Origin of the sequence: Fulvivirga sediminis (assembly GCF_016757215.1) — a bacterium.
Classification (GTDB): domain Bacteria; phylum Bacteroidota; class Bacteroidia; order Cytophagales; family Cyclobacteriaceae; genus Fulvivirga; species Fulvivirga sediminis.
In genome coordinates this window covers 1-57,671 of sequence record NZ_JAESIY010000014.1, presented here as the reverse complement: position 1 = coordinate 57,671, position 57,671 = coordinate 1, and the positions used below count along the sequence as shown (strand labels likewise).

Below are 57,671 nucleotides of genomic sequence, written 5' to 3'. Positions count from 1 at the left end.
AGCGAATGAAAAATATAGCACCGTACCCATACTTTTGTTAACCACAGAATCTCAGGCTATAAAGAAGGAAAAAGCTAAAGAAGTGGGGGCTACCGGCTGGATTGTGAAACCATTTGTTCGAGAAAAACTGATAGCTATAGTGAAAAAAGTAATACGCTAAGCTATGGATAAGTTTCAAAAAACATTTCTGCAAGAGGCTGAAGAGCTTATGGATGATCTCGAGCAAGCTTTGTTGCGTTTAGAAGATGATTTTGAAGATAAACAATGCATTAGCGAGATATTTCGGGCTATGCATTCGCTTAAAGGGGGCGGCAGTATGTTTGGTTTTGATACAATCAGTTCTATTACCCACCATTTAGAAACTATTTATGATCAGATAAGAAATAACGAGCTGAAGGCCAATAGAAATATTCTTGATGTGACTTTTGAAGCTGTAGATCATTTGAAGCATTCCCTTATGGATCAGCAGCTGTCTGAAGATTATAATAGGAAAAAGCATCAGGAGGTAATGCTGAAAATAGAAGCCTTAAGAAGTGAGGTTGATAATGGGCAAGAAGAATTAGATAGCTCGGAATCCACCCTTACCATGGCTACTTATTATGTACTTGTTTCTCCAAAAGAAAGCATTTTCGCTAATGGAACTAACCCTTTATACTTAATTGATGATCTGTCTGCCTTGGGGAAATGCTTGGTATTGCCGTCTTTGACCTCGCTACCTGTTTTAAAGGAGGTAGAGCCAGATAAATGCTATACTCAGTTCGAAGTGCTAATATCAACAGAGCTGCCTAAAGAAGAGATTAAAGATGTCTTTATTTTTGCCGAAGATCAATGCGATTTGCAAGTAGAAATGATCTGTGGTGGAGATTTGCTTGACTTTGAGCCATTGATAAGTGCTTTAGAGTCAAAAAGGCTTGATGAAGATATACTGGGATATGACGCTGTAAAAAATATTGTTCAATTGCATTTGAACGAAAGTTCGAAATCTATAAAGAAAAGTAAAAAAGATATAGCTAAAACAGAGAGCAGCATTAGGGTGTCCTCTGATAAGCTTGATGAACTTATGAATCTGGTCAGTGAGTTGGTTACTACGCAGGCGCAGATTTCTTTGATAGCAGAGCAAAAAGGCATAGAGGAGCTCACTGAGCTAGGTGAAAATATGGAGAAGATTACGCGTAGACTTCGGGATAACGCTTTTTCAATCTGCCTGGTGCCTATTCAGGTACTTGTTACCCGCTTTCAGAGATTGGTTCGAGATCTTAGCAATGATCTGGGAAAAGAAGTGCAATTCATTACTTCTGGTACTGAAACGGAACTTGATAAATCAATAATCGAAAATATAAGTGATCCTATTCTTCATATTATAAGAAATAGTATAGACCATGGTATTGAGACAAGTGAAGAAAGGGTAAAGAAAGGTAAGTCACCTGTAGGGAAATTAGAGTTAAGTGCTTTTTATTCTGGCACTTATGTATATGTGCAGTTAAGAGATGACGGCCAAGGTATTAATCCAGAAAGTGTTAAGAAAAAGGCTATACAAAATGGCCTCATAATTTCAGGAGATCAGCTCACAGAAAAAGAGGCTTTAGAGCTTGTTTTTATGCCTGGCTTTTCTACAGCCGAAGAGATTACAGATGTTTCTGGTAGAGGTGTGGGTATGGATGTTGTGAAGAGAAAAATAGAAGCTTTGAAAGGAGATGTAACTATTGCATCTAAAATCAATGAAGGCACTTCTATTACTATCAAACTCCCACTTACTCTTTCTATTATAGACGGTATGTTGGTCGAGATTGCTGAGACAAAATATATCATCCCATTAGATTTTGTGGATAAATGTTATGAAATATATACTTCCAAATTAGACGGAGAAGATAGCCAAAAGTATGTTTTTGAAGGGAGTATGCTGCCGGTATTAAATACGAGGGCATGTTTTGGGTTCCAAGCTTTTTCAGGAGACATTACTCAGGTCATTAAGCTTACTTATGAAGAATTTCCGGTGTGTATTACCGTAGATCATATTATTGGTCAGTACCAGGCCGCTATGAAGCCGCTGGGAGAGCATTATGAAAGCCAGGATGAATTTAGCGGAGCTACCATTCTGGGAGATGGAAGCGTTGCATTAGTATTGGATGTGATGAGATTTGTTCGCCAGCATCTCATGGTAAAAGAATTAAAATTAGAACATTAGGGGCTTATGAAATTATCGAATGAAGAATTAATTAATGAGTTAAGGGATAGGCTGTTGAAGGCTTCGTCGTCTGATGATGAACAGAAAATGTTTCAGGAGGTGAAGAGGTTGGGAGAGCAGTTAAAACAGTCAGAACGGTTGAAGTCTAATTTCTTGTCAAACATTCGAAATGAGATTACTAACCCGCTTTCAGCTGTTCTTGGTATATCTGACTTTCTGATGCAGGCAGACGAGGTGGATATGAAGAAGTTAAAAAGGAATGCTTATTTGATTCATAATGAGGCTTTTAATCTTGAATTCCAGATGCGTAATATTTTTATGGCTGCGGAGCTAGAAGCAGGTATGATAGAGCCTGAGTATGGTAAGGTAAATGTTATTTCTACCATAAAAGATGTGATCGCTTCTTTTGAATATAAAGCAAAAGAAAAGAATCTAAAAGTAGTAGAAGTCCACTCTGATGATCCGATAGCATTTACCACTGATGTAGCCATGTTTCACCTTATGGTTGCTAATATTTATTCTAACGCCATTGAATATAGCCTGCCGGATCAGCAAATAGAAATATCCGCAGAGCTTAGGGATAATCACTTATTGGTCTATATCAAAGATATGGGTATAGGCATAAGTGAAAATGATCAAAAAAAGATTTTTGAAAGGTTTTATCAGTTAGATTATGGTACTACAAAACAGCATCGAGGGCAAGGCTTGGGGCTATCAGTAACACATGCTATTATAGAATTACTTAGCGGTACGGTAGAGATACAGAGTTCCAAGGGAAAAGGAAGTGTCTTTACAGTTACATTACCATCAGTTAAAAACGATGAGGAGATAGATACACAAGTGGAAGGATGGAATGAGTTTTTATTTGGTAATGACGAAGTGTTCTGATGACTACCCAGCAGCCTGAAAAATATTTTTTACTGTCTTCAGCGATCTATGCAGAGCGTAAACCGACCATAGTGCAGACGGTGCTGGGATCTTGTGTTGCCGTGTGTCTGTTTGATAAAGTCAAAGATTTTGGTGGTATAAATCATTATATGATGCCCGTTTGGAAAGGGGAAGGGCTGGCCTCTCCTAAATATGGCAACATTGCTATTGAAAAGCTTTTAAAAAGGATGTTGAATTTAGGAGCTAAAAAGGAAAATCTTATAGCTAAGATTTTTGGTGGTGCATCGCAGTATGGAGAAAATACTAACTTTTCAATAGCAAAGAATAATATACAGGTAGCTAAAGATGTGTTGCAGGAACACAAAATTCCTATTATTGCTTCTAATGTTGGAGGCGAAAAGGGAAGAAGGATTCTTTTTAATACCAATACAGGTGAAGTTCTTTTAAAATATGTAGTAAAGCATTGAACATTTTTTATGAAGAGTAAGATAAAGGTTTTGATAGTAGATGACTCCGCTGTAATGAGGCAAGCACTTAGCTATGCCCTAAGTAAAGATCCTTCTATAGAAATAATGGGTACAGCTGCAGATCCTTTTATTGCAGCCCAGAAGATAGCACAGGAGATTCCGGATGTGATTACCCTAGATGTAGAGATGCCACGGATGGATGGAATTACTTTTTTACGTAAAATCATGTCTCAACGGCCTATTCCGGTAGTTGTTATTTCCAGTCTTACAGATAGAGGTACAGAAACGGCTATTCAAGCTCTTGAGCTAGGTGCAGTAGATGTTATTAAGAAATCATCATTTAGCCGAGAGGCTATAGAGCAGTCAGAGGGGCAGATTATCGATGTGGTAAAGGGAGCGGCTAAAGCTGTCGTGTTACGAAAAAAGCTAAGTGCCAATCAGCTATCTGCGCCTGTGCCTACAGCAGCAAAGAGTATGGTGCAAACCACTGAAAAGATTATTGCTATTGGAGCTTCTACGGGAGGAACCATCGCTTTATTAGATTTTCTTCAAAGTATGCCTTTAGATTGTGCCGGAATAGTCATAGTGCAACATATGCCGGAGCTTTTTACGAAGTCTTTTGCTAATAGGCTAAATAGCATTTGTAAAATTACTGTAAAAGAAGCCTCTGATAATGATAGTATCTTGAAGGGCCATGCCTTGATAGCTCCTGGTAATAAACATATGCATGTAAAAAGGAGTGGGGCCCGTTATTATGTCAGCATTACCGATGGTGAGCCTGTAAATCGACACAGACCTTCGGTGGATGTTCTCTTTAACTCCACAGCCCAGTACGTAGGAAAAAATGCTATAGGCGTAATCATGACAGGTATGGGGGGAGATGGAGCCAAAGGCCTTCTGGCTATGAAGCAAGCCGGGGCGTATACTATTGCTCAGGATGAAAAAAGCTGCATTGTCTTTGGGATGCCTAAGGAGGCCATTAAATTAAATGCAGTTGAAAAGGTTATGGCTCTTGATAAAATTGCACCTTTTGTTGTTAGTCTTACGGCCAGTTATTAGTTATTCTCATTCTGCCAGCTGATTTAGTTTATTATAAGCGCTGGAACGAACCTTGCAATATAACACCATGAAATAAGTTGACTGCTCTTATGAAGATAGGAGCAATTCAATAATGTGGCTTTAATTTCAGCTTAATTTCAAATTGGTTCTGATTTTTATTGTGGACATTTCATGGTTTGTAAAAGCGGAAAATACCCTTTTATGTGTTGTATGAAGTGATCATTTGATGAAAAAATGAGCCAAATACTTACAAACTAACATTTGTATAGTAATATAATATGGTGTTTGAAAGTAAATATAATTAGGTTTTATAGGGGAATTTCCCCTTGAAATGAATTGCCTTTTGTCTATAACTTTAAACTAAAATTCAGAAAACCCTAATCAAATGAGAAACAAGATTATTAAAACCGTGGGCATAATTCTACCCGTCATGGGAATTCTTTCCATACTTTATACTGATGAAATAAAAGCGGTGGCTGCTGATTATGGCATAGTTAAAACCGAAATCAAACCTGACAATGAAAGGTTAGTGACCAACGATTAACGTAAACTTATATTCTCGAAACTTACTTACTTGGCTTTAAAAAAACACTTCACCTATGCATTTGAATGTATTTGCTTAGCACTTTAGTTTATCATACCTGTGCATTCTACTTTATAGTATTTTTAGTACATCGCTAATTTTAAAACAACCATAGTTATAGATATGCCGACTAATGCGGTTTCATTACATATTAGCGTTATTCGTTTCAATTAATTCAAGAATTGTCTTTTTTTTTGAATAAACATATTTAGAAAAGAAGGTATTTCTTCCTTTTTTCGGCATCTTTATCTACTTTCGAAATCGATTGAATCAAATAAAACTGTTTATGAGTGATTTCCCTTGGATAAAGAGTTACCCTAAAGGTGTGCCAGCTGAGTTAGGCACGGTGGAATATGAATCTCTTTTAGAGATGTTTGAAGATGGCTTCAAAGGATATGCTGATCGAGAAGCTTATGTAAATATGGATGTAACTCTCACCTATAAAGAGGTAGATCAACTGTCAAGAGATTTTGCCGCTTATTTACAAAATAAATTTCACTTACAAAAAGGAGATAGAGTAGCTATACAGATGCCCAATCTTCTGCAATATGCTATAGCTTTAATTGGCGCACTGCGTGCCGGCCTTACAGTAGTAAATACTAACCCATTATATACTCCCAGAGAGATGGAACATCAGTTTAAAGATGCTGATGTGAAGGCTGTGATTATAGTGGCAAATTTTGCCAGTAACTTGGAGAAGGTTTTGAAAGACACACCTATTGAACATGTTATCATTACGGAGATAGGTGACCTATTTGGAGGTCTTAAGGGGTTTGCAGTAAATTTTGTAGTTAAGCATATTAAGAAAATGGTACCCTCGTTCCATATTCCGAAGGCTAAAAAGTTTAAAGATGTGCTGAAGGAAGGTAAAGAGATGAGTTATACCCGCCCTGAGGTAACTGGTGAAGACTTGGCTTTCTTACAGTATACAGGAGGTACTACTGGTGTGTCTAAAGGAGCTCAACTATCGCATGGAAATATAATAGCCCATACAAAACAGATTACTCATTGGTTTTACCCTCTTTTGGAGAAAGACAAGCCAGAGACAATGATCACGGCTATTCCTTTATACCATATTTTTGCCTTGTCTGTTAATGGATTATTCATGTTTAGAGTTGGGGCTAAAAGTGTGCTCATCACAAATCCAAGAGATATGAGTGGGTTCATTAAGGAATTAAAGAAATATAAGTTTACGCTAATGACAGGTGTAAATACGTTGTTTAATGGGCTTTTGAATCAATCGGACTTTCAGAGTGTTGACTTTAGTCATTTAAAAACCAGTATTGGTGGAGGCATGGCGGTACAAGACGCTGTTGCTAAAAAATGGGAGTCTGTTACTAAATCTCCTCTGGTAGAAGGGTATGGCCTCAGTGAGACTTCTCCTGTATTGTCCGTAAACCCTTTGGATGGTAAACATCGTCTGGGTACCATAGGTTTGCCAACACCAGGCACTGAAATGGCTGTTTTTGATGAGGATGGCAATAAATTGGCAGATGGAGAAGTGGGAGAAATATGTGCTCGAGGTCCGCAGATCATGTCTGGATATTGGAATAAAAGTAATGAAGGGGTATTTTTCTCAGGAGGCTGGTTTAGAACAGGTGATATGGGCATGATGGATGAGGAAGGCTTCTTCAAAATTGTAGATCGTAAAAAAGATATGATTAATGTTTCAGGCTTTAATGTGTATCCTAACGAAATAGAAAATATTGTAGCCAATCATCCCAAAGTGGCTGAAGTAGCGGCTGTAGGAGTAGCTGATGAGCGATCAACAGAGGTGGTTAAAATATTTGTAGTGAAAAAAGATAGTTCGCTCACAGAACAAGAATTAAAAGATTTCTGTAAAGAAAATCTCACGGGATATAAGAGACCTAAAAAGATTGAGTTTAAAGATGAATTACCTAAATCTAATGTAGGAAAAATTCTAAGAAGAGAATTAAGAGAAGCTGAAGCTAAACAGACATAATACTGCAATAATATTGAATTAAATATCTCTTAATCAATATACTACATTTTAGTAATATGGATTTTTAGATCTTACTCTAAAGTACTTGAGGCTCTACTTTACTTCATGTAATCTTAATTTTAAGGATAACAGTAAATAAATCTTCAAAATCGGAATAAAAACTTAAAACATTCATAACTGTATTGTTTTTATAGAGCTCCTCTAAATGCGAATGTTTGCATTTGGAGGAGCTCTATTATGAACATATTATTTTTGACCTATCAGGGAGATATTGCAGGGTCTACGAATTCTATTATCTATCTCACGCAGGGCTTGGCACGTAAGGGACACAATATCTATGTAGGCTGCAGAAAAGATTCATTAATATATAATACCCTAAATCAGAGCAAGGTGCATGTAATTGCTATGACCTTTGCTTCTAAGTGGGATGCCGAAAATATGAGGCAAATTAAAGATGCTGTGAGTAAATATAGTATTAGTATTATTAACGCGCAGTCAGGCAAAGATCGCTATACCTCAATTTTGGCGAAATGGAAATATCAGTTGCCAGTAAAAATAGTACATACCCGTAGACAGGTTTCTAAGAGTTTAGGAGGGATACAGAGCCTTTTTTATATGCGAGGGGCTGATAAGATAGTAGCGGTGAGTGAAGGTATAAAAAAGTCATTGTTAGAAAAAGGCATTGCTGAACATAAAATAGAAGTCATATATAACGGAACCCCTCCTGAAAAATATGCCAATATTGACCTTTTGCAGGTGGAGAGATTAAAGGATAAGTTTGGTATTAAGTCTGTAGATTTTGTGATAGGCTGTGTGGCGCGTATTAAAGAGCAAGGGCAGCTTCTACGAGCTCTGGCTGATTTGGACTTTAGGGCAAAAGTTATTTTTGTAGGAATTGAAGAAACTCCAGAGTTTAGAAAATTAATCCAAAAGTTTGATTTAAAACATGATATTTTCTTTGAAGGAATGGTAGGTCAGGATCACATTTTGGCTTATTACAAGATTTTTGATGTGAAAGTGCTTCCCTCAAGAATGGAAGGGTTGTCTCAGGCGTTGTTGGAGGCTATGTACCTTAAAGTGCCTGTAATAGCTACTTCATTGGCCGGTAACTTAGATTTGATCAGAGATAGAGAAAACGGATTACTATTTCAGGATAATAATATAGGAGAACTTTCATCTTCATTAATGGCTGTTTACCATGATACTGAACTGTCAGAACAGCTGAAAGTAGAAGGGTATAAGACAGCACAGGAATTTTCAGTTAACAGAACAGTATTGAATTTTGAAGATCTTTTTAATAATCTATTATATTCTCAGACTGAGACTATTACTTCCGCTCACCTCTCAGCTCCTTGATTTCAAGGAATTAAAAAATTAGTTTTGCCAATTATTAAATTTATAAGGTTTGACTAATTTAGGTAATTCCTCCTGGAGGCAGTACATACAAAGTAATCCTCTGACGGTAATTTTAGCTGTAGGCTTATTCTTAAGGTTGCTGGCTTCATTTTTCTCAGAAGGCTATGCTTTTCATGATGATCACTTTTGTGTTACCCGAGTCGCTCAGCACTGGGCTAGTGGTATACCTCACTGGCTTGAGTCAGATCATCCGCCCAAACATAGCATGTTTTATGCTGGTATTAATGCCGTATTTATATGGTTGATGGAAGGTGTAGGTGTTATGGATCCTATCGTGAAAACTACGGTTTTAAGGATTTTTCATGCCTTTTACTCGCTGCTAACCATATATTTTGCCTATAAGATCACTTTTATGCTATCTAACAGAAAAGCAGCTAACCTGGTGGGGTGGATGCTAGCTTTACTGTGGTTTATGCCTTATTTAAGTGTTAAATTTTTGGCGGAGTTGGTTTGTGTCCCTCCTATGCTTGGTGCCTTTTACCTATTATTAAAACACAGGGATAAACGAAAGACTTTTATATTTTTTGTTGCAGGCGCATTGTTCGGGCTGGCTTTTGTTGTTAGGATGCATACGGTACTATTTGCAGGAGGTATAGGCATTATATTTCTTTTTAGAAAAGAATGGGTAGGTAGCTTAGTTTTTACGCTCGGGTTTCTTATAACCGCATTTATAATAATAGGTATACCTGATATTATATTCTTTGATTATCCTTTTCAGTATGTGGTAGACTATTTTACCTATAATAGTGAGAATGCTTATAACTACATTACTGGCGGTCCTCACAAGTTTTTACTCACTACTTTCGGGTTTTTAGTGCCTCCAGTGAGCGTGTTTATCCTTTGGGGATTTTTAAAGGGAAGGAAGATTGAGCCAATGATGTACGTGGGAATTATTATCTTCTTTTTAGTACATAGTTTATTTCCCAATAAGCAAGAACGCTTTATCCTGCCTATGTATCCTATGCTAATCATTATAGGCATAATTGGTTGGAATGATTTTGTGGCTAAATCAAAATTTTGGCTGAAACATCAGAAATTGCATAGAGGGATGTGGACTTTTTTCTGGGGCATTAATATAACAGCAGCAGTAGCTATGTCTCTTACTTTTACAAAAAGAGACAGGGTGGAGCCTATGTATTATCTATATCATAAAAATGATGTGCGTAGTGTTATTGTAGAAAGTGAGAGGGGGTCTGTAAAGCAAGTCCCGGTGTATTATATGGGGACTGGCTGTGTAGATTATAATGAATTCAGAGATAACTTAGGCGGAATATTGGAAGTTAAAGCCACAAAAAAGTATCTGGAGCCGGATTATAAGATGGTTTTTAGCCTAGGATCAGATAAGACCGTGCAAGAACTCCAAATGGAGATGGATAGTGTGCAGAAAAGTCCCAACTATGTTATTTTTAAAGGAGATCAAAATTTTGAAGATCGTAAAAAGCGTGTAGATGCTTTGTTTCCAGGAAAGAAGCTACAGTTGGAAACAGAAATAAATCCTTCTCACTTTGATCAGTTACTGCATTTCTTCAATCCAAGAATTCATAGAAATGACGTGGCCAGAGTATATAAGGTGGAAGATTAGAAAGCACGAACTATTCTCTTGATTTGGTGTATTAGGCCTATTGATTGATCATTTTAAAATCATTTTATTCGTGCTTCTTAAAAGAAGTTCATGAAAAAAAGAAAGCCTCCTGAATAATCTATTCAGGAGGCTTTCTTTTATCAAGATCAAATATCTTTTGCTTATATAATGCTTATCTCGAAGAATTTAGCCAATACTGTATTGATGAATAAGAAAGCAAGAATGAAAGGGCTCACCATTGTGATCATCACGTTAATAAACTTTTCCAGAAAAGAACCTTTATAATTCGGGTTTCCTTGAGCTATTTCGTCACTGAAGTTCTCTTTTTTCCATTTTACAGCTATAAATATAGACATCAAACAACCTCCTAATGGTAAGCTGACATCACTAAATACCTCTGCTACAAAGGTGAGGAAGTCTTTATCTCCATAAAAACCTAGCTTAGTGAAAAGCTCTACAGCTCCTTGAGATAGCATACTAGGTATACCTACCATAAATACTATTAAGCCAAGCAGCCAAACAGCTCTTTTTCTAGGCCATTTCTTTTCGTCTACCAGGTAAGCTACCGGTACTTCTAATAAACTGATGGTAGAGGTTAATGCAGCAAAGCATAAAAGAAGAAAGAATCCACCGCCTATTACTCTACCGATGAAAGGTCCCATAGCTTCAAACACCCCAGGGAGCACTACGAAAACGAGACCTGGACCTGCAGTAGGTTGTAGGTTTTGAGAAAAGATTAATGGGAAAATGAGCAAACCTGCAAGGAAGGCTACTCCGGCATCCATTACCGTAATCATAGCAGCGGATGATATAATATTATCATTTTTGCTAATATATGAGCCGTAGGTGATTAAAGCTCCCATACCTAATGAAAGAGAAAAGAAAGCCTGACCTAGTGCTGAGTAAAGAGCCTCTGCTCTAAAGGTGCTGAAGTCTGGTAGTAAGTAATATTTCACACCATCCATAGCGTTAGGCAAAGTGATGGCATATATAATAAGGCCTATTAGAATAATAAAAAGAACAGGCATTAATATTTTTGAAGCCTTTTCTATTCCTCCCTGCACACCTTTTACTACTATGAATGCAGTTATAATCATAAAGCAGAAGGAGAAAATAAAATTATCTGTAATATCAGCTACATAAGAGTTGAAAAAGTCAGAATAGTTGCCTTGTTTTAATAGTGATCCAAAAGATATTTCAAGGAAATAACCAAAAGCCCAGCCAGCTACTACATTGTAAAAGGAGAGTATCATCACTCCACATATAATTCCAAAGAGACCGATCATGCCCCATTTTCGCCCTCCTAATTTTTTATAGGAACCATAGGCGTTGGCCTGGGCTTTTCTTCCAATGGCGATCTCTCCAACCATAATTGGATAACATACCACTACCGTTAATATTAGATATATAACTAAAAAAACAGCTCCTCCATTTAAGCCTGCTTCGTAGGGAAATTTCCATATATTTCCTAGCCCTACTGCTGAGCCTGCAGCTGCAAAGATAAATCCTAATTTACTACTAAATCCTCCTCTGTTTGCCATAATGTATTTTAGTTTCGGGCGTTGAAAATATGTACATTTTATGATTATTCAAAAGAAAAAGACAACGCGAAGTTCTATTTCTATACAAAAGGTTATATAACGTTAATAAATCAGTAATATTACATGAAAATATAGGCCATTTCCATTCCACTAGGCTACCTTTGAAAAAAATAAAGGATTAAATCTCTCACTACTATTGGTGACTTTTAATCACTGAAATGGTCTAATAGTAAACCCCTTTATTCTTAATATTGCAGTGTGTAAAACATGGCGTATTAAATATTTGTATTTAGATATATAACCTCATTGGTTTTGAGGAAGAACAGGCAAAGGAATGGACTCATTAAGAAAATTAACCACAAAGGAAAAAGCTCTTCAGATAAATTTAAGCAAAGACATTTATGGATCTTTTGCGGAAATAGGAGCGGGGCAAGAAGTAGCTGCAAATTTCTTTAAAGCAGGTGGAGCATCAGGTACGGTAGCAAAAACTATGTCAGCTTATGACATGAGTTTTAGTGATGCCATATATGGGTACTGTGAGCGATATGTGTGTGAGCCCAGGTTAATGAAAATGCTGGAGCATGAATATGATTTACTCATAGAAAGATTGCCCCACAGAGCACCTAATACTAAGTTTTTTGCCTTTGCTAATACAGTAGAAGCACTTAATTATAAAAGGAGTAATCAGCCACATGGGTGGATAGGCCTTCGCTTTCAGTGTACACCAGGAGGTGAGTATAACGAGTGTGTTCTTCATGTGAAGATGAGTGATAATGATGTGCTCTTGCAGCAGCAAGCATTAGGTACCATCGGTGTTAACCTGATATTCGGTTGTTTCTTTTTTAAAGATGCAGAGCAGTTGCTAGAGTCTTTAATGGATGGCATTACTCCGGGCCGTATAGAAATAGATATGTTTAGGCTTAGCGGTCCTGATTATTCTCATGTAGATAACCGATTGATGAGTCTTAAGCTTGTGAAGAGTGGGTTCACTCATGCAGCCATGTTTGGACCTGATGGCAATGCTATGCAGCCCTCAGAAGCACTCTATAAGAAGAATGTTCTAATACTGAGAGGCCGCTTCAGACCGGTGACACATGTGAATGTGGATATGCTACTGGCCTCTAGGCGCCATTTTAAAAGGGAGCCAGATGTAGATAGAGACAAAATAGTGGTTCTTACGGAGCTCACGCTCAGTGACCTAAGAATGGAAGGTGAAATAGATGAAACGGATTTCTTAAATAGGGTGGATATCATTTGCTCGCTAGGGCAAAATGTGATGATATCTAATTATCCTGAATATTATAAGCTAGTAGATTATCTTTCTGAGATTACTAAAGGTAGAAAGATTGGTATCATATTAGGTATTTATAACCTTCAGCGCGTTTTTGAAGAGAAATATTATACAGACCTCAGAGGAGGTGTGCTGGAAGCATTCGGAACTTTATTTGGCAATAATGTGAAGATTTATGTGTACCCAGCTACTAAGCCAGATGAGGAGGGAGAGGAGCTGTACACATTGGATAACTTTGAGCTTCCATCTAAATTAAAGGGCTTGTTTGGTTATTTAATAGATAATGACAAGCTTGAAAATATAAAAGGAGCTAATGTAGATAACTTGCATATTATTTCTGATAATGTATTATCTATGATTAAATCAGGAGAAGAGGGATGGGAGGCCATGGTGCCCAGAAAAGTAGTGAGTGCAGTGAAGGAAAAATGCCTCTTTGATTATCCTTGTGATACAGATGTGTCTACTAAAGAATTGGTAGATAAGGAAAAACAAGGCTCCTAAAAAAAGGAGCCACTTTTTGATGCAGCATCTTCCATGAGCTCATGGGCTTTATCTTTTCCTAAATACTTATCTATTAATGAATGGATAATGTACAAGGTAGGTGTCATAATTATAGCTATTATAAATTTATAGGTATAATTAATAGTGCCTACCGATAATACCTGAATAAGAGACCATTTTGAGTCTTTTGCGGCTAATAGGTAAAAGGCTACAAATAATACCACAAAGCTATCTACCAACTGTGAAATGAGCGTAGACCCTGTTGCTCTTAACCATAGCTTTTTACTACCTGTTATGGCTCTCAGTTTATGAAACACGTATACATCTAGTAACTGGCCTATTAAAAAGGCTACCAGGGAGCCGATGATTATACGAGAACCCTGCAAAAAGACTTTATTAAAGGCGTAGTTGATGTTAAATCCATTACCTTCATCATCTGTGGCATTTACATCTAGCCAAAACTGAGCAGGTTTAAGCCAACTCACCACTGAAATAATCAAGAACATGTATATGATGAAAATAATAGTGAGGTAGCTGATTTTTTTCACCCCTTGCTTCCCAAAGTATTCATTAATGATGTCAGAAGTAACAAATACCACTGGCCATAGTACTACCCCGGCAGTTAGATTAAAATCAAGCACCCAGTCTCCGAGCATAGAAATTTGAGCAGGGGGTAGGCCTATAGTGTTTTCCAGAGAAAATATTTTAGTGCCTACTAACTCAGCTAATAGTGCATTGGTGAGAAAAATGCCTCCTAATATAATGAAGAGGTTGGTTTTCTTGTCTATGATATTTTTCATTTATTCAGGCACATGTGTAGATTCTCCTTCGGTAGCTAGGGAAGTGTTTTCAAAGACAGATTTAGCTTCATTTAAAAATGGAGATAGATCTTTGTATCTGGCAGAATAATGTCCGATAAGCAGGTGTTTTACACCCGCCATTTTGGCTATTGTAGCCGCCTGAGTCGTAGTGCTGTGAAAGGTCTTTTCTGCCCATATAGCTTTTTCTTCTAAGAAAGTAGCTTCATGGTAAAGTAAGTCTGCGTCAGAGATATAAGGGAGAATACTTTCATCATACTTAGTGTCTGAACAGTAGGCATAGGTTCTACTTTTTCTTGGAGGAAGGGTGATATCGCTGTTTTTATATAAAACATTGCCTTCATCGTCTATTATGTCAAGACCTTTTTTTAAGTCGCCTATTTGTGCTAAACTGATGTTCTCCGGAAGTTTCTCTTTATTCAGGCGAATAGGTTTGGGTTTTTCCTTAAATAAAAACCCACAACAGGCTATTCTATGGTTTAAGGGGAAGCTATGAACGGTGAGTAACTTGTCTTCAAAAAGCAATTCTGAGCAGTCATTTTGTAGCTCATGAAAATGGATTTTGTAATTAAGAGAAGTGTCTGAGTACTTCAGTTGTGTAGTAATAATCTCTTGAAGCCCCTTTTGCCCATAGATGAAGAGGTCATCTTTGCGCTGTAGCAAATGCATGGTGAAAATTAGGCCCATCAGACCTAAATAATGATCACCATGCAAATGACTTATGAAAATATGATTAATGCGTAACGCTTTACACTTATACCTTGAAAGCTGTATTTGTGTGCCTTCACCACAGTCAATAAGAAAATTATGACTTTTAACCCTTAATAGCTGGGCGGTATGGTGTCTGCCATACGCAGGTGTGGCTGAATTGGATCCGAGTATTTTTAGTTCGAAAGACAAATTTATAGGTTCAACTCAATGATCTTCTTCTCCTTCTTTCAGGTCGTTTTCTAATTCGTTCATAAACACAGCATCTACTGCTTCCTCTACAGTAGGCAGTATGTTTAAAACACTGTCTAGCTGAGATATTTTTATGAGTTTATGAGTATGTTCTGAAAGTCCTGCCAATACAAAAATACCGCTATCTTCCTGAATTACCCTGTTGCCTACTAATAAGGCACTTAAGCCAGAAGAATCAGTGTATTTAACTTCCGATAAATCAAGGATGATATTTTTTACCCCTTCCGCATGAGTGGTAATTAACTCTGACTTTAGGCTAGGAGCAATGCTGGAGTCCAGCTTTTCTTCATGTAGCTTCAATAAGCTATATTTATCTTGTTTATCTATAGTATATTTCATTTTTTTCTTTGGTTTAGTTGAGATACTTCTTCCTTAAACTGATATTCAGCTTACTGAGTTTTAATATATTCGAGAATTTTATTTTCAATACGTGTGTCTACGTTTGAATAATCTTGCTTATTTAAAACTTCTCCAGTAACCTTTTCAAAAAGCTCAAGATACCTATCAGAAATCGATTTTACAACCTCGTCAGTCATTTCAGGTACTGATTGTCCATCTTTACCCTGAAAGCCATTGGCTATTAACCATTGTCTCACAAATTCTTTAGATAGCTGCTTCTGAGATTCTCCGTTGTTTTGCCTGTCTGCATATCCTTCCAAATAAAAATACCTAGAAGAGTCAGGTGTGTGTACCTCATCAATTAGATAAATTTCATTGTTTAGCTTACCGAATTCATATTTGGTATCTACCAGGATGAGGCCTCTTTCTTTGGCTAATTCGGTTCCTCGTTCAAAAAGTGCAAATGTATATTTTTCTAGCTGTTCGTAGTCTTCTTGAGACACTAAGCCAGATTTTAAAATTTCTTCTTTAGAAATATCTTCATCATGTCCTTCGTGTGCCTTAGTAGTAGGGGTGATGATAGGTTGAGGAAGTTTGTCGTTTTCCTTCAGTCCTTCTGGTAAGGCTACACCACAAAGGCTTCTTTTTCCCTCTTTGTACTCTCTCCAGGCATGGCCAGCCAGGTAGCCTCTTATTACCATTTCTACAGGAAAGGGGTCACACATGAGTCCTACAGCTACGTTCGGGTCAGGACTAGCCTCTAGCCAATTAGGGCAAATATCACGGGTTGCCTCCAGATTTTTTTGAGCAACCTGATTAAGCACTTGTCCTTTAAAAGGGATAGCTCTAGGAAGTACTACATCAAAGGCCGAAATTCTATCTGACGCCACCATTACCATTTTCTTATCAAAATAGTAAATGTCCCGAACCTTGCCTCTGTAAAAGTTGGTCTGCCCGGGGAAGTTATAATTTGTTTCTTTAAGGGATTTCATAGGTGGCGCAAATTTAAGTAGCCGGGAACAGATTAAAAATTTATTCTTTTGTTTCTTGCTCTTCAAAAGGGCCGGAGTCAACATTTTTAAGCTTACCTCTGCTGTAAGTCTCTATTTTTTCCAGCTCTCCATTGTTATTATAATACTTCCAATGTCCTACTTTTCTGTTGGTTACATACTCTCCGTCTATCTCTAACTGGCCATTTTTATGATACGTTTTAAAGGAACCATGGGGCTTGTCGTTATGAAAACTCATGGAAGTTTTTACCTGTCCATTGTCATAATATTCAGTATGAGTGCCTTTTCTTAGATCAAATTGATATACAGTCTCAGATTCTTTTTGGCCATTTTCATGATAAGTAGATAATAGGCCGTTTAGCTTACCTTTATCATAGTTTTTGGTTTTCTTTTTATTTCCATTTTCATAATAATCAATCCATTGGCCATGAGCCTTGTCATTTTCGAATTTTTCGGTAGCTAATAAATGCCCCAGTGAGTCATAGCGCTCAATGGTGAGTGCCGAATTTCCTTTTGATAGCTTGTATATGGTTTTGATAGCATTATTATGATAGAATGACTTGCCTGCTTTTTTTCCTTCTGAATAATTGAATTGATGTTCGATAGAGCCATCAGCATAATAGCCGATATTTTCACCATCCATTAGGCCATTTTTGTAGTGTCCGATAAGCAGGGGCTTGCCTTCTTTAGTATAAGTTTTGAAAACGCCTGTTTTCTCCCCCTCTTCCATTTCTGATTCAGTTTCTATCTGGCCATTTTCATAGTAGGTTTTGTAATAGCCATTTAATACCCCTTTATGGTAGTTGCCTTCATTTAGCAGCTGCCCGTTTTCATAATACTCTTTTGTGATGCCCGATTGAAAACCTCCTTGGTAGGAAATCTCCTTTTTAATACTGCCAGCAGGGTAATATTCAAGAAGAGTACCATCAGGCTTACCATTTACGAAATACCCTCTGCTTTTAAGGCTGCCTGAGTCGTAGTAAATGTAAAGGCTATCAGCTATTTCATTATTCTGAAAGTTGGCGGTTTGAATGATTTTTCCGCTAGCGCTATAAACTACTACAGGCCCTTCTTTCTGTCCTTTATTGAACTTCATCTCTCTTTTGAGCTGACCATTTTCATAGTATTCTTTAAAAATACCATCTTTTACTCCTTGGGTGAAATGCCCCTCTACAGCTAATGATTCACTTTGAGGGTAAAACTTTTTGTAGATACCTTCAATGCCACCATCATCATTGCTAACATGGTAAACTTCTTTAAGTATGGTGCCCTCTTCATCATAAAATGTACGAACCTCTTTTTGAGCCTGTACAGTAAAAGGAATTATGAATATTAATAAGAATGAAAATTTAGCCATAAGTCAAAGATAGTGACATGATAAAATGAAAAAAAGCCTTTCGATGTAAACGAAAGGCTCATGATGATATTATTTGGAGAAAGTAAATGCCTTATTATACCTTTTCAATAACAATGGCTGAAGCACCACCGCCACCATTACAAATGCCTGCTACGCCAATTTTTCCTTGGTTTTGACTTAATACACTGTGTAAGGTTGTGATTATTCTTGCTCCTGAGCAGCCGAGCGGATGGCCTAATGCTACTGCACCACCATTTACATTGACCTTTTCAGGGTTAAGGTTGAGTTCTTTTATATTGGCCAGAGCCACTGCTGAGAAGGCCTCGTTAATTTCATAATAATCTACGTCAGAGGCATTTATTCCGGCGTGTTTGATAGCCTTAGGTATTGCCAAAGCCGGTGCAGTGGTAAACCATAAAGGGTCTTGTGCTGCATCTGCAAAGCCTGTTATTTTGGCTAACGGCGTAAGGTTAAGCTCTTTTAATTTTTCTTCGCTAACTAAAACCAGGGTAGAAGCTCCATCATTAATAGTAGAAGCATTAGCCGCAGTTACTGTGCCTTCTTTCGAGAAAACAGGCCTTAAAGAAGGGATCTTATCGAAGTTTACATTTTTGTATTCCTCATCCTGATCAAAAATAAGAGGTTCACCTCTGCGCTGTGGCACCTCTACGGGGATTACTTCTTCAGTGAATTTTCCTGCTTCCCAAGCTGCGGCTGAGCGTTTGTATGATTGGATGGCGTATTCATCTTGCTGCTCACGAGTTATTTTCATTTCGGAGGCTGTATTATCAGCGCAGTTACCCATAGGAAATTCGTTATAAGCTTCCCACAGGCCATCATGCATGAGTCCATCGATTAGCTGGCCGTGGCCATATTTGTAGCCGTACCTCGCTTTGGGCACATAGTAAGGCACGTTAGACATGCTTTCCATTCCTCCGGCTACTACCACATCATTTTGGCCTAGCATAATACTTTGAGCTGCTAGCATTACAGACTTCATGCCAGAGGCACAGACTTTATTTACAGTGGTGCACGGTATCGAGTAGCCTAGCCCTGCGCCTACTGCTGCCTGGCGAGCGGGTGCTTGCCCTAGCCCGGCAGAAAGGACATTTCCTAAAAACACTTCGTTAACGGCGCTGCCTTCTACACCTGCTTTGCTTAGAGCGGCTTTAATGGCTGTGGCGCCGAGTTGCACTGCTGTAAGGCTTGCCAGGCTACCTCCAAAGCTGCCAATGGGGGTTCTTATAGCCGAAACAATATAAACTTCTTTCATAATAGTATTGGTTTTAATGAGGGAATACTCGGTTGAGTAATCGGGGTAATTGTTTTGGAAACAATAGTGATTTCACTTCCCCTACTGAGCATGAGATGTGCTTAGCAGGAGAAGTGAAAAGTGCTTTTACCAGTCGGGCTTGCCAGATGATTTAGGCTGAGTAGCTTTATGCTTGTTTTGCTGGTAATATTGAATTTCTTTGTTTTTCAGGGCTTCAAGAATCATTTGAGCTTTCTCAGGAGGCATGTTCATTTCTTTAAGCTTTTTAGATACAGAGCTCATATTCTCTTCGTCTCCTTTTTTCTTATCGTTCTCTTCTCCTGCTTGTTGTTTTTCGTCAGCGTTTTCCTTTTTGGTGTCGTCTTGCTCTCCTTTCTTCTGCTCGTCGCCCTCTTTATCCTTTTCGTCAGGTTTGCCTTCTTTGTCTTGCTGATCTTTTTCCTGACCTTTCTCATCATCACTTTTCTGATCCTGATTTTCCTGGTCTTTATTTTCCTGATCGCCGTCCTTTTTGTCGTTATTGTCCTGATCCTTGTTTTCCTGATCTTTTTTATCTTGCTCGTCCTTATTTTCGTCGTTTTTATCCTTGTTCTGATCCTCGTTGTTTTGATCTTGCTTTTGTTTCTCAAGAGCTTTTTTTACCATTTCGTAGTTATAACGAGCCTCTTCATTAGTAGGGTCAGCTTTTAGAGCCTGTTTGAAATGATCTAAGGCCTCTTCATATTTCTTGCTCCTGTTAGCCATAATTCCCATCTGCTGATGAGCTACAGAGCTAACACTTTTATTATCGCTATTTATGATGCTCTCATAGTTATTGAGTGCGTTGGTGGTGTCTTTCTTTTGGAAATAGGCATTAGCCAGATTTAACGTAATGTTATCGTCTTCCATCTGCAAAGTGTCTAGCAGATAGTGATAGTTGTCAATAGCCTTGTCAAAATTTCCGCTGTTATATGCTTCTTTAGCTTCTTTTTTTAGCTTATTGATTTTTGCGATACGATCGAGCTCTCCAAAAGAGGAGCTTACCATTACTAAAACCGTGAGAACAAGGTATTTCATAGGTCTTTTTTAAATCTTAATCGTTTTTACAGAAACAAGTACGTCTAGTAAAATTAGTAAAAGTGCCGCAGCTAAAAAATAATAATAGCGATTAGCAGAAACATCTACCTGGCGGGTGTCTCTAAGTTCGCCTTCAATGTTGTTAATCGTATTGATTAATCTGGATACATCATTATTGCTTTCGTTGATTTCGAAATACTTGCCGTCAGTATCTTTAGCAAGTTGTCGTAAGGTGCGGCTATCTAATCGAGTTACTACATCCTTGCCTTCATTATTTTTTTTGTACCGACCACCTACCATAAGCTTACTGCCTTTTGAGGTGCCTACACCAAGAGTAAATAATTTAATATTCTGATCTTCTATTTCATTCACCACGTCCTCGGTGTCTTCTCCAAAATCTTCACCATCACTAATGAGCACTATTACTTTAGATTTTTGCTGGGTAATAGGAGAGTCTTCATTATTTAACTTATCTAGCGCCATGCGTAGCGGCGGGGCGAAGTCAGTACCGGCATTGGGAACCAAAGAGGTGTTTAAAGTTTCTATAAAGAGATTGAGAGCATTTTGATCAAAGGTGAGAGGGGCCTGCATAAATGCCTCTGAGGAAAATATGATAATGCCTATACGGTCCGAGTTAAAAGACTCAACAATATTTTTGAGCTCAAATTTCACTTTTTCTAATCTGGAAGGCTGTATATCAGTGGCATTCATAGATTGAGAAAGATCCATAAGCACAAAGATATCTTTACCAACAGATTTCACTTCTCTTTTCGTTTCTCCGAAAGAAGGCCCCATTAAAGCTATAAGGAGTAGGGAAAAGTACACAGTACGAACTACGGTTTTTATAAAAACCTGTCCGAAAGGGGTTCTTAATTTTCTGCCAACTCTAACTACCCTAATAATGTAGGTGATGTAGAATATGACAAAAAGTAATATAAAGGCCATTTCAAGGCCAGATAAGGAGTAAAGCCAGTTCATGATATAAAAACTTCCATTAATGATGGCAAAGAGGCAAATATATAAAAAGCTCTAACTGCACTCAAACACCAAGTCTATTAAATATAAGACTGGTCAAATAACGGGTTAAAAGCAGGTTTAGTTTGTAGGTTGAGAAATATTTTAAAAAAGTTTTAGGATGTATTTGGTAAAGTGAAAAGAGTTATGTTATATTTGCACTCGCTTTTAGGGAAAGCAGTGAGGACAAGAGCAAACGAGGGACGGCATACTGTTGGAAAAAAGCAAGAAATTACGGTTAACGAACCTTGGAGAGGTGGGTGAGTGGCTGAAACCAGCAGTTTGCTAAACTGCCGTACCTGTAAAGGTACCGGGGGTTCGAATCCCCCTCTCTCCGCAGATGAAAATAAGTTCGGGGCGTAGCGCAGCCCGGTTAGCGCACCTGGTTTGGGACCAGGGGGTCGCAGGTTCGAATCCTGCCGCCCCGACTAAAAAGAGTCAACAGCTCGCAAAAGCCTCTAAATCTTATGATTTAGAGGTTTTTTTTATTTTATCCTACCAATAATCAACATTAAATTTCATTAAAAATGTGCCCCATTCGGTGCCCCTTTTTTATCTTATATTTGGGGTACAGATAAGGGGTTAAATATCTGATTAATAGATATTTAATTCATTTTGTTTGCTGTCAAATATTTCTGTTTGATATCAAAAATACTTTTGATTAGGTGCCCCCGGGTCATCAAATAAAAACAAATTAATAGTTTAAGTATGATGAAAGGCCACACAAACACATTTGGAGTAGTTTTTTATTTAAGAAAATATAAGGCCAATAATGGCAAAACTCCAATCTATGCAAGAATTACAGTAAACGGTAAGAGAGTGGATATTTCTATTAAGCGCTCCATTGAGGAAAGCAATTGGAATACCAGCAAAGGCCTGGCTAGGGGTAATCGAGAGGATGTGAAAAATTTGAACAAATATTTAGAGCAAGTAAGAAGTAAAATAGTGCAGCATTATCAGAATATGGTATTGCAAAATAAACTGGTTACTGCAGAGGCTATTAGAAATGAATTTTTAGGAATTGATAAAAAAGAGCATACACTATGTAAGCTTATTGACTACCATAATACCGAAATGAAAGAGGTTTTGGCCTGGGGAACAATGAAAAATTATTTCACGACTCAGAAGTATTTGGAAAGGTTTCTGAAAAGCAAATGTTCAACAGCTGATGTATATCTGGCTCAGATTAATTATAAGTTTATTACGGACTTTGAATTTTTTCTTCGTAAAAGGAAGCCTAAAGATCATCATAAGCCATTAGGGAATAACGGTATTATGAAACATATGGAGCGTTTTCGTAAAATGGTTAATCTTGCGATACGTATGGAGTGGATGAAGCATGATCCTTTTGCAAAGTATCAACCAAAATTTATTAAAGTTGAAAGGGGGTATTTAACCGAGGAACAGTTGCATACAATAGAGCAAAAAAAGTTTAGTATTTCCCGGTTAGAGCAGGTGAAGGAGCTATTTATATTTAGTTGTTATACAGGTTTGGCTTATATTGATGTAGTGAACCTTACTCCTGATAATATTGCAAAAGGAGTAGATGGTGAATTATGGATTTTTACAAAAAGACAAAAGACCAGTAATACTATTCGAGTGCCGCTGTTGAAGCAAGCGCTTGATATTATTGAAAAGTATCAAGATCATCCTAAGGTGATGTATGAGCGAACTTTATTGCCCGGGATGTCTAATCAAAAATTAAACTCTTACCTTGAGGAAATTGCCGATTTATGTGGTATTAAAAAGAATCTTACTTTTCATTTGGCTAGACATACTTTTGCTACCACAGTAACTTTGAGTAATGGTGTGCCAATAGAATCAGTAAGTAAGATGTTGGGGCACTCTAAAATTTCAACTACTCAGATTTATGCTAAGGTGGTAGAACAAAAGTTGAGTGCTGATATGAGTAAATTAAAATCAATTATAAATAAAAATGATTGAAGGGAGTCCGATTATGATCGTTTTTTGAAACTTTTCAACTTACTCCTTTTCATACCTCAAAATAGTTTCATAAATTAGTTTCATAAATAAGTCTCACCAACCAACGTTAAATCAGACTTTTATGAACATAGGTTATGCCCGGGTTTCCACCCAAGACCAAAAGCTGGAGGTGCAACTTTCAGAGCTGCAGAAGTACGGCTGTGAAATGATATTTAAGGAAAAGCAAAGCGCCATCAAGGAACGTCCGGAACTTGATAAGATGATCAGCCATCTAAGGAAAGGCGACACCGTGGTAGTCTGGAAGCTAGACCGACTGGGTAGATCTCTTCGACACCTGGTGAATCTGGTAGGCTCTTTCAAAGATATGGGAGTAGACTTCGTGAGTATTAATGACAATATTGACACCACCACCTCACAGGGCAGATTAATGTTTAATCTCTTTGCCTCCTTTGCTGAGTTCGAAAGAGAAATGATAAGCGAGCGCACAAAGGCAGGACTAGCACATGCCAGAAAGTACGGGCGTAAAGGAGGGAGGAAGCCCGGTATTTCAAAAGAGGGTAAGATAAAGGCCTGGGCAGCACTGAAGCGTACTAGAGATTCAGATGTGCCTGTTTCTCAGATTCAAAAGGAACTCGGCCTGTCCAAAGCTACTTATTATCGGTATCTTCAATGGGCTGAAAATCACGAAAAAAAAGAGAATAACTTAAAAAAATGATTATTCAATTCCTGTAGTTAAATATTTTAAACTATAAGAGAATGAATTATTTTACAGACTATTAAAAAACCACCTTTCTTACGAACAAGAATAAATGAACGCAGTAGAAATAGAAGAGGCGGTATCGCTCATGGCAGAGCAGCCATTTGATCCTGTAGAGTTTCCATATCAATTTTTGGAAGCCTTTGGCAATAAGGAAACCACCATCAAGCGACTAAGGACTGGCAACAACAATAAATCAGATATTGACGGTGGGGTACTCCAGCAAAATAATATTCATATAGCTGTATGTGAGGCCGGAAAGGTATCAGACACCCTAAAGTCATTGAAAGAAAGCCCTGCAACGGCAAATGCTAAAGCCAAATTTATCCTGGCGACAGATGGGGTGGACTTCCAGGCTGAAGAACTCAGCGCTGGTGAGACTATAGTCTGTGAGTTTTCCAGATTTCACAATCATTTTGGTTTTTTCTTACCACTAGCAGGTATCAGTACTGTAAAACAGATCCGTGAAAATGCCTTTGACATCAAGGCTACCAGCCGACTCAACAAACTCTACATTGAGCTACTCAGACACAACCCCGATTGGGCTACTGCTGAGCGTAGGCACGATATGAACCACTTCTTGGCGAGGCTCATATTCTGCTTCTTTGCTGAGGATACAGACATCTTTCACGGGGACAAACTATTCACTGCTACGGTGCAGCAGATGAGTGCCAGCGATGCATCAGATACCCATGAGATCATCAGTGAGGTCTTTCGGGCCATGGACATCAAAATGGCTGACAGGCAAGCAGAAGCTGTAAAAAACTGGGCAAATACCTTCCCTTATGTCAATGGTGAACTCTTCAGCGGTTCTACGGAGGTACCATGCTTTACTAAGATTGCGAGATCCTACCTGATCCATGTGGGAAACCTGGATTGGAAAAAGATCAATCCCGACATTTTTGGATCTATGATACAGGCTGTGGCAGATGAGGACGAACGAGGTGCCCTAGGCATGCACTATACCTCTGTACCCAATATACTCAAGGTGCTCAACCCACTCTTCCTCGATGAGCTACGGGCAGAACTTGACGGAGCTGGAAAACACAAAGACAAATTGATCGCACTCAGAGACCGTATTTCTCGCATACGGGTATTTGACCCAGCTTGTGGCTCAGGTAACTTCCTTGTGATCGCTTACAAGGAACTGAGAAAGATTGAGCACGAAATCAACGAACGACTGGGTGAGGCTGACCGAGTGACGGAGATACCACTCACGAACTACCGAGGCATAGAACTGCGAGACTTCTCTGCGGAGATCGCCCGATTAGCCTTGATTATAGCAGAATACCAGTGCGATGTGGTTTATAGAGGACAGCAGCTTGCACTAGCCGAGTTCCTTCCATTAGATGTGAAAAACTGGATCTATAAAGGAAATGCCCTTAGAGTAGAATGGCTTTCTATATGCCCACCTACAGGAACTGGTGTAAAGCATTTTCAAGAAAATTTGTTTAGCCTCACAGATCAGGCAGAAATGGACTATAAAAATGAAGGAGGTGAAACCTATATCTGTGGAAATCCACCTTACTTAGGGAGTCAATGGCAATCAAATGAGCAAAAGGCTGACCTGGAAGCGATATTCAAAGGCAAAACCACCTCATGGAAATCACTGGACTATGTAGCTGGCTGGTTTATGAAAGCGGCAGAATATGGCCGACATACCAATGCAGCTTCTGCTTTCGTATCAACCAACTCCATTTGTCAAGGACGACAAGTCGCAACACTTTGGCCTTTAATTTTTAGAACCGGTAATGAAATACAATTTGCACATACAAATTTTAAATGGACGAATCTGGCAAGTCATAATGCTGCTGTTATAGTAAATGTAATTGGTATTTCGCGCAATCGGGATAAGTCAAAAAAACTGTATGGTTTAGACCGCCACGGCAACACAATGCTTAAGGAGTGTAATCATATTAATGCATACCTCACACCTGCTGATGAAGTTATTGTTCAGCCTACATCTAAACCCATATTTAGTTTGCCTGAGATGAATTTTGGAAACATGCCAAATGATAGTGGACATTTACTTATGACCAAATCAGAAGCAAGTGAAGCACTTAAAGATTATAATGTTCCTGTAAAATTTATAAGACCATTATACGGATCTCAAGAGTTCATAAGAGGAATATCAAGATATTGTATTTGGGTTCACGAAAGTGAAAATGACGATGCATCTGAGAGTTTATGGTTACTAAATCGTTTCGAACTAAACAGGAAATCTCGTTTAGAAAGTCAAAGAAAAACGACTAAATCATTAGCAAAATATCCTTACAGATTCGGAGAAGTGCGCCAATTAGGTAGTGAAACGGTAATTATTATCCCTAAGGTTTCTTCTGAGAACAGAGATTATATACCTGTTGGTCTTTTACCTCAAGGATCAATCATTACAGACCTATCTTTTGGGATTTTTAATCCTGAGCTCTGGAACCTATCTCTCATCGCTTCTAAACTACATCTTGTGTGGATAACCACAGTATGTGGTAAAATGAAGACAGATTTAAGATATTCTAACACCATGGGCTGGAATACCTTTCCAGTTCCTACTCTCACAGAGAAGAATAGAGCAGACCTGACCCGTTGCGCTGAGGAGATCCTCATCGCCCGAGAGCGGCACTTTCCTGCCACCATCGCAGACCTGTACGATCCGGACAAGATGCCAGCGGACCTCCGCCAGGCCCATGAACGTAATGATGAAGTGCTAGAGCGTATTTACATTGGTAGACGTTTTAAAAACGATACTGAGCGCTTGGAAAAACTTTTTGAACTATACACCCAAATGACCGCTAATAATAAAACCGCATGAGTAAAAACCACATACCCTCTGTAACTGTCAACTACAAACAAACCGGAGGCTCCACCACCTCCAATGAGCTAGGCATGCGTGCCATGCAGGAACAGGCTTATGAGAAGCGTGGAGAGCAGTACTTACTCATCAAGTCGCCACCAGCCTCTGGTAAAAGCCGTGCACTAATGTTCATCGCACTGGATAAGCTTAATAAGCAAGGAGTGAAGAAGGCCATCGTTGCAGTACCAGAGAAGTCCATTGGTTCCAGCTTTGCTAATGAGCCTTTGACGAAGTTTGGTTTTTACTATGATTGGGAGATGGCTCCTAAGTGGAACCTCTGTAACTCACCAGGAGAGGACGGCAGCAAGGTCAATTCGGTCAATTCTTTTTTGAATAGCGAAGACCAAATATTGGTATGTACACATGCCACGTTTCGCTTTGCGGTAGAGCGTTTTGGTGTAGAAGCATTTGACGACTGCCTCATTGCCATCGATGAGTTTCACCACGTGAGTGCCGATGAAGATAATGTGCTTGGCATGCAGCTTAAACAATTTGTGGCTCGCGACAAGGTGCACATTGTAGCGATGACGGGCTCTTACTTCCGTGGTGATGCCAATCCGGTACTGATGCCAGAGGATGAAGCGAAGTTTGAATCTGTAACCTACACCTATTATGATCAGCTCAATGGCTATGAGTACCTCAAGACACTCAATATCGGCTACTACTTCTACAGTGGTGCCTATGCAGAGGACATCATGCAGGTGCTCAACCCTGAAGAAAAGACCATCATCCACATCCCCAATGTCAACTCACGCGAGAGCATGGGCGACAAGATCAAGGAAGTAAACCACATCATGCATGAGCTAGGTGAATGGCAAGGGGTAGATGCACAAACAGGTTTTCATTTGATTAAAACTCCGGCAGGAAAGATTTTGAAAGTTGCCGATCTGGTAGATGATGATGCCAGTAAGCGAAACAAAGTATCAGCCGCATTAAAACTACCAGAAGCGAAAAAGAACAGAGACCATGTGGACATTATAATAGCCCTGGGCATGGCAAAGGAAGGTTTTGACTGGATCTGGTGCGAGCATGCACTTACCGTTGGATATCGCTCCAGTTTGACAGAAATCGTACAGATAATCGGTCGTGCAACTCGTGATGCACCTAATAAAACCAATGCACGTTTTACCAACCTGATTGCTGAGCCAGATGCTACGGAGGAAACCGTGACCGACGCGGTGAATGATACCTTAAAGGCCATCTCTGCGAGTTTGCTAATGGAGCAAGTCTTAGCACCTAAATTTAATTTTGTGCCTAAGCACAAAGATTCGAAACCAGATGCCAACTACGACTATGGAGTAGATGGTTACGATCCGGATCGTTGCAACATTGGAGTTAATCAAGAAACCGGCCAATATCAAATAGAGATCAAAGGTCTGACCGAGCCTAAAAGTGAGGATGCACAGCGTATTTGCAAAGAAGATCTTAATGAGGTAATAGCAGCCTTTGCCCAAGATAAGCAAGCCCTGGAGCGAGGTTTGTTTGACGAAGAAACTGTTCCCCAAGAGCTTACTCAGGTGCGCATGGGCAAGATAATCAAAGATAAATATCCTGAGCTGGACGCAGAAGATCAAGAGGCCGTGCGTCAGCATGCCATTGCTGCACTTAACCTCACACAGCAAGCCAAAAAGGTGCTGAACAATGATCCTGAAATGGAGGCCAAAGGTAATACAGCATTGATCGATGGGGTGCGCAAATTTGCCATGGATGTGAGGGAGTTGGATGTAGACTGGATCGACAGTATCAATCCATTCAGCGAGGCGTATTCCATACTTTCCAAAGCCATGAACGAGCAAAGTCTCAAAGCCATGGCACAAGTAATTGCAGGTAGGAAACCAAACCTTTCTTTGGATGAAGCGCGTGAATTGGCTAAAAGAGCTTTGAAGTTCAAGAAGGAGAGAGGAAGACTACCGGATATCAAAGCTGCTGACCCCTGGGAGCAACGAATGGCCGAAGGAATTGCATATTTAACTAGACTAAAATCAGAGCAAGCAAATGGCTAAGGAAAAGAAGTTAACAGAAGAAGATGATGCTTTATTGGCTGAGCTCGGTATAGAGGTTGAAGCCAAGAAGGTTGTCAAACATACACCACCTGAGGAGCGCATCATTGCAGGTTTTGAGGAGATTCAGCAGTTTGTAGAAGAGAATAAACGTCTTCCACAACATGGAGAGGACAAAGATATTTTCGAGCGGCTTTACGCGGTAAGACTAGATCAAATCCGAAAGAAAGAAGAATGCAGGATTCTAGTCAAAGACATTGATCATCAAAATTTGCTAGACGACTCAACCCTCGTAGAGGAAGAGGTATTGGATGATCTGGACGATGATGAATTATTGGCTCAGTTAGGAGTGGATGGTCAAGAGGAGAACTCGATTACCAATCTAAGACACGTAAAAACCCGTGCAGAAAAGCGTGCTGCTGAAGAAATCGCCAATCGTGAAGTATGCGAAGATTTTGAGCAGTTTAAGCCTTTGTTTGAAGCAGTTAAAAAGGACATTGATAATGGATTGAGAACAACTATCCGATTTAGAAAAGATGCAGGATTTACTAAGACAGATCTTAAAGAAACTCAGTGGATCATAGTCGGTGGACAAATGGCATATATAGCTGAAATCGGTGACACTTTCAAGGCACCCAATGGTGAAGAAGATTCGCGTTTGAGAGTGATATATGCAAATGGTACTGAGAGTAACATACTTCTAAGATCGCTCATTAGAGCTATGTATAAAGATGAAACAAGTAGATTCATCACTCCAGCAGATTCGGGCCCACTATTTAACGGTGAAAGCAGTGCAGACGATCAAGAAAGCGGAACAATCTACGTTTTGAGAAGCAAATCTGATCATCCAACCATAAAAGAGAGTCGTGAAATAGTTCATAAAATAGGTGTAACAGGAGGAGCCGTCGAAAAGCGAATTATTAACGCTAAGAATGATCCGACATTCCTCATGGCTGATGTCGAGATTGTAGCTACTTATAAGCTTGCCAACATCAATCGAGTGAAATTAGAGGCCGTGATTCACAGGTTTTTCAGCCCTGCCAGATTAGACATTGAGATCATGGATCGTTTTGGGAAACCAGTCAAGGCTAGAGAATGGTTTCTGGTTCCAATATTCGTTATAGATGAAATGGTTGAGAAGATCAAAGAGGGAAGTCTTAGTCATTATTATTATGACCCTAAAAAGGCGGAATTGGGGAAGCATAAGTCTAAAAAAGGGAGCTAGGCTATGAGTACAGTTGGAGATATTAGGTTACTTTCTTGGGTCGTGGACAAGCTCCATGAACACAAACGAAAGAATAAAGAGCAAACCAATGAAGCAATCGCATCTATTCATGCAGCATGGAGTGCAACATACAATTACCTTAGAAATGAAGACGGTAAGTATATTCCTAATGAAAAACTCTCTAATCTTTGGAACGAGGCAGCTCGATGCACTCGGTTGATTAATGCCGGTTTAGCAAGTCAGTTGCAAGACAAATCAAGGTTTTGGATTCATCCAGAACTTCCCAGACAGAATAGAATACTTAAACTGACCGAAATAATGGATGAGGTTGAAAGGTTGAATAAAAAATTCATCAAGAAAAATTAAAAATATTAATTAGAACCTTTAATTTATTAAATACTCTCTTGATAGAAATTGTTGATGATATCGAAAAAGAATTAAGTTCTGCGCTTGTAAATGCTGTGGAAATTTGGACAGCTGTTGCAATGATGAACAATGGAGGTTTTAAACATTTTAAGAATCTTCCTACAGAAGTGGTACAACATCATTTAGTAGGAATAGATCTACCAACTCCTCCAAAAATACTTGAAAAGTTAAGATCTCTCTGTTCTAATAATTTTAATGCTAAAGTTCGTGAAGCAGAATATTGCTTTCATCCTAAAACGTATATAATTAAGCACAAGGATGGATCTCTTATTGCATTTGTTGGGTCCTCAAATGCAACGACTGGAGGTTTGATAAATAATGTTGAATTAAACATTAAGATTACTACTGAGAAAACTTGTAAAGAACTGATTGGGTGGTACTGGAATATGGATAGCCAAGCAGTTCTAATCACTCAGGAATTAATTAACGAACACAGGAAGAGATTCAAAAGAATCAAAGAACTTCAAAAGGCAATTGACAATGAAGTTGATGAGATCAAAGTCACTGTAACAAGAAATAACGGTCAATTTTTCACATTGGATCACCATACTATTTTCAGCCCTGAATATAGAACGAGAAATAGTGTAGAATTAAAAAAACTAAGAAGTAATACAAGAAGAAGACTAATTGATCTACATAATAGAATATACCATCAATTCGCTAATTATGGTTTGGAGGAACTCTATCAGAATTCTAGAAAACAAGATAGAACCTCGAGAGCTAGTATTAACCGATTTAGTGGAATGACAATACAATCAATTTGGTTGCATTATGGTAAATCTAAAGATCAGTTAGGAGGGTATGACAAAGAGAACGCATCATTTGTAAACCATATTAGGTTACAGGTAATCATTCATGAAAAAAATGTTGGAGTTTGGCTGGTTTTAGGACAACCCAATGGTAGCTCTATAGATCGCTCTGCATTTAGAAGAAGAATGCAAAATAAAAACTTGAAGCAACGTTTGTTCGATTCTTTAATGGAGATAAAAAATGACTACTGGATAAGCGCTGCAAAAAACATTAATTTGAGGGATATAAGTCAATTAGAGGATATCGATGAGATTTTAACCGCAGAGAAAGACTATGAATATTTTATTATCGGTCGTGATTATTATTATTTAGATGAACAAATATCAGATGTCAATATAGAATCCACTGTTTTGAATGAATTTGTAAAACTCTACCCTATATACGAATTAATGAATGCTGAAATCGATTTATTTTAAACTTTCGGCTTATGAATTACCTAAATCTTGATCTTCGTTGCGGCCATGCTCGGCATGGTGGTAGAATTACTCTCAGTATAAGAAGGTCACTAATCCGCATCGAACTTTAAAAGTCTCACCAAACGCTGCAGGTGATGCATTATGAGTTTTAGAGCAAAATAGTTAGATTGGGCTCCATAAAATGTATAAGGTGTCTCCTTATACGGATGTTGGCGCATAAAAAATGAAATTGAACCTATTCATATTAATTGTCTCATTTATGTATTTACTCTTTGTGACAATTGGAATATTTAATGGCTGCTTATCTTTTGGGCATGGGCTTGGAGACTTGGGAATGATATTGATACTGGTACTCTTGAATTTAACTTTACTAACGTCATACATCATTGCAAAACGTAATCCCAATTGGATAAAAATATTAACTGTTTTTAATGGTCTAACTGCTGTCCTTTCAATAACATACTTTATGCTAAGTCTGACAATATGGAGAGGAGTAGAATTGCCATGGAATGGAAGTCTATTTGTCTGTTAACTTCGTGGCTGCTGGTATAACTACCACTGCTCTTTATATAGGCTGAGCAAGCTATTCGTATGAGATTCGAAGTCTCACCAAACGCTAGATTCAAGAGTAAAAAGCACGAACGAGATTTTCAAGCATTTGGAGGAACTGAACACATACAAGACCAACTATCGACTTCAAATTGCTTCCTTCATAATTGCGGTTTTAGCATTCATTTTCACCTTTGATAAAGCAAAATCCATGGTCTCAAGCATATTAGAGTACTTAACAAAACTCTAGTAATGCAAATACCATACATTAACATCCATAAGCTAACAGAGCTATTTGCAGAGGCTGTTGTGATGAGCTATTTTTATTAAAATTTGAAAAGTCCAGCTTACGGATGATAGTTGGGTCTTAAAAGTCTCACGAAACGCTGGTTTACCAAACCAATCAATTCCACCATTCTGATACTGCATAAAAGAGGTGAGTAAATATTAATAACCAATATTATTTCCAAAAAGGAATTCAGAATGACATTTAAAAACCTAAGCTGTCAGTGTTTATGGAAGTGAGCAATCCCAATTCTATACAGGTAATAGATAGAACTTCGGTATGATTCATTCACTCTATGCGAGTTCCGAGCATGGGCACTTATCGTTAGGTCAAGATCCAAATGTATACATTTGTGCATCTTGCTGTGGCCATCCCAACAGGCCACTCACTTAAAAGGGAAGGGTATATCTATTTCATAGAAATATAGTTTACCACCAGCACCAGAGAATCAGTCGTCACTTCTTAAATGCCTGTTCATAATTAATGTACAAAGTTTGTCAAGGGCAGTAGGGAAGGGCTGAGTAGGGCACTGTTTATATACCCTTTACAGGCTTTGTATTGTGATATATTTTTGCGGTTAGAAATGTGAGCAGGTGCCAAATTACTGTATAGAAACTTAGCGGAAAAAACAAGGGTATTGACTTACCCAGGGGAGTGTGAGGGTAAGTTAAAAGGCTTGTTGTGCGAGGTTGAATGGGGCGATTGCAAGAACGAAAAGAGCCTTATTCAGCCCGTAGTTTTAATGAAAATGGTGGGGTAATAATAAGGTTAAGCCAGAATGTAATGAGGCCTATGCAGTAGGGCATTCTGGTTTAATCTTATTGTGCGTTTTGAGAAGGTGGTGAACGAAGTGTCGTGGGTTTGAGAAAAGGGGGATAAAATTAGTCCTAAACGAAAAAGATGTCTTTCCGCTGAGTATACTGCATTATGATGACTAATTGATATAAAATAATTCGGGCCCTACCTAAATAATGAAGAAGCAAAAAGTGCAGTAAATAAATCTCTGAGAGTTATAAGGTGAAACGGGATATTAGGGGGATATTTTTATTGCAGTCAGAATTAGGCAGAGATGAATTCCGCAGTTATAAATGTGCCTTTCTTGATAATGAGTAAAATGATCTTAATTCATTGAATTTCAGCTTTTTAAATTAATTAGTTGGATGTGAGAAGATGGTTATCGGCTTCATTCCTATCTTGAATAAGGACAAAATTACTTAATAATGTAATAAATTATTAATCTCTTTTAACAGTGGTTACCTATTTAGTACTTTCAGAATTTATATTGAATCCAATATAAAATGTAACATAAAAGGAATTTTTTTTGGTTATATTTTATTTGTAGCACGATTTAATCATATCTCTATTGATGTAATATTTAAATAGTTCATTGATTATCTCTTTCAGTTATAAATGAGGTTTTGTTGTTTATTTTTGCTTTTATGAAAAAACTCTTCTTTAAGGGTAGGTCTATTCTTTCTATAAATCTAGCTTTCTTAATTTTTTCTTTCTTTCTACTGAATCTATCTGTTTCCACGCATGTGAGTGCCCAGGATTCTTATGCGCAGGGGCAGTATAGGATTAAGCTGGAAGTAATAGAGCTCTGTGGCTATGGAGGCTCAGATTCAGATGGTACCCAAGATTATAGATGGCATGTGGGTACAGGTCCAGAGAGAGATTCTTATGATGGGGTGGTGCAAAGAGGTGCCTTTAATGGCGCTTTAGATGCTATTTTGTTTAAAGGGATGGATTTTATAGGTATTGATGATTTTCCCACTGGAGGATGTATAACGGAGGCGGATAATTATGATTCTCATAGGGTTGGAGCATTACTTCCATATGTGGTATATGATAGTTTGATTGATTATAGGCCTGACTTGATACTGGACTTTCATTTAGTCATCAGAGCTTATGAGAAGGATTGCATGGGCAATGACCATTATGATATGGATTGCAGTAGAGGGACTGAAGATGATGATTTTAGGTGGGTTGTAAAACCAATTAGCTTTACTATTGATGAAGAGATAGGATCAGGTATAATTAATGTGACTAAAGAGGATTTTGACACTAAATATAGTGCAAAGATTCGCTATACCATCACCCCTCCTGTAATGCACGCTCCTCAATTTGCATATGAGGGGGAATATGATAAAGATAATCCTACAGCATCAGGGACTCAAGTAGTATGTGGTAGCGATAGAGAATCTGATTACAATTATTATATTTTTTGGAAGCCTGGTAATTATCCAATTAAAGAAGATAGGATAGAGAAGTTAGAGTGGTATGAAAAATCTACGATTCCAGGTGAGGGGGCATATAAGTTGATTGCAACCACTACTAAAAATTCACCGCATGGTCTTTATGCCATTAAATTACCAACCCCTGAAGTACGTGAGAATGTCACTAAGTATTATTCGGTAAAAATATATTATAAAGACAATGTTACTAATCTTGATTATAGCCCTAACAGCTTACCTGTAGATATTTTCCCACCACCACCCCCAATTATTGGTTTGCCGCAAGAAGTAGATGGCATACTTAATAAGGACGAAGAGCCTTTGTATTCTAATGAGTATTTTGATATCCAACATGTACTTTGTAAAGGAGATAACACAGGCTACATATCCATTAAAAGAGTGGATGATGATAGGGAATTATATATCACTGTGGACAGTGACCAAGGAGGAAATGATGATCCGGTAGGGGGAATTAGTGAGAGTAATCCTGTGATAATTTCTGATTTAGTTGCAGGCAGCTATCTTTTGACCATTGAAGTAAAGGATGAGGATAGTGGTACTGAATGTTATTCAACGGCTAATATAGTGATAAAGCAGCCCTCTTCATTACCTACAGCCACAGCTGAAACCTATAAATATGTGGGAGGGGCAGAAGTTTCTTGTTATGAGTCGGAAGATGGTATTATAACCTTATCAGGTGAGGGGGGCACCAGTCCTTACGAATTTCATCTAAGCTCAAACGAAGGATTTTCTGAATATAGGGATGATTCTGTTTATACCTCATTACCTCCTGTAAATGGAAGCGGTGATGATATTGTGTATACTTTTGATATTACTGACCGTTATGACTGTGCTTATGAGGGAACAGAAGATATTATTCTTAGTCGCCCTGATCCATTAAAATTTGTACAGGTGGTTCCTGCAAATGAATATCATAACCCCAACGATAATAGCGAGTACTATAATATAAGCTGCTTTGGGGGTGCAGATACTGTTAACTTCACATTAAGTGGAGGAGCCACACCTTACCAGTTATACATAGGGGCAGACTTGATGGCTAGTACGCAAGGCGTGTCACAAGAAACTTTTATAGGGAATTTATATGGAGATACTACTTATGAGGTGTTAATGAGAGATCCGAATGGATGTGAGTTGACCACCACAGCCTCTCTAACTCAGCCTAATGAAATAATTCTGGATGCTAGAAATATATTACCTGCCAGCTGTTATGGTAGCGCTACTGCTAGTGTAGGCTTGCTGGCTAAGGAAGGATTGCCATATCAAGGGCAAAGTTACTATTATACCCTAACACATTTAGAGGTCCCTCCAGATCTCGAGTTTCCATTTGATGAGCAACGAGCAACGGAAAGTCCTGTAGATAGTGCTGTTTTTGAACAATTGATATCGGGATACTATCAAGTGAAAATGGAAGATTATTATGGATGCCAGGGATTTGATACCGTCTTTATGCCACAACCTGATAGGCTAAATACCTTATTGTCATCCACATCACTTATCTGCAAAGGAGATGAAGATGGTTCAGTAACCGCGACAATTGAGGGAGGAACCGCCCCATACTATTTAACGTGGCAGGATCAATATAAACAAACTTTACATGAAGATACCATGGCAGTTTCAGCGTCAGTTGATATGCAGAGTCTGAATGCCGGGCTTTATTATTTGCTAGTGAAGGATGATAATGGGTGCTCATACCCTCGCTCAGGTTCTCCTTTTAGTATCGACGAGCCCGCCATGGATTTTGATTTGTCTTATAATCAGCTGCAGCAGGCTACATGTTTTGGTTCAGCTGACGGCTCTATTACTTTACAAGCTTCAGGCGGATGGAGGAATGCGGCATATAAATATGGATTGACTAAGGTTGACATGCAATATGAGAATAGAGTATTCAGTCAATTGGAGGCTGGCGATTATCTATTTTATGCAGAAGATGCCAGAGGATGTGTAGATAGTTTGACCATCCAAATAGAAGATCCAGATGAATTGAGTGTACGATTAGCCTCGTTGAATAATGTGCTGTGCAGCGGAGCTGCAGAAGGAAGTTTTACATTGGAAGCACAAGGCGGTGTACCTCCATATCAATACTCTATTGATCAAGGGAGAACTTGGTTAGAAGAAGGTGTTTTTACTGATTTGGCAGCAGGTGATTATGAAGTGATTGTATCAGATAGTTATGGAAATTGCCCTCTTACTAAGCAGGTGCATATCTATAGCCCTGCCTCTTTAACCATACTTCCTTTAGCAATAACGTCAACTGAATGTTTGGAAGAAGATGGAACAGTAAGGGTTGATGTAAGTGGAGGAGTTCCTCCCTATGTTTATAGTTGGAAGAAAGGGGACGGGATAGAAATTAGTAATGATCGTGATTTATTAAATGCAGAAGCAGGTAGATATCAACTCAGTATAACAGATAATAATGGTTGCACTAAGCAAGAATATTTTGGGATAGCCAATACTAATGCTCCAGAGCCAGTGGCTATAAATGTAGATCATGTTACATGTTATGGTCTTTCTGATGGTGTTATTGCACTTGAATTGCAGTCTGGAAATATAGCTACCTGGCCTGATGGAACTCAAGGTATTAGAAAGGAGAATTTACCCGAAGGCTCATACCTTATCCAGATAGAAAATACAGAGGGGTGTATCAATTTTATTGAGGTGGACATATCAGCACCTAAGCCCTTTGAACTTCTGGTCGATAAAAGAGAGCCTTCTTGCTATGATGGTTGTGACGGAAGTTTAGAGGTTTCATTACAAGGAGGTACACCTCCATATGAATTTACATGGTCAGGAGGTGTTTCTGGTTCAGGTCTTTATAACTTGTGTGCAGGGGTTTATCAATTAGATGTAGTGGATGCTAATGGGTGTACTTTTTCTGAAGTGATAACCCTGGAGCAACCTATACCTATTTCCCCAGACTTAGGTGGAGGTAGTACGGTATGTGAAGGTCAAACTGTGTTCTTAGATGCGGGCTACCCTGGTAGCGATTATAGCTGGATATTTGAAGGCGAACAAATAGGTATATCGCAGACTTTATTGGCAGATATGCCAGGAAGGTATGAAGTATTAGTTACCGATATGAATGGCTGTACCGGCACTGCTGAATATGAATTGGAAATCAGTAATGAAGTACTATCCGCAGAATATTTAGTCTTAAGTGAGGCTGTAGCTGGAGATACGGTAGTGTTAGTCAATGTTTCTTACCCTGAACCTACCACATCTGAGTGGCAAATACCAGAAGAAGTTATCTCTATGGAGAAATATGGTTATCATCAGCAAGTGATATTTCCTGAGCCGGGTACCTATACCATCACCTTAAATACTCAATTGGGAGGATGTGAAGCATCTATGAGTAAAGAAATTATAGTTACAGGAGCCAGCGGAGAAACATCAAAAGAAGAATTTGGAAAAAATGATGATTCGATTAAGTCATTTACAGTTTATCCTAATCCAAATAGCGGAAAGTTTACGGCTAACGTGATGCTTACAGAAGTTCAACCTATAAAACTTCAGTTTTTAAGGTTACAAGGTCAGGGGGAGATCGCTATTGAAGAAAGAGATGGAGCAAAAGAATATGACGTGCCATTTGAATTTGATGATTTGAAGCCAGGTGTATACTTTCTAATATTACAATCAAAAGATATAACAAAAACCCTAAAAATTATTATAGAATAGATGTTTAATATGGTGCGATTTTTTGCAGGTGCAATACTAGTCCTGTTTGCATTTAATAGTTCCTATTCTCAGCAGTTTTCCATAGTTAATGATGAACTTCCTGATGTAGGAGATGGAGCATCAGCTTGGGCTGATATTAATGGAGATGGTTGGAGTGATTTGGTTTTGTTTGGAATTCAGGCAAATAATACCAAAATAACAGATGTTTTCTTCAATGATACCGATGGAACCTTTTCCTCTATGGGTTCTGGTTTTCCAGGGCTATCCAATGGAGATATCGCTATTGTAGATTTTAATAATGATGGTAAGCCAGATATAGTTATTACTGGAGTAGATGATTCAAATAATCCTTTAAGCCTCATATATTATTATGGGCAGTCTGGTTTTTACCTGTTAAGTCACACTTTGACAGGATTAGGTTTTGGTAATATTGAGGTGATTGACTTCAATAACGATGGATTGAAAGACGTGCTTATTAGCGGAGTAGATGAAGAGGGTGAAAGACATACACTTTTATATCAAAATACGGGAGACAATTTTGAAGAGTCCAATGTCCTTTTTGAAGGGATGAGTCAGGGGGATATAGTGGTTGTTGATTTCAATAAAGATGGATGGGAAGATGTTTTAATGAATGGGTTAGATAATAATAATCAACCTCGGTCATATTACTATCTAAATGATGGTAAGGGAGGTTTTACACTCACGTCCACTTCTTTGATTGGCCTAAGTAATGGCAATATTAAAGCTGCAGATATTAATGAAGATGGATTTCCAGACGTCTGGATTAGTGGAACAAGATATGGTAATGATTATACGCAGTTATATATTAATAATGATGGGGTAAACTTCACGTTATTTCAAAATTTTGATGAAGCTACCTTGAGCAATGCCGCTTTTGGAGACTATAACCAAGATGGACATATTGACTTGTATTATGGCGGGCTTAACGGGCAGGATTTTAATGCCTACTTGCTTAGGAATAATAATGGTCAATTACTAGATACATCCACCCCTTTAGCAGGTATTATATCCGGCGAAGCTAATTGGGTGGATTTTGATAATGATGGCAGATTAGATCTTTTTGTTACGGGATATTCCATTAACTCGCCTATAAGTAACGTATATCATAATAATAGTTCGGAGTCAAATAGTAATCCAACAGCGCCTTCAGCCCTTCAGGTAGGAGTGGTTGCTGATACTGCTCGTTTTTCATGGGTAGCAGGTAGTGATGTAGAGTCAGCTGTAGATGGATTGACTTATAATCTATACGTAGGAAGTCAGCCCGGTATTCAGGATATAAAAAGCCCTTTATCAGATAACTCAACAGGAACCTTGCTTTCACCTGACATGGGGGAGATTACAGGGCTTGCTTACGATTTAAATTCACTGGAAGAGGGACTTTATTATTGGGGAGTACAGACAGTAGATCAAAGTTATAACAGTTCTTCATTTGCTCAGGAACAAAGCTTTTATGTTTGTTATGATATAAAAATAACCGCCAAAAGAATAGATTGTGGTGAACGTGTAATACTTAGTTATAGTGATAAACAGGCAGGAGATAGCCCCTCTTGGTATATGAATGGATCTTCTCTACCTATTTCTAATGAAGATACACTAACTATAGATGCTGCAAATGCTTCACTGATAAATTTAACAGTAAATAGAGCCTTAGGGTGTATTGTTGAAACTTCAATTGAAGTAGAAGCAAATCCTGAAACAGTAATTAATTCAGGAGGTGATAAGGTGATTTGCCTGGGAGATACTGTTCAGCTGGGAGGTTCCCCCACTGCTTCAGGTGGATTATTGCCATATCATTATGAATGGGAGGGAAGTGATGCTATAAGTGATAAGGAAGCTGCTAACCCTAATGTATGGCCTTCTGTAAATACTACCTATACTTTAAAGACTTACATAGAAGACTGCCTTATTGATAGTACAGGTTTAACAGTAGCAGTAAATCCACTACCAGAAGTGGAAGCAGGGAATGACATTGCCATTGGTCTAAATGAAGTGGGAATCCTTAATGCCTCAGGGGCGATAGAATACCAATGGAGTCCGGAAGAGGGGTTACACTCTCCCTTTGATAATGCCTATGTTGAAGTAAGCCCTCAGGTAAGTAGTTATTACTATGTGCGAGGAACAGATAATAATGGCTGCTCATTAACAGACAGTGTGCTGGTGAAGGTGAATGCTGAAATTTTTATTCCTAATTATTTTAGTCCGGATGGAGATGGAAATAACGATGTGTTCAAGGTATATGGAATAGGAATTGAAAGTGTAAAGCTGGAAATTTTCAATCTTCAAGGTAAGCGGTTGGCAACGATAAATAGTGAAGATGATCAATGGGATGGTGTTAGTAGTGGTGAAGAGCAGCCCTCAGGCGTGTATATGTGGAAAATTCAAGGCAATTATTACGATGGGAGACCTTTGAATTACAAAAATAAGCAACAAGGAACATTTAGATTAGCCAGATAACCACATGAGAGAAATTTACCTGATATCCTTTATTGTACTGGCATCCTTAAAACTACATGGGCAAGGCCTGATTTTTAGTCAATATGAGCAATCTATTTTAGAGACTAACCCGGCAAGAATAGCATTGTATCCGGAGTTGAGAGTGACCGCTCAGTATAGAGAGACTTCCTTAACTGAAGGGGAAAAAGCGAACCAGTCATTACTTACCGCTACCTATCCCTTGTTTTCGTCAGATGATCGATTGCGAAGTGGTATAGGATTATCTTTAACTCGTCAGCAGACGGGGACTGATATGAAGTACATTACTAATGCAGTGCAAGGAGGATATGCCTATAATGTGTATTTAAACAGAAGTTCAATTTTATCTTTTGGTATCAACGTAGGTTGGTTTCAGCAATACTTTAGTAGTGGAGCCATCTACACAGGGGCACAATGGGATAGATTTGACGGCTTTGATTCTTCATTACCGACTGGCGAACCGGACTCCTTTGAGAAAAGGAATTTTTTAAATCTTGGAGCAGGGTTGAATTACTATAAGACAGATGACGAAGGGAAAGAGGTCGGATATTTAGGTGTTGCTACTAATTATCTAAATAATCCTGATATATCCTGGGGGCAAGAAGCATACAAACGAGAGAGAAGCTATAGCGCTCAAGCCTATTGGAGGCTCTTTAGTAATAATGGGATCTCTATTGGTCCTGGAGGATATTACTTATATGATAATGCTGTACATTTTACACAGGCACGACTTCAGGTTAAAAAATATTTTGAGAACACGAATCCCTTTGATCTAATAAAAGATGGTTATCTCGAATTCTACGGAGGCTATAGAACTCAAGGTCGTATTGGAGCCGGGATCTTAATTCAACAACCCTCTTTCAGGTTAGGGATCAGTTATGATACGCCATCTACTGGTAATACCCGTGTGGCAGGAAGTGCATTCGAGGTCAGTTTTGCCTTTAGAAATGTTTTCCAAAGAAATGCTAAAGACCACGTAGATAAATTAGAAAGCACCAATGACTATCATATAGGAGAGGTGAAAAATATTGATTTCGGTAGGGATAAAAAATCGGATTCATCGGGTAATGATTCTGGTTATAGACCTGAAAAAGGAGATTATAATATAGCATTAAGGCAAGACTTTAAATTCGGATTTAATGAGAGTGAATTAAATACTGATGCTAAAAAGTATCTGGATGAGTTGGTCAGCTTGCTCAAGGCACACCCTAACACCTATCTTGAGGTGATAGGACATACAGATGACATAGGTAGCGAAGATGCTAATGAGAAGATTGCTTTGCAGAGAGCATCGGTAGTGATTGATTATCTTATTTCTAAGGGCATTGCACAAGAAAGGTTAAAGGCAACTAGTAAAGGAGATAAAGATCCGCTTGTTCCTAATACTTCTGATGAAAATAGAGCTAAGAATCGTAGAGTAGAATTTGTGATTTATGAATAAGATAATTGTACTATTGACATTTTTAGTACTGCCGCTATCCTACGTTCAAGGTCAAGACCTTTCTAGTATTGGTAAGGGCAAAGCATTAAAAGTTAATGGAGGGATAAGTCTTAATCAGATTTTATATGCTGTAGATGGTATTGAGCGAAGAAGAGATCCCTATTCATATTATATGTCGGGACAATTGGCCTTTAGTATATATGGGTGGAGTATACCTTTTTCCTTTAGTCTGTCTAATCAGAATAGTAGCTTTCAGCAACCTTTTAATCAATATGGGCTTCACCCTAAGTATAAGTGGGTTACATCACATCTAGGTTGGAGTAGTATGAATTTTTCTCCTTATACCCTAAACGGACACCTTTTCCTTGGAGGAGGAGTAGAGTTGGCTCCAGAAGGTAAATGGAGTGTGAAGGCCATGTATGGAAGATTAGTAAAAGCAGTAGATGCAGATAGTTTGCAAGAGGGAGCATATAAAAGAATGGGTTATGGCTTGCAGGTGAAATATGGAGAAGGAACTGATTATGTTTCAACTACCATTTTTAGAGCGGCAGATGATCCTTCTTCTGTAGATACTATTTCTAGCGATTTGAAGCCTCAGGAGAATCTGGTTTTAAGTATTGAAGGGAGTAAAAAAATATTTGAGGGCCTTACCCTCTCGGGCGAGTTTGCCTCTAGTGCCTTATCAAGAGATATTAATACGGAGGAGAGTGATGCGGCAAATAATATTTTTCAATATGTGGGAGGATTATATACACCCCGGTTTTCATCGAGCTATTATCATGCTTATAAAGGAAGCCTGAGTTATCAGTTTTCGGTATATTCTCTAGGTGTCACTTATGAAAGAATAGATCCAGGCTACCAAACTCTAGGAGCATATTACTTTAATAATGACATGGAGAATATTACCGCTCAGCTCAACTGGTCTATGTTTGCGGGAAAGTTGAATATGGGGGTTAATAGTGGTCTTCAGAGAGATAATCTCGATGATAATAAGGTGAGTGCCATGAGGAGATGGCTAGGATCATTGAATGTCACCTATTCACCAACTCAGAAGCTGAATATCACCAGCTCTTATTCTAATTTTCAAACTTATACTAACGTAAGATCTCAGTTTGAATCTCTCAATCAGCTTACTCCCTATGATAACCTGGATACCTTGGATTTTACCCAAATTTCACAGAATGCAAGTCTTGCGGTGGTGTATATGATGTCATCCAGTAAAGAAAAAAGAGAAAGTGTGAATGTTAACTTTAATTTTCAAGATGCCAGTGACAAGCAGGGAGGGGTAGAACAAAACAGTGGCACCCAATTTTATAATATGAATTTGGCATATAATATCGGGTTAACAGCCATTAATACTTCTTTTGCTCTTTCAATTAATGCTTCTAAAAATAAAAGTGAAATGGCTGAAAGTTCTATGATAGGTCCTTCTTTGGCGGTAAATCGAACCTTTTTTGACCGTAAGGTAAGGGCAAGTGTCTCATTAGGAGGGGTAAATTCGTATTCTAATTCATCATTAACCAATACAGTAATAAACTTAAGAGCAAATGGTAGTTATACCTTAAAAAAGAAGCATAACCTCACTCTTAATTTAGTAACACTAAGGCGAACAGTAAAAGATGAGAGTACTCCTGACTTTACTGAGTTTACAGGAACGCTAGGATATAGTTTTAATTTTTAACTTTTATTGAATTAAACCATGAATCAATTTTTTAGAATTTCAGCCATAGTAATGGCCTCTTTTTTAGCCTTCACAGCATGTAGTGACGATGATGAGGTTACTCCGGAAGAGCAACTGACTCCATATGAAGAAACACTTCAATTAATAACTAATAATTCAAGTAAAGACTGGCGATTAGTAAAGGTTTTAGAGAATTCTGTGGATGAAACAGAAGAATGCGCCCTTGATAACATTTATACCTTTAAATCAGACCTAACCTGGATTGAAGATATAAATGAAACGCCATGTTGGGATGAAGATGAGAATGCAACTTATACATTTGATATAAGTGAAGATGGTAGTCAAATGCTAGAGATAGGTGATACACCATATGATTTGGAGAATTTAACAGAGACTACGATGGAATTTCATTATAAGTATTTTACAGATGATGAACCAGATTCTGTAAGTGTAGAAGTGCATTTCGAAACCATTAACTAATAATCCTGCTAATTAATCAAAGATGAAGAAATCTCTGCTCATATTTTTTGTTTTACTAACTACTCATTGCTGGTCAGCACCTGGAGATTCTCTAAGTGTAGTCTCAGAAGGTATTAAACCTCTCAAGAAAGAGGTTTCTTATCATCATAAGATGGTAAGTAAATATAGTAAAGTAATGAGCAGGGATTTAAGCCTGCCTTCGCTTCCCACCTATGAAGAGGATGATACTTTTAATGAGGTAAGTGTTTTAGGAGATACCCTTCAAAGTGAACAACTTAAGGCATTTGAAATGGATGCCTATGTAAAGGAAAATAAAAGGTTTGTAGAAACTTTTGATGAAAATGTAATTTTAGATCTGCCAGTAGGTATAAAAAAGACGATAGGCAATCTTACTTATACAATAGTTGTCAGTGAATTACAAATGAAACCAGAAGGAGCATATTTAAGTGCGTCTATGGTTTTTGAGGTACCTGATAGTGATAAGAAGATAGCTTTCGGGGCTCGTAATATTCGTTTTAGCAAGAAGGGGGGGCTGGCAAGTGGAGCTCAGTTAAGGTTGTTGGGGAAACAAACTGTTAAATTAGGACCAAAAACAACCTTGAGCTTGTTAGGAGAAAAAACCTTCATAGAGTGGGATTGTGATGGTTTTAAAGCAATGGGTATTGATGCAGAGGTGGAATTTAGCAGAGATCTCTTTATTCCAGATTCTACCTCTAAAAACCCAGATGATCGTGTAAAAGGACGTTTTACTACTCACATTCTGGACTGGAATGATATGATTGCTGAGATTACTATTCCGCCATTTCAGGTGAAAGGCCTACAAGGCTTCGTTTTTACCGTAAATAAGGCAGTTATAGATAATAGTACTTTGAGAGCTCTTCCAGATATGCAGTACCCTGAGAATTATGAGAGTGCTATGAGCGGAGGACTCTGGAAAGGAATATCTATACAAGAGCTATCTCTTAAATTTCCTTCAGCCTTTAATAAGGGAAATGGAAAGGAACCGGTCAAAATCTCATTATTAAATACGGTAATAGATAAGCAAGGAATAACCACTACAGCCCAGGTAAATAATTTATTTGGTGATGGTAAAATGGACAAATGGCCATTTTCTGTTAAGTCCTTTAAATTAAGTCTTGTGTCTAATAAGTTAGTGAGTGCAGGTTTTGAAGGCCAAGTTAAGCTGCCTATCCTAAAAGACAAGCCTTTGGCTTATAAAGCAGTGATAGCTCAAAATGATCAGTATACTTTTGCTATATCTGCACCAGAGGAAGGATTGGAATTTGACTTTTTATCAGCCGCAGAAGTTGAAATTTTCTCATCTTCCTATGTAGAAGTTCAGTTAAAGGATGGCAAATTCCTGCCAAAAGTTAGTCTTAATGGTAAAATGAGCATAGGGGTTGGTAAAGAGGTTAATGTGCCTGACCTGGGATTTCAAGGGCTCAATATTCAAACAGTAGAGCCTTACATTTCTATACAGGGATTCTCACTTTCAGATATTAAGGGCCCGACTATAGGAGCTTTTAGTATGGGTATTTCAGATATAGTAGGTAATGCTTCTAAAGAGAAGATAAACCTTGCTTTTACAGCCTATGTAAGTATCGCGGGCGGCAAGGGCGGCAATTTTGGAGGTGAAGCTGGTTTTACTCTTTCCAGTAAATATGATCGTGGAACGGAAGATGAGTCAGGTGAGAATTATAGATCACCTAAATGGAAATTTGATGGATTAAATATCCATAAGATAGGAATTAGCATCGATAATGGGGCCTTTAGTTTAGCCGGTTCCCTGACCTGGTTCAAAGATGATGATATTTATGGCAGCGGTTTCCATGGAGAAGTGCAGCTAGGATTGCTTGAGGGCACGGTCAATGTGCAGGCAGTAGGTCTATTTGGTTCAGTTCATAATTATCGATATTGGTTTGCAGATGCACTGGCTCACCTCTCTAAGGCGAGTATAGGAACAGTTAAAATTAATGCCTTTGGAGGAGGAGCTTCTTATCATCTTAAACCATCAACAGAAGGCGTTTCAAGGCCTTTTGCCAGAAGCCTTTCTGGAGTAAATTATATACCAGATTCTACGGCAGGAATGGGTATTAAAGCTATGGTAACCTTAAGTACAACTGAGGGGGCACTTTTTAATGGAGATGCCGCATTGACTCTAGCGTTTAATGAAGGAGGAGGCCTTAGGGAAGTAGACTTTAAGGGGAATGCGTATTTTTTGACCCCTGTAGTAACAATTAGTATACCGGGCCTGGCAGGTATGGTTGAAGGTATGGTGAATAATGTAGCGAACTCTTTTATGCCTAAGGCGGCCATATCCGCGCATATTCACATCAATTATGATGTAGTAAACAAAACTTTACATGGTAATTTTGAAACCTTTATTAATATAGCCTATGGCGTTATTAAAGGGGTTGGTAAAAATAATAGAGCTGGTTGGGCAGTCTTGCACGTTAGCCCAGATGATTGGTATATCCATGTGGGAAGCCCTACAGACCCAGTAGGTTTAAAGATTCTGGGACTGGTAAAAACAGAAAGTTATTTTATGATGGGTGATTATATTCCAGGTAGTCCCCCACCTCCTAAACTGGTACAGGAAGTGTTGGATTTAGGTGAGGATATGATGACCTATATGGATGACCTTAACGCGGTAGGCGAAGGAAAAGGGATAGCCTTCGGAACCCGTTTTGGAATGGATACCGGAGATAAGAGCTTTTTAATGTTTTATGGTAGGTTTGCAGCCACAGCAGGCTTTGATGTAATGCTCAAAGATTATGGCAGCACTACTTGTGTAGGTAGTAGTGAGCCTATAGGTATAAATGGGTGGTATGCTAATGGACAAGCTTTTGCTGCTTTTATGGGTAAGATAGGTATTAAAGTGAAGCTATTTGGTAAAAAGAGAAAGCTCGAAATATTAAAAATAGCGGCAGGTGCAATTTTACAGGCCAAATTGCCAAATCCACTTTGGATGAAAGGTGTAGTCGGAGGAGAATTTAGCGTGTTAAATGGATTGGTGAGTGGACACTGTCGTTTTGAAGTGACTATAGGAGATGATTGTGAGCTGCAAACAGGATCTGTATTGGAAAACCTTAATGTAATTAGTCAACTTACTCCCGGAGATAGTGAGCGAGATGTTGATGTATTTACTGCTGTGCAGGGTGTTTTTGATATGGAGGTGGAAAAAGAATTTCAAATGGTGGATCTCGATGAAAAGAGAAAGCTTTTCAGAATCAAACTAGATGAAATGAAGTTGTATGATGGTGCTCAAGCTTTAAGAGGATCTATGACCTGGAATAATTTTCATGATGTAGTTTCCTTAAAGACAACCGATATATTGCCTGGTGAAAAGAAATTAAAATTGGTGGTGCAGGTAAGTTTTGAGGAGAATGTTAATAATACCTGGGTTCCTGTAACTGTAAATGGTAAGAAGGTGATAGAAAGAAAGGAAGCCCAGTTTACCACCGGAGCAGAACCAAAATATTTACCTGAGCATAATGTAGCTTATAGTTATCCGACTAACCAGCAACTTCATTTCCATCCCGGGGAGCATAATAAGGGTTATATTCATTTGATTAGTGGCATGCCTAAGCTGTTTAATCCTGGCAAGGAATGGAATCAGATAGGAAGAATAGTTTCTAGTACAGGGGAAGACGTGAAATTTGATTTTACATATAGTAGTAATGAAATAAGTTTTAATATTCCTGATGAATTAACAACTAATACTATCTACAAGCTGGAGATAGTAAATCAGCCATTAAATACATCAGATGGTGTGGATAGTAATGTAACCCAGGGAAATAAAGCCGTAACTCAAGATATCGGTGAATCCACCATGGAGGTTAAAACAAAAACGGCTACAGGAACGATACAGCAATATCAGGAGAAGATAGTATATAGTTTGGTTTTCCAGACTAGTAATTACAATACTTTTAAAGAAAAAGTCGCCGCTCTCAACATCTATAATACTTGGAGGGTGCCAATAAGGCCAACTATTCATCAGCTTAAAGCGGCGGTAGAAGGACAAGAAACCTTTGATACTTATGAGATAAAAGGAGGGGGTAATTATTTGCCATTAGTGAGCTTTAGTGCAGAGTTAAATATTCCATGGTTTAAAAATATGATTGAACCACTGGCATACCCATCACCATTCCCTATCAATGGAATATCGCTTAGTAATGATCGTATGAGTATGCCTTATGGAGTACCTCCATACAAAGCCCTTTATATAAAACAGCAAGATGAGAATTTATATTTGGATGCTGATATGGCTGCATCAGGAACGGTAATTAACACACCAGGAAATACCACTATTATATATAACCTGCCACTTATTATGTATCAGGATTATAGTCATGTGAGGCAGCAGGCCACTCAAAAGATTAGTTTGGGACAAGGGGATGATTGGATGAAGCGTGTGATGGAAACACCTTTCCCTGGGTTGCAGACAGGCACTACTTATAAGGTGAATATAGAATATCGTCTACCAGGAATTAATACCATCACTTCTTATGATACCATCTCATTTCAAATTAACTAACCCATGAATAAGTTAAAAGGAATATTAATCGGTATGCGTATAGTTTGTCTGAGTCTTATCATAGTCTCTTTAGCAGTATTGAAAGCTAAATCTCAGAATAATGAAGGAGATGCTATCAAGGTAATAGCCTTGCCATACGATGGTCAAATACTATTACGATGGGCGCCTAACTCACCAGTGGCCTGGCAGCTTTTAAATAAATACGGCTATAGGCTTGAACGTGTAACCATGATGAGAAATGGAAAGGCACTTAAACAGCCAGAGACTATTGTTTTGTGGGATTCACCACATATGCCAGCAGCAGTGGCAGATTGGGAGGAGCTTGCAGATAGAGATAACTTTGCCGGTGTAGCGGCGCAGGCAATATACGGGGAAACCTTTGAACTATCTGATAATTATAGAAGTGATATGGTTTCTGTTATTAACAAATCACGTGAGCTGGAGCAGCGTTATTCTTTTGCCCTGTTCGCTGCTGATATGTCGGTAGAAGCAGCTGAAAAATCAGCGCTTTTCTATAAAGATACAAGTGTTAAAGCTGGAGAAAGATACTTATACCGTGTACATAGTGCAGTGCCTGAAGAGAAGCTTTCAATTAATACAGGTATAGTTTATACCGGATTAGATGAAGAAATACCTTTACCTACACCTCAGAAGCCGGCAGCGGAGTTTAGCGATTTGATGGTGTCGCTGGAGTGGGATAGAGATATATATTCAGATACTTATACCGCCTTTGAAATCCAAAGGGCTCAAGTAGGAGGTGAATTTAAAGATGTGTCTGATATTCCGTTCGTTAGTGCGTCTTCTGATCCTTCTCAGGGACACATTATGCATGTTATAGATTCTTTACCTCAAAATAATGTTGAATACCGCTATCGAATCAGGGGGGTGACTCCTTTTGGACAAAAAGGGCCTTACTCAAATGAAATTTCTGGTATAGGTAGGGATAAACTCATAGCCAGACCGTCCATTGTAAGCGGAAATGCTTTCAACGACATGGTAGTGCTTAAGTGGGAGTTTGATGAAAGGTATCTCTATCAGATAGAAAAATTTCAATTACTAAGAGCAGAAAATGATAAAACATCTTTTACTCTTTTGAAAGATGATCTTGATCTGGAAAAAGGAAGCATAATAGATGATAATCCATTGCCTACTAACTATTATCAAATCAAAGGCATAGGTAAATACACGCAGGAGGTGTTCTCTATGCCCTATATGGTGCTGCTTATTGATAGTATTCCTCCAGTTGTTCCTCAAGGAGTTTCTGGTAAGATGGATACCACCGGACTGGTAACCTTAAACTGGACTCCTAACACAGAAAAGGATTTATATGGATACCGGGTGTTTAGAAGCAATTTTGAAAATCAGGAATATATACAGATTACTAAGGCTGCACTTAAGGATACCGTATTTTATGATACCCTATCCAGAAATAACCTTACGCCTAATATTTATTATAAAGTGGTGGCAGTAGATACGCACTATAACCCGTCGGGTTATTCTGAAAGTGCTGCTATAAAACGTCCTGACTTCACCCCTCCAGTGAGTGCCGTCTTAACAGGAATAAAACCTGGAGAAGGAAATATTACACTCACTTGGATTCCTGGTAGCTCAGAAGACGCTAAGGATCAACTGATTTATAGACAGAGTAATACCGAGGCCAGGTGGGCATTAATGCAGGTGCTAGCAGCGCAGGATACTACCTGGCAAGATTCAGGCGTGAATACTGAGTTAACCTATCAATATACCATTATTACTATTGATGAGTCTGGCTTAGAATCAACTCCTGCTCAGCCATTATCGGCGTCGCCGCTTCCTAGAAAGGTGCAGAGAGGAATAGGTAAATTGTTTTATTCCCAAAAGGAAGATGAGCAGTCAATTACACTAGGGTGGGAATATGATCAACCCGGAGTAGAAAGATTTATTATTTATCGGGCTGTAGGAGAGGCACCTATAACTCCGTTAGGTTCTGTCAATAGTGATCAAAAGAAGTATACTGATAACGAATTGAAGAAGGGGGAAGTGTATCGCTATCAGGTGGGAGCGGTTTTTACAGATGGATCATCTTCAGCACTTAGTGAAGAAGTAGTGCTTAAGGCGAATTAAAATATTGTAGATGAAAAAATATATATACTTTTTAATTTTTATTGCTGGCTACTTTTTCTCCCAGCAGGTAGTCGCTCAATCTTACCCAGTACAGGCTACCTTTCAGCTTACACCGCCTTATTCATTATACCTTTCAGATTATGCCGCAGCTGATAATAACAGGTTTGCCTTAAATGTGCTCCTGCGAGACCTCTCGCGGCAAGATTTGCAGGTCAGACTTAGGCTTACCATAGAAGGCGTGGGTGTTTCCATCACTACTCGTCCTGACTATAGACCACAGCCACTTTTCTTACAAGGAGGCATGCCCCTCATGCTGGGAGCGGCAGATTTAGGAGCCTACTTCAATCCAGAAAATCTACTTTTTCAAGGAATTAGTAAAGATCAGGTGGTTAGGGGCAATGCACTGCCGGAGGGATTCTATAGAATTTGTTTTGAAGTTCTTGAGTATAATTTAGGAACTGAAGTCTCCAATATGGCTTGTGGTTCCGCCTGGCTCATGCTCAATGACCCGCCTATTATTAACACACCCTTTAATGGTGAAAAGGTACGAGTACAAGATCCGCAAACCCAACTTTTTCAATGGACGCCAAGGCACACCGGCTCACCTAACTCTGCTTTTTCTACCGCTTATGATTTTGAACTGGTAGAACTATGGCCAGAAGGAAGAGACCCCAATAATGCTATTCAAAGCACACCGCCTATTTATGAAACTACTACCTACAGTACTAGCCTTGTATACGGCATAGCAGAGCCTCCATTAGTGCCCGGCCGGCGTTATGCTTTTAGGGTAAGGGCCAGAGCTATAAATGGAATAGAGCCCATGGACTTGTTTAAAAACGATGGGTACAGTGAAGTCTATTCATTTATTTATGGAGATGCCTGCTCTCCTCCGGTAGTAGTAGAGGCGAGCACGGTGAGCAGTAGCAGAATAAAAGTGAGCTGGCAGACAGCCCCTGCACAAACCGAGTTTGTGGTTTATTATAGAAAAGAAGGAAGTGATGATGAGTGGAAGTCTGAAAATACCTATTTGGAAGAGATTACCCTTAGTGGACTTCAACCTGAAACTACTTATGAATTTCAGGTGGCAGCTTTATGCGGTGCTTACAATGGCGGAAAGAGTGGCGTAGTCACCTCAGCTACTTCTGAAAATCCAGTAACTAACTATACCTGTGGGGCACAGCCCGGAGATATTGACCTGGAAAATCAGGAGGCCTTGCCTGAACTTAACCCAGGAGATATTTTTAAAGCAGGAGATGTAGAAGTACGGGTAATTAATGCCTCGGGTAGTAATGGTACTTTTTCAGGAAAGGGACATGCTGAAATGCCATGGCTTAAGCATGTAAAAGTAAGGGTAGAGTTTGACGGTATTTTTATCAATACAGACCTGCAAATGATCACCGGAGCTGTAACTACTATTTTTAATGCTGACAGCCCACTGATGTTTGATCTCGATGCGCTGGGAGGTGATGCTGCTGTAGAGGAAGGGGGAGACCCAGAAGATCAGGTAGCTCCTTTTGACGGCACTACCATTAAAGTAGACGGCACTATAGCCTCCGTAAAGGTAGATGATGCGGGAAATATAGTAGTGGAAAAGGACGATGGCACCACTCAAACGATTGCCCAAGAAACAGACCCGGAAACCGGAGAAAAAATTCCTACTCAGATCACAGATGACGAAGGCAATACTTATACTGTAGATAAGGAAGGAAAAGTGAGTAAAAGTTCTGCCAGCGGCACTCCTGCTTTAGAGCCCGGAGCGGAGTGGGATTATTTGGTGAAGTTTGATGCTTACAGTCGTCAGAACTATGGCTTCGACACCAAAGACCAAAGTGTATTTACAGATTATAAGAGGGTTATTATTGATAGTGCAGACTATGATGTGCCTTGGAAGTCAATGGAAACAGGCCAGATCGACTATGTAAATGCCATTTTAGAGGGTGATCAGGCATTTCCTGAGGTCATAGCTTTTAAAAGTGCTATTGGAGGAACCTTAGGCACTCAACCTGCAGAGGCAGAAAACCAAAAGCAAGTGATGTTAGTAGGAGGCATGCCCGAATCCACACAGGAGGTATATGCCTACGTAGTGCAGGAAGATGAAGAAGGTAATGAAACCGAATATACCGTAGGGCAGCTTAATATGGTGAGCTATACCAAGGAGCGTAATACCGTAGTATTAGTTCCTGTAAATGGAGCCTCTATTCCTGGTAATATTCAGCAAGGTATTAACGATATTTTTAAGCAAGGGGTAGCAGAATGGAATGTACAGATTGCTGACTCATACACGGTAGATGACAAAACCTTGGCAGACTTAGCTGTACCGGAGAGCAGTGGTGTATTGGCTAGTTTTCCAAGTAAGATGCGCCAATTTAATAGAAGGTTTAAGCGCTCAGTCAATTTTGATAATCAAGCATATTACCTGTTTGTGATCGATGGGGACGGGGGAGACCGTGACGGGTTTATGCCTTTCAAAAGACAATACGGTTACATCTGGAGAAAAAATGGAAGTGTTGACTTGGCTGCCGTGGTAGCACATGAACTATCTCACGGAGCCTTCAGACTGCGCCATACCTTCAGCTCAGAGGCTTACGTAACAGGAAAGGGCCAAACCAACGGTAACTTAATGGATTACCCCGTAGGCAAAAGCCTAAGAAAATACCAGTGGGATTACATCCATAACCCCGAAAGTATGATTGGGTGGTTTGAGGATGATCAGGAGAGTGAGATGGAGGGAGATGCCAATTCAATTACTTTGGAAGAACTTTCTTTTGATAATTTATTTGAAACAAATTTCGAGCAAGGGGAAGATTACGCCTTTTCAGCCCCATCTGGAAAACTTTGGAAACCTACAGGCAATATCACTAATTTGAAATTTAATCCTACAACGGGGACATTGGTAGAGTTTGAGCAGGATGGTAAGCTATATATGGCCCTGTTTTATAACGGAGTTAATTTTGGGTATTACTTTGATAAATCAGAATATCACAGGATTAGACAGCAGTATGGTAACCGGGTAACTCAAACTGTACTGGAAACCCCTGAAAATTCCCCTTATGAATTTTCAGCCTTTACCATAGCCAGTGGTTCTGTTACTGCGTATGCAGAAATATTTAGTACTAACGACCGCTACTGTGGTGAGAAATATACATGGATATCCGATATTACAAATGCACCAGTGAATTTGGGTGGATATCACGTGACAGAGTCTATAATTCCACCCCAACCCCCCTCTCAATTTATAGGCTACCGAGAGTGTGAAGCTAGAGACCGTGTAGTTAAAGGAGCAGGTTTGTTTCTGTTTGATGCGCTTATCGCCAACGCTGCTACCAAGGAAGATGTAGACGACTTGGTTGATTACTGTAACCAGGTTTCCGCATGGGGAGAGGAATCAACCAGCCCTGCCTCAAATATGTCCACCATTTCACTACAGGATTATCTGGAGGAAAACAACGTGACCAGTATCAAAGATCTAGAGAAAGATTTTTATATAGGTCCGTCGAAAGAAGGGGTTATTTTATCCAAATATAATTTGTGGCAGGATCTGGATTATGATGATTCTGATGGTGTATCGTATAACTCTTTGTCAATAGATTATTTGAAAGGCGGAAGGTACACATACTCATATTCAGATTTGAAAGCCAGATATTTTCTTTTTAATGAAGCGGAATTCAAGGGATTTGAGATAGCCATTAGGGAGGCCGAAAGTGTGGGTAGAGCGCAGCCAATATGTGCAGAAGATGCAGCTAGGCAATACAAGAAGAAGTACGGTATTAATTCGGCTATTTTCCTAGCTATGGAGCATTACTTTATGGAACTGCCAATGATGGAGATTGCTACTGGTGTAAGTAAGATAGCTAGTGGTAAAATGTTAATGAATGCGGATAATTTCACAAATAGCTATGAGATTAAAAAATTCTTGCATGAGGCCAAGCAGTTTAACAAGCTAAATGAACTGGTCGGTGATCTTTCTTCAAACTCTAAAGCCTTCCTAAATAACACCTTACAGCCTTCAGTGACAGATCGCTCCGTTAAGCTGATGCTCGGCTCCAATGATGAGATATGGATGGTGGCCAGCAGAGGTGCTGATGAAAAACTCATAGCCAGCATGACTAAATCCAATGGTCAGGATGTACTCAAAATAGCGGATGAGGGCTGGTTGGACGATTTGATGTCTGCAGGTGATGACTTTATAAGCCTGGGTGATGAAGTAAAGGTGCTGGCAGCCAATGGAGACGACCTGTCTGGTAAGGTAAAAGTAGGTCAGAAGAATGGGAGTTACTATTTTGTTAAGATAAGTGGGGAAGCTACATCAGCTGGGGGTAGTATAAATGATGTAGTCCAAAGGCTGAAACAATTCACATCTAAATATACAGAGGATGAGTTTATTCAGTTAGCTAGAAAAGCTGGTGAATTAGGTTTGGATGCAAAAACTACTGATGATTTTATAAGGATAGGTGATATCAAGGACTTTAATTCTTCCGAATTAATCCTACAAATGGATAATTGGGTAAGTGTAGTTAATAAAAGAGGCTATCCATATGGTTTCAACACTTTAGGTGATTTTAATATTTTCAAAAGTAAGGTAACTAGCCTTTTAGATCAGGTAGGCATTAATACATACGATATAAGGGTTCAGGGGTCTTCACTTCGCAAGACTACTCCTAAAGATATTGATATTGCGATCTTTTTACAACAAACTGATTTTAATAAAATAGTTGAAAATATTAGGGATAATTACAGAATTATTAATGAACGAGCAGGGAAGATTACGAAGATTTCCAAGAATTTTGAAAAGGATTTATTGAAAGGGAAAATTGCATCATTTCATTTTGATAATCTTCCTGATGGTAGAACTTTTGATAAAGCTAAATTTCAAGAATTAGGAGATGTAGATATCTCTATAATTGTTGAAGGAGAAAAGTTGGATTTATTACCATACCTAAAGTTTTAAGTTATGAGAAAAGTGGTATATGAAAATCAAATAGTTTTTGAGGTAGATTCTGAAGATGATATTGCAAGGATTGATTTGAAATCAGTGGATAGGCCATATTCAGTAAGAATAATAAGGAATAATAAGGAGCTAATTCATCGTACGATTTTAAGTTTTAGCAAAGAAGGTTTAATCCAAAAGAAGGTTTTTTATATAGAAGACGTTGAAGGCAATGAACTGGAATGCATAGAATATGATAAAAATGAAAAGATTATTCGTAGGATGGAGTATGAAAATTATCCAGATGGGGAAACCAAGTGGATGTATGTTTATGATAGTGACGGTAATTTAATCAATAAGGAATTTTTTGAGGAAGACTAGCCCCAGTTGCCGCCATGCTCTGCATGGTGGTACTCTCCCTAGCGCGCGTAGCGATAGCAATACGCGTGCTACCTAATTAGGTTGCACAAAAAGTTATCAATATAATCAATCAATGAAAAAAACAATACTCGCCATATTCATAGCTTGTCTCTGCACCTTCACAGTAAAAAGCCAGAACATAGATACGTACTTTCAATCCGTAAGAACGGGTTCTTACCCACAGATACCTTCAGCGTTTTTCTCTGGAGATATGGGTTTAATGAATCAGCTTACACCGTATTACAAAGACTCAATAGATGATGTAAGAGGAAAGGCCTATTATATTGCTTATAGATCAGCCACTAATAATGATAATCAAAAGATTAAAAAAACAGCTATAGAAGCATTAATTGAAGGTATAAAAGATAAGGATTCTGGCCTTGCAGGCGATAACATAGAATTTCTGACTGAGTTTGATAAAGACTTGTTTTCAACCAAAGATCAACAAGAGCTTTTGTCAGCCTTAAGTACTATAAAATACCACAAGCCAGAACTCATCAAGTTAATCGGCTATGTGAATATTTCGGAAGCCGAGAATACTTTAAAAAGCTATGCAGCATCCTCTAATCGCAGGCTACAATGGTCCGCCTTGCTAGCCTTATCTCGCATGGGAGATGAGGCTTCAGCTCAAAATATCATCAGCATCCTAGAAAACCTCCCGGTCAATGATAACCTGGTCTATGAACTAGTGCCAGACCTAGTCTACACCCGCAACAAAGCGGCTTTTGATTATCTCTTCACCATCATCAACAGCAATGAAAACAACTGCACGTCTGCCGATCCAGACAACGAAGTCGCCATCCTTTGTGGCTACAGAGTAATGGAATACCTGGCCCCACACCTCACCGCCCAGCCCCTCCCCACAGAAGACGGAGAACTGGCAGTAGATAATTATGAGCAGGCCTTACAAGAGCTACGGGCTTGGTATGCTGTTAATAAATCAGATTATTCTATATCTGATGAAGGGTATTAGGTGAGATTGTTGTAAAACGGACGCGTTACCGCTACGCTCAAACGCGCCAGAGAGGAGAAAGGTATGGACCTGCTATCTTTGACTGGACATTAAGTTAAGCTGTTTTTGATTAAATTTACTAAAGA

36 protein-coding genes and 2 tRNA genes (1 of these 38 running past the window's edge) are annotated in these 57,671 nt (G+C 38.8%); 29 read left to right on the top strand and 9 right to left on the bottom strand.

The features are described from left to right. The 9 genes from JL102_RS20790 to JL102_RS20750 all read left to right on the top strand — a co-directional run. Positions 1 to 160 carry the 3' portion of a response regulator gene (locus JL102_RS20790; RefSeq protein ID WP_202246396.1) on the top strand. The gene continues 209 nt to the left of window position 1, outside the view, so only the last 160 of its 369 coding nucleotides appear in the window; its start codon lies off the left edge, out of view; the stop codon is at positions 158 to 160. Between the two features lie 3 nt (positions 161 to 163). Continuing rightward, a complete protein-coding gene (locus tag JL102_RS20785; protein WP_202246395.1) occupies positions 164 to 2,185 on the top strand; it encodes a chemotaxis protein CheA in 2,022 nt (673 codons plus the stop codon). Positions 2,186 to 2,191: 6 nt separating this feature from the next. Then, positions 2,192 to 3,073, top strand: a complete 882-nt coding sequence (locus JL102_RS20780; RefSeq protein WP_202246394.1) for a sensor histidine kinase — start codon at positions 2,192 to 2,194, stop codon at positions 3,071 to 3,073. Next, entirely contained in the window at positions 3,073 to 3,540 is a 468-nt protein-coding gene (locus tag JL102_RS20775) for a chemotaxis protein CheD (RefSeq protein ID WP_202246393.1), read from the top strand. Before JL102_RS20780 ends, JL102_RS20775 begins: the two co-directional genes overlap by 1 nt. Before the next feature lie 9 nt (positions 3,541 to 3,549). After that, positions 3,550 to 4,599, top strand: coding sequence for a protein-glutamate methylesterase/protein-glutamine glutaminase (locus JL102_RS20770; RefSeq protein ID WP_202246392.1), 1,050 nt, complete (start codon positions 3,550 to 3,552; stop codon positions 4,597 to 4,599). Between the two features lie 385 nt (positions 4,600 to 4,984). Next, positions 4,985 to 5,143 carry a hypothetical protein gene (locus JL102_RS20765; RefSeq protein ID WP_202246391.1) on the top strand — a complete coding sequence of 53 codons (159 nt, stop codon included), beginning with the start codon at positions 4,985 to 4,987 and terminating at the stop codon, positions 5,141 to 5,143. A 325-nt stretch (positions 5,144 to 5,468) separates the two neighbouring features. Continuing rightward, positions 5,469 to 7,145, top strand: a complete 1,677-nt coding sequence (locus JL102_RS20760) for an AMP-binding protein (protein ID WP_202246390.1) — start codon at positions 5,469 to 5,471, stop codon at positions 7,143 to 7,145. A 237-nt stretch (positions 7,146 to 7,382) separates the two neighbouring features. Beyond that, positions 7,383 to 8,501: a glycosyltransferase family 4 protein gene (locus JL102_RS20755; RefSeq protein WP_202246389.1), complete on the top strand. Its 1,119-nt coding sequence runs from the start codon at positions 7,383 to 7,385 to the stop codon at positions 8,499 to 8,501. Positions 8,502 to 8,550: 49 nt separating this feature from the next. Continuing rightward, the gene (locus tag JL102_RS20750) at positions 8,551 to 10,143 is read left to right on the top strand and encodes an ArnT family glycosyltransferase (RefSeq protein WP_202246388.1); all 1,593 of its coding nucleotides are present in this window, start codon (positions 8,551 to 8,553) and stop codon (positions 10,141 to 10,143) included. Positions 10,144 to 10,304: 161 nt separating this feature from the next. On the opposite strand, the gene JL102_RS20745 is transcribed toward JL102_RS20750, so the two are convergent. Continuing rightward, positions 10,305 to 11,684, bottom strand: a complete 1,380-nt coding sequence (locus JL102_RS20745) for a sodium-dependent transporter (protein WP_202246387.1) — start codon at positions 11,682 to 11,684, stop codon at positions 10,305 to 10,307. Between the two features lie 334 nt (positions 11,685 to 12,018). Between JL102_RS20745 and JL102_RS20740 the strand changes: the two genes are divergently transcribed. Then, positions 12,019 to 13,476, top strand: a complete 1,458-nt coding sequence (locus tag JL102_RS20740) for a TonB-dependent receptor (RefSeq protein ID WP_202246386.1) — start codon at positions 12,019 to 12,021, stop codon at positions 13,474 to 13,476. Here the strand turns inward: JL102_RS20740 and JL102_RS20735 are convergent. The 8 genes from JL102_RS20735 to JL102_RS20700 form a co-directional block, all read right to left on the bottom strand. After that, positions 13,473 to 14,276: a queuosine precursor transporter gene (locus JL102_RS20735; RefSeq protein ID WP_202246385.1), complete on the bottom strand. Its 804-nt coding sequence runs from the start codon at positions 14,274 to 14,276 to the stop codon at positions 13,473 to 13,475. The two genes, JL102_RS20740 and JL102_RS20735, sit on opposite strands and share 4 nt — an antisense overlap. After that, complete coding sequence (locus JL102_RS20730) at positions 14,277 to 15,194, bottom strand: ribonuclease Z (RefSeq protein WP_202246384.1); 918 nt, start codon at positions 15,192 to 15,194, stop codon at positions 14,277 to 14,279. A 15-nt stretch (positions 15,195 to 15,209) separates the two neighbouring features. After that, a complete protein-coding gene (locus tag JL102_RS20725; protein WP_202246383.1) occupies positions 15,210 to 15,593 on the bottom strand; it encodes an STAS domain-containing protein in 384 nt (127 codons plus the stop codon). Positions 15,594 to 15,643: 50 nt separating this feature from the next. Beyond that, positions 15,644 to 16,585: a phosphoribosylaminoimidazolesuccinocarboxamide synthase gene (locus JL102_RS20720; protein ID WP_202246382.1), complete on the bottom strand. Its 942-nt coding sequence runs from the start codon at positions 16,583 to 16,585 to the stop codon at positions 15,644 to 15,646. A gap of 40 nt (positions 16,586 to 16,625) precedes the next feature. Next, entirely contained in the window at positions 16,626 to 17,960 is a 1,335-nt protein-coding gene (locus JL102_RS20715) for a toxin-antitoxin system YwqK family antitoxin (RefSeq protein ID WP_202246381.1), read from the bottom strand. 94 nt (positions 17,961 to 18,054) lie between these two features. Beyond that, positions 18,055 to 19,233, bottom strand: coding sequence for an acetyl-CoA C-acyltransferase (locus tag JL102_RS20710; protein WP_202246380.1), 1,179 nt, complete (start codon positions 19,231 to 19,233; stop codon positions 18,055 to 18,057). Positions 19,234 to 19,359: 126 nt separating this feature from the next. Continuing rightward, entirely contained in the window at positions 19,360 to 20,289 is a 930-nt protein-coding gene (locus JL102_RS20705) for a tetratricopeptide repeat protein (RefSeq protein ID WP_202246379.1), read from the bottom strand. A gap of 9 nt (positions 20,290 to 20,298) precedes the next feature. Further along, the gene (locus tag JL102_RS20700) at positions 20,299 to 21,267 is read right to left on the bottom strand and encodes a vWA domain-containing protein (protein ID WP_202246378.1); all 969 of its coding nucleotides are present in this window, start codon (positions 21,265 to 21,267) and stop codon (positions 20,299 to 20,301) included. A gap of 286 nt (positions 21,268 to 21,553) precedes the next feature. Here JL102_RS20700 and JL102_RS20695 point away from each other — a divergent pair. The 19 genes from JL102_RS20695 (at position 21,554) to JL102_RS20605 (ending at position 57,546) form a co-directional block, all read left to right on the top strand. After that, positions 21,554 to 21,640: transfer RNA gene (locus JL102_RS20695), tRNA-Ser, on the top strand. A 16-nt stretch (positions 21,641 to 21,656) separates the two neighbouring features. Continuing rightward, positions 21,657 to 21,731 (top strand) — tRNA-Pro (locus JL102_RS20690). Between the two features lie 280 nt (positions 21,732 to 22,011). Further along, entirely contained in the window at positions 22,012 to 23,247 is a 1,236-nt protein-coding gene (locus JL102_RS20685) for a site-specific integrase (protein WP_237390685.1), read from the top strand. A gap of 121 nt (positions 23,248 to 23,368) precedes the next feature. Then, the gene (locus tag JL102_RS20680) at positions 23,369 to 23,962 is read left to right on the top strand and encodes a recombinase family protein (protein ID WP_202246377.1); all 594 of its coding nucleotides are present in this window, start codon (positions 23,369 to 23,371) and stop codon (positions 23,960 to 23,962) included. Positions 23,963 to 24,056: 94 nt separating this feature from the next. Further along, on the top strand, positions 24,057 to 26,810 hold the full coding sequence (locus tag JL102_RS20675) for a class I SAM-dependent DNA methyltransferase (RefSeq protein WP_202246376.1): 2,754 nt from the start codon (positions 24,057 to 24,059) through the stop codon (positions 26,808 to 26,810). Further along, complete coding sequence (locus JL102_RS20670; RefSeq protein ID WP_202246375.1) at positions 26,807 to 28,855, top strand: DEAD/DEAH box helicase; 2,049 nt, start codon at positions 26,807 to 26,809, stop codon at positions 28,853 to 28,855. The genes JL102_RS20675 and JL102_RS20670 overlap by 4 nt, the downstream gene beginning before the upstream one ends. Continuing rightward, positions 28,848 to 30,077: a GIY-YIG nuclease family protein gene (locus tag JL102_RS20665; RefSeq protein ID WP_202246374.1), complete on the top strand. Its 1,230-nt coding sequence runs from the start codon at positions 28,848 to 28,850 to the stop codon at positions 30,075 to 30,077. Before JL102_RS20670 ends, JL102_RS20665 begins: the two co-directional genes overlap by 8 nt. A gap of 3 nt (positions 30,078 to 30,080) precedes the next feature. Next, the gene (locus JL102_RS20660) at positions 30,081 to 30,443 is read left to right on the top strand and encodes a hypothetical protein (protein WP_202246373.1); all 363 of its coding nucleotides are present in this window, start codon (positions 30,081 to 30,083) and stop codon (positions 30,441 to 30,443) included. A 38-nt stretch (positions 30,444 to 30,481) separates the two neighbouring features. After that, entirely contained in the window at positions 30,482 to 31,729 is a 1,248-nt protein-coding gene (locus JL102_RS20655) for a phospholipase D-like domain-containing protein (RefSeq protein ID WP_202246372.1), read from the top strand. A 2,274-nt stretch (positions 31,730 to 34,003) separates the two neighbouring features. Further along, positions 34,004 to 38,491 (top strand): T9SS type A sorting domain-containing protein, encoded by a 4,488-nt coding sequence (locus JL102_RS20650; protein WP_202246371.1) that lies wholly within the window; start codon positions 34,004 to 34,006, stop codon positions 38,489 to 38,491. Positions 38,492 to 38,500: 9 nt separating this feature from the next. After that, positions 38,501 to 40,966, top strand: coding sequence for an FG-GAP-like repeat-containing protein (locus JL102_RS20645; protein ID WP_202246370.1), 2,466 nt, complete (start codon positions 38,501 to 38,503; stop codon positions 40,964 to 40,966). Positions 40,967 to 40,970: 4 nt separating this feature from the next. Then, positions 40,971 to 42,425, top strand: a complete 1,455-nt coding sequence (locus JL102_RS20640) for a PorP/SprF family type IX secretion system membrane protein (RefSeq protein WP_202246369.1) — start codon at positions 40,971 to 40,973, stop codon at positions 42,423 to 42,425. Continuing rightward, complete coding sequence (locus tag JL102_RS20635) at positions 42,418 to 44,106, top strand: TonB-dependent receptor (protein ID WP_202246368.1); 1,689 nt, start codon at positions 42,418 to 42,420, stop codon at positions 44,104 to 44,106. Before JL102_RS20640 ends, JL102_RS20635 begins: the two co-directional genes overlap by 8 nt. A gap of 18 nt (positions 44,107 to 44,124) precedes the next feature. Next, complete coding sequence (locus JL102_RS20630) at positions 44,125 to 44,586, top strand: hypothetical protein (RefSeq protein WP_202246367.1); 462 nt, start codon at positions 44,125 to 44,127, stop codon at positions 44,584 to 44,586. A gap of 22 nt (positions 44,587 to 44,608) precedes the next feature. Continuing rightward, the gene (locus JL102_RS20625) at positions 44,609 to 49,123 is read left to right on the top strand and encodes a hypothetical protein (RefSeq protein ID WP_202246366.1); all 4,515 of its coding nucleotides are present in this window, start codon (positions 44,609 to 44,611) and stop codon (positions 49,121 to 49,123) included. A 3-nt stretch (positions 49,124 to 49,126) separates the two neighbouring features. Next, complete coding sequence (locus JL102_RS20620; protein WP_202246365.1) at positions 49,127 to 51,226, top strand: fibronectin type III domain-containing protein; 2,100 nt, start codon at positions 49,127 to 49,129, stop codon at positions 51,224 to 51,226. 10 nt (positions 51,227 to 51,236) lie between these two features. Next, entirely contained in the window at positions 51,237 to 56,174 is a 4,938-nt protein-coding gene (locus JL102_RS20615) for a fibronectin type III domain-containing protein (protein WP_202246364.1), read from the top strand. Between the two features lie 3 nt (positions 56,175 to 56,177). Further along, complete coding sequence (locus tag JL102_RS20610) at positions 56,178 to 56,534, top strand: hypothetical protein (RefSeq protein WP_202246363.1); 357 nt, start codon at positions 56,178 to 56,180, stop codon at positions 56,532 to 56,534. A gap of 112 nt (positions 56,535 to 56,646) precedes the next feature. Next, positions 56,647 to 57,546, top strand: a complete 900-nt coding sequence (locus tag JL102_RS20605) for a HEAT repeat domain-containing protein (protein WP_202246362.1) — start codon at positions 56,647 to 56,649, stop codon at positions 57,544 to 57,546. Positions 57,547 to 57,671 lie beyond the last annotated feature (125 nt).

Excerpts from the sequence above, each read along its gene's own strand:
- JL102_RS20765 (WP_202246391.1), top strand. The coding sequence starts at position 4,985 with ATGAGAAACAAGATTATTAAAACCGTGGGCATAATTCTACCCGTCATG.
- JL102_RS20705 (WP_202246379.1), bottom strand. The coding sequence starts at position 20,289 with ATGAAATACCTTGTTCTCACGGTTTTAGTAATGGTAAGCTCCTCTTTT.
- JL102_RS20610 (WP_202246363.1), top strand. The coding sequence starts at position 56,178 with ATGAGAAAAGTGGTATATGAAAATCAAATAGTTTTTGAGGTAGATTCT.
- JL102_RS20745 (WP_202246387.1), bottom strand. The coding sequence starts at position 11,684 with ATGGCAAACAGAGGAGGATTTAGTAGTAAATTAGGATTTATCTTTGCA.
- JL102_RS20715 (WP_202246381.1), bottom strand. The coding sequence starts at position 17,960 with ATGGCTAAATTTTCATTCTTATTAATATTCATAATTCCTTTTACTGTA.
- JL102_RS20675 (WP_202246376.1), top strand. The coding sequence starts at position 24,057 with ATGAACGCAGTAGAAATAGAAGAGGCGGTATCGCTCATGGCAGAGCAG.
- JL102_RS20685 (WP_237390685.1), top strand. The coding sequence starts at position 22,012 with ATGATGAAAGGCCACACAAACACATTTGGAGTAGTTTTTTATTTAAGA.
- JL102_RS20670 (WP_202246375.1), top strand. The coding sequence starts at position 26,807 with ATGAGTAAAAACCACATACCCTCTGTAACTGTCAACTACAAACAAACC.
- JL102_RS20760 (WP_202246390.1), top strand. The coding sequence starts at position 5,469 with ATGAGTGATTTCCCTTGGATAAAGAGTTACCCTAAAGGTGTGCCAGCT.
- JL102_RS20615 (WP_202246364.1), top strand. The coding sequence starts at position 51,237 with ATGAAAAAATATATATACTTTTTAATTTTTATTGCTGGCTACTTTTTC.
- JL102_RS20660 (WP_202246373.1), top strand. The coding sequence starts at position 30,081 with ATGAGTACAGTTGGAGATATTAGGTTACTTTCTTGGGTCGTGGACAAG.
- JL102_RS20780 (WP_202246394.1), top strand. The coding sequence starts at position 2,192 with ATGAAATTATCGAATGAAGAATTAATTAATGAGTTAAGGGATAGGCTG.
- JL102_RS20635 (WP_202246368.1), top strand. The coding sequence starts at position 42,418 with ATGAATAAGATAATTGTACTATTGACATTTTTAGTACTGCCGCTATCC.
- JL102_RS20775 (WP_202246393.1), top strand. The coding sequence starts at position 3,073 with ATGACTACCCAGCAGCCTGAAAAATATTTTTTACTGTCTTCAGCGATC.
- JL102_RS20725 (WP_202246383.1), bottom strand. The coding sequence starts at position 15,593 with ATGAAATATACTATAGATAAACAAGATAAATATAGCTTATTGAAGCTA.
- JL102_RS20650 (WP_202246371.1), top strand. The coding sequence starts at position 34,004 with ATGAAAAAACTCTTCTTTAAGGGTAGGTCTATTCTTTCTATAAATCTA.
- JL102_RS20620 (WP_202246365.1), top strand. The coding sequence starts at position 49,127 with ATGAATAAGTTAAAAGGAATATTAATCGGTATGCGTATAGTTTGTCTG.
- JL102_RS20735 (WP_202246385.1), bottom strand. The coding sequence starts at position 14,276 with ATGAAAAATATCATAGACAAGAAAACCAACCTCTTCATTATATTAGGA.
- JL102_RS20700 (WP_202246378.1), bottom strand. The coding sequence starts at position 21,267 with ATGAACTGGCTTTACTCCTTATCTGGCCTTGAAATGGCCTTTATATTA.
- JL102_RS20640 (WP_202246369.1), top strand. The coding sequence starts at position 40,971 with ATGAGAGAAATTTACCTGATATCCTTTATTGTACTGGCATCCTTAAAA.
- JL102_RS20605 (WP_202246362.1), top strand. The coding sequence starts at position 56,647 with ATGAAAAAAACAATACTCGCCATATTCATAGCTTGTCTCTGCACCTTC.
- JL102_RS20645 (WP_202246370.1), top strand. The coding sequence starts at position 38,501 with ATGGTGCGATTTTTTGCAGGTGCAATACTAGTCCTGTTTGCATTTAAT.
- JL102_RS20680 (WP_202246377.1), top strand. The coding sequence starts at position 23,369 with ATGAACATAGGTTATGCCCGGGTTTCCACCCAAGACCAAAAGCTGGAG.
- JL102_RS20710 (WP_202246380.1), bottom strand. The coding sequence starts at position 19,233 with ATGAAAGAAGTTTATATTGTTTCGGCTATAAGAACCCCCATTGGCAGC.
- JL102_RS20630 (WP_202246367.1), top strand. The coding sequence starts at position 44,125 with ATGAATCAATTTTTTAGAATTTCAGCCATAGTAATGGCCTCTTTTTTA.
- JL102_RS20770 (WP_202246392.1), top strand. The coding sequence starts at position 3,550 with ATGAAGAGTAAGATAAAGGTTTTGATAGTAGATGACTCCGCTGTAATG.
- JL102_RS20720 (WP_202246382.1), bottom strand. The coding sequence starts at position 16,585 with ATGAAATCCCTTAAAGAAACAAATTATAACTTCCCCGGGCAGACCAAC.
- JL102_RS20665 (WP_202246374.1), top strand. The coding sequence starts at position 28,848 with ATGGCTAAGGAAAAGAAGTTAACAGAAGAAGATGATGCTTTATTGGCT.
- JL102_RS20740 (WP_202246386.1), top strand. The coding sequence starts at position 12,019 with ATGGACTCATTAAGAAAATTAACCACAAAGGAAAAAGCTCTTCAGATA.
- JL102_RS20785 (WP_202246395.1), top strand. The coding sequence starts at position 164 with ATGGATAAGTTTCAAAAAACATTTCTGCAAGAGGCTGAAGAGCTTATG.
- JL102_RS20625 (WP_202246366.1), top strand. The coding sequence starts at position 44,609 with ATGAAGAAATCTCTGCTCATATTTTTTGTTTTACTAACTACTCATTGC.
- JL102_RS20755 (WP_202246389.1), top strand. The coding sequence starts at position 7,383 with ATGAACATATTATTTTTGACCTATCAGGGAGATATTGCAGGGTCTACG.